This is a genomic window from Novosphingobium profundi, from assembly GCF_020524485.1.
In the GTDB taxonomy this organism is placed as follows: Bacteria; Pseudomonadota; Alphaproteobacteria; order Sphingomonadales; family Sphingomonadaceae; genus Novosphingobium; species Novosphingobium profundi_A.
In genome coordinates this window covers 115,344-172,283 of record NZ_JAIVLF010000001.1, presented here as the reverse complement: position 1 = coordinate 172,283, position 56,940 = coordinate 115,344, and the positions used below count along the sequence as shown (strand labels likewise).

General features: G+C 66.8%; 51 protein-coding genes (2 of these 51 running past the window's edge). 22 read left to right on the top strand and 29 right to left on the bottom strand.

Going from position 1 to position 56,940, the window contains the following annotated elements:
• The 4 genes in view from LC060_RS00770 to LC060_RS00755 are tightly spaced (each overlapping or abutting the next) and all read left to right on the top strand, a layout consistent with a single transcriptional unit that may run on beyond the window.
• Nucleotides 1-558, top strand: the 3' portion of a protein-coding gene (locus LC060_RS00770; RefSeq protein ID WP_226631916.1) for an SDR family NAD(P)-dependent oxidoreductase. 204 nt of this gene lie to the left of the window's left edge; only the last 558 of its 762 coding nucleotides appear in the window; its start codon lies off the left edge, out of view; its stop codon occupies nt 556-558.
• Entirely contained in the window at nt 555-1,715 is a 1,161-nt protein-coding gene (locus LC060_RS00765) for an acetyl-CoA C-acetyltransferase (RefSeq protein WP_226631915.1), read from the top strand. The genes LC060_RS00770 and LC060_RS00765 overlap by 4 nt, the downstream gene beginning before the upstream one ends.
• Nucleotides 1,715-2,704 carry an NAD(P)H-dependent flavin oxidoreductase gene (locus LC060_RS00760; RefSeq protein WP_226631914.1) on the top strand — a complete coding sequence of 330 codons (990 nt, stop codon included), beginning with the start codon at nt 1,715-1,717 and terminating at the stop codon, nt 2,702-2,704. The genes LC060_RS00765 and LC060_RS00760 overlap by 1 nt, the downstream gene beginning before the upstream one ends.
• Nucleotides 2,701-3,795: a CaiB/BaiF CoA transferase family protein gene (locus LC060_RS00755; protein WP_226631913.1), complete on the top strand. Its 1,095-nt coding sequence runs from the start codon at nt 2,701-2,703 to the stop codon at nt 3,793-3,795. The genes LC060_RS00760 and LC060_RS00755 overlap by 4 nt, the downstream gene beginning before the upstream one ends.
• A gap of 160 nt (nt 3,796-3,955) precedes the next feature.
• On the opposite strand, the gene LC060_RS00750 is transcribed toward LC060_RS00755, so the two are convergent.
• The 4 genes from LC060_RS00750 to LC060_RS00735 all read right to left on the bottom strand — a co-directional run bounded on the left by LC060_RS00750 (nt 3,956) and on the right by LC060_RS00735 (nt 9,366).
• Nucleotides 3,956-5,458, bottom strand: coding sequence for a CoA-acylating methylmalonate-semialdehyde dehydrogenase (locus LC060_RS00750; protein WP_226631912.1), 1,503 nt, complete (start codon nt 5,456-5,458; stop codon nt 3,956-3,958).
• A 29-nt stretch (nt 5,459-5,487) separates the two neighbouring features.
• Nucleotides 5,488-6,264 carry an SDR family NAD(P)-dependent oxidoreductase gene (locus LC060_RS00745; RefSeq protein WP_226631911.1) on the bottom strand — a complete coding sequence of 259 codons (777 nt, stop codon included), beginning with the start codon at nt 6,262-6,264 and terminating at the stop codon, nt 5,488-5,490.
• 1 nt (nt 6,265) lies between these two features.
• Nucleotides 6,266-7,678, bottom strand: coding sequence for an aromatic ring-hydroxylating oxygenase subunit alpha (locus LC060_RS00740; protein ID WP_226631910.1), 1,413 nt, complete (start codon nt 7,676-7,678; stop codon nt 6,266-6,268).
• A 95-nt stretch (nt 7,679-7,773) separates the two neighbouring features.
• Nucleotides 7,774-9,366, bottom strand: a complete 1,593-nt coding sequence (locus tag LC060_RS00735; RefSeq protein WP_226631909.1) for an AMP-binding protein — start codon at nt 9,364-9,366, stop codon at nt 7,774-7,776.
• Nucleotides 9,367-9,535: 169 nt separating this feature from the next.
• Between LC060_RS00735 and LC060_RS00730 the strand changes: the two genes are divergently transcribed.
• Together LC060_RS00730 and LC060_RS00725 are read left to right on the top strand one after the other, a co-directional pair.
• On the top strand, nt 9,536-10,282 hold the full coding sequence (locus LC060_RS00730) for an SDR family NAD(P)-dependent oxidoreductase (RefSeq protein ID WP_226631908.1): 747 nt from the start codon (nt 9,536-9,538) through the stop codon (nt 10,280-10,282).
• A 97-nt stretch (nt 10,283-10,379) separates the two neighbouring features.
• Nucleotides 10,380-11,225 carry a TauD/TfdA dioxygenase family protein gene (locus tag LC060_RS00725; RefSeq protein ID WP_226631907.1) on the top strand — a complete coding sequence of 282 codons (846 nt, stop codon included), beginning with the start codon at nt 10,380-10,382 and terminating at the stop codon, nt 11,223-11,225.
• A gap of 186 nt (nt 11,226-11,411) precedes the next feature.
• Here the strand turns inward: LC060_RS00725 and LC060_RS00720 are convergent, their stop codons facing one another.
• The gene (locus LC060_RS00720; protein WP_226631906.1) at nt 11,412-12,767 is read right to left on the bottom strand and encodes an aromatic ring-hydroxylating oxygenase subunit alpha; all 1,356 of its coding nucleotides are present in this window, start codon (nt 12,765-12,767) and stop codon (nt 11,412-11,414) included.
• 134 nt (nt 12,768-12,901) lie between these two features.
• On the opposite strand from LC060_RS00720, the gene LC060_RS00715 reads away from it, so the two are divergent.
• Both LC060_RS00715 and LC060_RS00710 read left to right on the top strand, forming a co-directional pair.
• Nucleotides 12,902-13,822 (top strand): SDR family NAD(P)-dependent oxidoreductase, encoded by a 921-nt coding sequence (locus tag LC060_RS00715; RefSeq protein WP_226631905.1) that lies wholly within the window; start codon nt 12,902-12,904, stop codon nt 13,820-13,822.
• A 9-nt stretch (nt 13,823-13,831) separates the two neighbouring features.
• Nucleotides 13,832-15,055 carry an MFS transporter gene (locus tag LC060_RS00710; RefSeq protein WP_226631904.1) on the top strand — a complete coding sequence of 408 codons (1,224 nt, stop codon included), beginning with the start codon at nt 13,832-13,834 and terminating at the stop codon, nt 15,053-15,055.
• 111 nt (nt 15,056-15,166) lie between these two features.
• Here the strand turns inward: LC060_RS00710 and LC060_RS00705 are convergent, their stop codons facing one another.
• Together LC060_RS00705 and LC060_RS00700 are read right to left on the bottom strand one after the other, a co-directional pair.
• Nucleotides 15,167-16,078 carry an acyl-CoA dehydrogenase family protein gene (locus LC060_RS00705; protein WP_226631903.1) on the bottom strand — a complete coding sequence of 304 codons (912 nt, stop codon included), beginning with the start codon at nt 16,076-16,078 and terminating at the stop codon, nt 15,167-15,169.
• Nucleotides 16,078-17,223, bottom strand: coding sequence for an acyl-CoA dehydrogenase family protein (locus LC060_RS00700; protein ID WP_226631902.1), 1,146 nt, complete (start codon nt 17,221-17,223; stop codon nt 16,078-16,080). Before LC060_RS00700 ends, LC060_RS00705 begins: the two co-directional genes overlap by 1 nt.
• Before the next feature lie 104 nt (nt 17,224-17,327).
• Here LC060_RS00700 and LC060_RS00695 point away from each other — a divergent pair, with 104 nt between their 5' ends.
• Entirely contained in the window at nt 17,328-18,512 is a 1,185-nt protein-coding gene (locus LC060_RS00695; protein ID WP_226631901.1) for an acyl-CoA dehydrogenase family protein, read from the top strand.
• Nucleotides 18,509-19,483: an acyl-CoA dehydrogenase family protein gene (locus LC060_RS00690; RefSeq protein ID WP_226631900.1), complete on the top strand. Its 975-nt coding sequence runs from the start codon at nt 18,509-18,511 to the stop codon at nt 19,481-19,483. The genes LC060_RS00695 and LC060_RS00690 overlap by 4 nt, the downstream gene beginning before the upstream one ends.
• 144 nt (nt 19,484-19,627) lie before the next feature.
• Here LC060_RS00690 and LC060_RS00685 read toward each other — a convergent pair whose 3' ends face one another.
• The 9 genes from LC060_RS00685 to LC060_RS00645 all read right to left on the bottom strand — a co-directional run bounded on the left by LC060_RS00685 (nt 19,628) and on the right by LC060_RS00645 (nt 30,665).
• Nucleotides 19,628-20,647, bottom strand: coding sequence for an alpha-ketoacid dehydrogenase subunit beta (locus LC060_RS00685; RefSeq protein ID WP_226631899.1), 1,020 nt, complete (start codon nt 20,645-20,647; stop codon nt 19,628-19,630).
• A complete protein-coding gene (locus LC060_RS00680) occupies nt 20,644-21,639 on the bottom strand; it encodes a thiamine pyrophosphate-dependent dehydrogenase E1 component subunit alpha (RefSeq protein WP_226631898.1) in 996 nt (331 codons plus the stop codon). The genes LC060_RS00685 and LC060_RS00680 overlap by 4 nt, the downstream gene beginning before the upstream one ends.
• A 130-nt stretch (nt 21,640-21,769) precedes the next feature.
• Complete coding sequence (locus tag LC060_RS00675) at nt 21,770-22,897, bottom strand: Gfo/Idh/MocA family protein (RefSeq protein WP_226631897.1); 1,128 nt, start codon at nt 22,895-22,897, stop codon at nt 21,770-21,772.
• Between the two features lie 10 nt (nt 22,898-22,907).
• Nucleotides 22,908-23,138: a biotin/lipoyl-containing protein gene (locus LC060_RS00670; RefSeq protein WP_148627270.1), complete on the bottom strand. Its 231-nt coding sequence runs from the start codon at nt 23,136-23,138 to the stop codon at nt 22,908-22,910.
• A 139-nt stretch (nt 23,139-23,277) separates the two neighbouring features.
• Nucleotides 23,278-23,934 (bottom strand): carboxymuconolactone decarboxylase family protein, encoded by a 657-nt coding sequence (locus LC060_RS00665; protein ID WP_226631896.1) that lies wholly within the window; start codon nt 23,932-23,934, stop codon nt 23,278-23,280.
• The gene (locus LC060_RS00660) at nt 23,934-25,328 is read right to left on the bottom strand and encodes a spinster family MFS transporter (protein ID WP_226631895.1); all 1,395 of its coding nucleotides are present in this window, start codon (nt 25,326-25,328) and stop codon (nt 23,934-23,936) included. The genes LC060_RS00665 and LC060_RS00660 overlap by 1 nt, the downstream gene beginning before the upstream one ends.
• Nucleotides 25,329-25,333: 5 nt before the next feature.
• Nucleotides 25,334-27,556: a TonB-dependent receptor gene (locus LC060_RS00655; protein WP_226631894.1), complete on the bottom strand. Its 2,223-nt coding sequence runs from the start codon at nt 27,554-27,556 to the stop codon at nt 25,334-25,336.
• A gap of 136 nt (nt 27,557-27,692) precedes the next feature.
• Nucleotides 27,693-28,862, bottom strand: a complete 1,170-nt coding sequence (locus LC060_RS00650; protein WP_226631893.1) for a cytochrome P450 — start codon at nt 28,860-28,862, stop codon at nt 27,693-27,695.
• A gap of 90 nt (nt 28,863-28,952) precedes the next feature.
• Nucleotides 28,953-30,665 carry an MFS transporter gene (locus LC060_RS00645; protein ID WP_226631892.1) on the bottom strand — a complete coding sequence of 571 codons (1,713 nt, stop codon included), beginning with the start codon at nt 30,663-30,665 and terminating at the stop codon, nt 28,953-28,955.
• Between the two features lie 250 nt (nt 30,666-30,915).
• Between LC060_RS00645 and LC060_RS00640 the strand changes: the two genes are divergently transcribed.
• Both LC060_RS00640 and LC060_RS00635 read left to right on the top strand, forming a co-directional pair.
• Nucleotides 30,916-32,172, top strand: a complete 1,257-nt coding sequence (locus LC060_RS00640) for an acetyl-CoA C-acetyltransferase (RefSeq protein ID WP_226631891.1) — start codon at nt 30,916-30,918, stop codon at nt 32,170-32,172.
• A complete protein-coding gene (locus LC060_RS00635) occupies nt 32,169-32,684 on the top strand; it encodes a MarR family winged helix-turn-helix transcriptional regulator (protein WP_226631890.1) in 516 nt (171 codons plus the stop codon). Before LC060_RS00640 ends, LC060_RS00635 begins: the two co-directional genes overlap by 4 nt.
• A gap of 209 nt (nt 32,685-32,893) precedes the next feature.
• On the opposite strand, the gene LC060_RS00630 is transcribed toward LC060_RS00635, so the two are convergent.
• A complete protein-coding gene (locus LC060_RS00630; protein ID WP_144400861.1) occupies nt 32,894-33,238 on the bottom strand; it encodes a hypothetical protein in 345 nt (114 codons plus the stop codon).
• Between the two features lie 257 nt (nt 33,239-33,495).
• A complete protein-coding gene (locus LC060_RS00625) occupies nt 33,496-34,290 on the bottom strand; it encodes an SDR family oxidoreductase (protein ID WP_226633562.1) in 795 nt (264 codons plus the stop codon).
• 215 nt (nt 34,291-34,505) lie between these two features.
• Between LC060_RS00625 and LC060_RS00620 the strand changes: the two genes are divergently transcribed.
• From LC060_RS00620 to LC060_RS00600, 5 genes are all read left to right on the top strand, one after another.
• Complete coding sequence (locus LC060_RS00620; RefSeq protein ID WP_226631889.1) at nt 34,506-35,735, top strand: CaiB/BaiF CoA transferase family protein; 1,230 nt, start codon at nt 34,506-34,508, stop codon at nt 35,733-35,735.
• 69 nt (nt 35,736-35,804) lie between these two features.
• A complete protein-coding gene (locus LC060_RS00615; RefSeq protein WP_226631888.1) occupies nt 35,805-36,092 on the top strand; it encodes a hypothetical protein in 288 nt (95 codons plus the stop codon).
• Between the two features lie 18 nt (nt 36,093-36,110).
• Complete coding sequence (locus LC060_RS00610; protein WP_226631887.1) at nt 36,111-37,601, top strand: class I adenylate-forming enzyme family protein; 1,491 nt, start codon at nt 36,111-36,113, stop codon at nt 37,599-37,601.
• A 4-nt stretch (nt 37,602-37,605) separates the two neighbouring features.
• Entirely contained in the window at nt 37,606-38,688 is a 1,083-nt protein-coding gene (locus tag LC060_RS00605) for a CoA transferase (RefSeq protein ID WP_226631886.1), read from the top strand.
• On the top strand, nt 38,682-40,133 hold the full coding sequence (locus LC060_RS00600) for an amidohydrolase family protein (protein ID WP_226631885.1): 1,452 nt from the start codon (nt 38,682-38,684) through the stop codon (nt 40,131-40,133). Before LC060_RS00605 ends, LC060_RS00600 begins: the two co-directional genes overlap by 7 nt.
• Here the strand turns inward: LC060_RS00600 and LC060_RS00595 are convergent.
• Nucleotides 40,053-41,018, bottom strand: coding sequence for an enoyl-CoA hydratase/isomerase family protein (locus LC060_RS00595; protein ID WP_226631884.1), 966 nt, complete (start codon nt 41,016-41,018; stop codon nt 40,053-40,055). The two genes, LC060_RS00600 and LC060_RS00595, sit on opposite strands and share 81 nt — an antisense overlap.
• A 141-nt stretch (nt 41,019-41,159) precedes the next feature.
• Between LC060_RS00595 and LC060_RS00590 the strand changes: the two genes are divergently transcribed.
• Nucleotides 41,160-41,957 carry a helix-turn-helix domain-containing protein gene (locus tag LC060_RS00590; protein ID WP_226631883.1) on the top strand — a complete coding sequence of 266 codons (798 nt, stop codon included), beginning with the start codon at nt 41,160-41,162 and terminating at the stop codon, nt 41,955-41,957.
• A 108-nt stretch (nt 41,958-42,065) separates the two neighbouring features.
• On the opposite strand, the gene LC060_RS00585 is transcribed toward LC060_RS00590, so the two are convergent.
• From LC060_RS00585 to LC060_RS00565, 5 genes are all read right to left on the bottom strand, one after another.
• Nucleotides 42,066-43,373 (bottom strand): amidohydrolase family protein, encoded by a 1,308-nt coding sequence (locus LC060_RS00585; RefSeq protein WP_226631882.1) that lies wholly within the window; start codon nt 43,371-43,373, stop codon nt 42,066-42,068.
• Between the two features lie 67 nt (nt 43,374-43,440).
• Nucleotides 43,441-44,136: a DUF2889 domain-containing protein gene (locus LC060_RS00580; protein WP_226631881.1), complete on the bottom strand. Its 696-nt coding sequence runs from the start codon at nt 44,134-44,136 to the stop codon at nt 43,441-43,443.
• A complete protein-coding gene (locus LC060_RS00575) occupies nt 44,136-45,299 on the bottom strand; it encodes a thiolase family protein (protein ID WP_226631880.1) in 1,164 nt (387 codons plus the stop codon). The genes LC060_RS00580 and LC060_RS00575 overlap by 1 nt, the downstream gene beginning before the upstream one ends.
• Nucleotides 45,299-45,709 (bottom strand): Zn-ribbon domain-containing OB-fold protein, encoded by a 411-nt coding sequence (locus tag LC060_RS00570; RefSeq protein WP_226631879.1) that lies wholly within the window; start codon nt 45,707-45,709, stop codon nt 45,299-45,301. Before LC060_RS00570 ends, LC060_RS00575 begins: the two co-directional genes overlap by 1 nt.
• Nucleotides 45,706-46,956, bottom strand: coding sequence for a cytochrome P450 (locus tag LC060_RS00565; protein ID WP_226631878.1), 1,251 nt, complete (start codon nt 46,954-46,956; stop codon nt 45,706-45,708). The genes LC060_RS00570 and LC060_RS00565 overlap by 4 nt, the downstream gene beginning before the upstream one ends.
• 223 nt (nt 46,957-47,179) lie before the next feature.
• Here LC060_RS00565 and LC060_RS00560 point away from each other — a divergent pair, with 223 nt between their 5' ends.
• Genes LC060_RS00560 through LC060_RS00545 form a run of 4 tightly spaced genes read left to right on the top strand, consistent with a single transcriptional unit; the run spans nt 47,180 to nt 51,318 of the window.
• Nucleotides 47,180-47,425, top strand: coding sequence for a ferredoxin (locus tag LC060_RS00560; protein WP_226631877.1), 246 nt, complete (start codon nt 47,180-47,182; stop codon nt 47,423-47,425).
• 28 nt (nt 47,426-47,453) lie between these two features.
• On the top strand, nt 47,454-48,275 hold the full coding sequence (locus LC060_RS00555; protein WP_226631876.1) for a coniferyl-alcohol dehydrogenase: 822 nt from the start codon (nt 47,454-47,456) through the stop codon (nt 48,273-48,275).
• 3 nt (nt 48,276-48,278) lie between these two features.
• Nucleotides 48,279-50,483, top strand: a complete 2,205-nt coding sequence (locus tag LC060_RS00550; RefSeq protein WP_226631875.1) for an acyl-CoA dehydrogenase family protein — start codon at nt 48,279-48,281, stop codon at nt 50,481-50,483.
• A gap of 28 nt (nt 50,484-50,511) precedes the next feature.
• On the top strand, nt 50,512-51,318 hold the full coding sequence (locus tag LC060_RS00545) for an enoyl-CoA hydratase/isomerase family protein (RefSeq protein WP_226631874.1): 807 nt from the start codon (nt 50,512-50,514) through the stop codon (nt 51,316-51,318).
• Nucleotides 51,319-51,569: 251 nt separating this feature from the next.
• Here LC060_RS00545 and LC060_RS00540 read toward each other — a convergent pair whose 3' ends face one another.
• The 5 genes from LC060_RS00540 to LC060_RS00520 all read right to left on the bottom strand — a co-directional run.
• Complete coding sequence (locus tag LC060_RS00540; RefSeq protein ID WP_226631873.1) at nt 51,570-52,232, bottom strand: TetR/AcrR family transcriptional regulator; 663 nt, start codon at nt 52,230-52,232, stop codon at nt 51,570-51,572.
• A gap of 53 nt (nt 52,233-52,285) precedes the next feature.
• Nucleotides 52,286-53,764 carry an aldehyde dehydrogenase family protein gene (locus LC060_RS00535; RefSeq protein WP_226631872.1) on the bottom strand — a complete coding sequence of 493 codons (1,479 nt, stop codon included), beginning with the start codon at nt 53,762-53,764 and terminating at the stop codon, nt 52,286-52,288.
• Between the two features lie 23 nt (nt 53,765-53,787).
• On the bottom strand, nt 53,788-54,528 hold the full coding sequence (locus LC060_RS00530) for an SDR family oxidoreductase (RefSeq protein ID WP_226631871.1): 741 nt from the start codon (nt 54,526-54,528) through the stop codon (nt 53,788-53,790).
• Complete coding sequence (locus tag LC060_RS00525) at nt 54,529-55,317, bottom strand: hypothetical protein (RefSeq protein ID WP_226631870.1); 789 nt, start codon at nt 55,315-55,317, stop codon at nt 54,529-54,531.
• Between the two features lie 117 nt (nt 55,318-55,434).
• Nucleotides 55,435-56,940, bottom strand: the 3' portion of a protein-coding gene (locus LC060_RS00520) for a TonB-dependent receptor (protein ID WP_226631869.1). Its footprint extends 1,017 nt past the window's final position; the window shows 1,506 of its 2,523 coding nt (coding positions 1,018-2,523); its start codon lies off the right edge, out of view; the stop codon is at nt 55,435-55,437.

The following is a 56,940-nucleotide window of genomic DNA, read 5'->3' as shown; positions in this document are numbered from 1 at the left end:
GAAGAGGCCGAAGCCGTCAACGGCAAGGCCCGCATCCTCGTCAACTGCGCCGGGATCGGTCCACCGCGCAAGGTGCTTGACCGCGATGGGAGCCCCATCCCACTCGGCGATTTCGCAAAGATCGTGAACATCAATCTGATCGGCAGCTTCAACGTGCTGTCGAAGTTCGCCAGCCGCCTCCACGATGCCGAAGAGATCGAGGGCGAGCGCGGCGTTGCCATCAGCACGGCGAGCGTCGCGGCTTTCGAGGGGCAGATCGGGCAGGCCGCCTACTCCGCCTCGAAGGGCGGGGTCGTGGGCATGACCCTGCCCATCGCGCGCGAACTGGCGCGCTACGGCATTCGCGTGATGACCATTGCGCCAGGTCTCTTCCTGACCCCACTGATGGAGAGCTTTCCCAAGGAAGTGCAGGATTCGCTGGGCGCCCAGGTGCCCTTCCCCAGTCGCCTGGGCTATCCCGACGAATACGCCCAGCTTGTCGAATCCATCGTCACCAACCCGATGCTGAACGGCGAGACGATCCGCCTCGACGGCGCGATCCGGATGTCGCCCAAGTGAGCGCGGCCTACATCGTCGAGGCGGTGCGGACTGCCGGCGGCCGTCGCAAGGGCGCGCTCGCCGACGTGCACCCCGCCGACCTTGGCGCGACCGTGCTCGACGCCCTCGTCACCCGCGCCGGAATCGATCCCTCCGCCATCGAGGACGTGCTCATGGGCTGTGTCACGCAAGGGGGCGAGCAGGCCTTCGCCTTCGGGCGCAACTGCGTGCTCGCCTCGGGCCTTCCCGACAGCGTGCCCTCCGTCACGATAGACCGGCAGTGCGGCTCCTCGCAGCAGGCGCTGCAGTTCGCAGCGCAAGCCGTCATGTCGGGCACGCAGGACCTCGTCATTGCGGCCGGGACCGAGAGCATGACGCGCGTGCCGATGTTCTCGAACATGTCGGTCTACGAGAAGATGGGCATCGGCTCCGGACCCTTCGCGCCCTCGATCCAGGAGCGCTACGGCGTCCCCGCCTTCAGCCAGTTCACCGGCGCGCAGATGGTCGCCGACCGCCACGACCTCACCCGCGAGGCGATGGACCGCTTCGCGCTCGACAGCCACCGCAAGGCCGCCGCCGCCATCGAAAGCGGCGCGTTCGATGCCGAGATCGTTCCGGTAGCGACCGCCAGCGGCGCCTTCGCGCAGGACGAAGGCGTGCGCTTCGACGCCACGCTGGAGGGCATCGGCGCACTCGATCCGCTCACCGAAGGGGGCACCATCACGGCGGGCAACGCCAGCCAGATGACCGACGGCGCCTCGGGCGTTCTGGTCGCCAGCGAAGCCGCGCTCAAAACCCATGGCCTGACCCCGCTCGCGCGCATCCACGCCTTTGGCGTCAGTGCAGGCGATCCCGTGGTCATGCTCGAGGAACCGCTGCCGGGCACGCGCAAGCTCCTGGCCAGGACCGGCCTCTCGCTCGCGGACATGGACCTTTACGAAGTCAACGAAGCCTTCGCCTCGATCCCGATGGCCTGGGCCAAGGCGCTGGAGGCGGACCCGGCCAAACTCAACGTCAACGGCGGCGCCATCGCGCTGGGCCATCCGCTCGGCGCGAGCGGCACCAAGCTGATGACGACCCTCATCCACGCCCTCAAGGCACGCGGGGGCCGCTATGGTCTCCAGACCATGTGCGAAGGCGGCGGCATGGCCAACGTGATGATCGTGGAGGCGATGTAATGGCTCTCAAGACACGGATTACGCAGCTTCTGGGAATCGAACACCCCATCGTCCAGGGCGGCATGATGTGGGTAGGTCGCGCCGAGCTGGCGAGCGCGGTCTCGAACGCGGGCGGCCTTGGTATCCTGACCGCACTCACCCAGCCCACGCCCGATGACCTGCGGCGCGAGATCGACCGTTGCCGGTCGATGACCGACAAGCCCTTCGGCGTGAACCTCACTATCCTGCCCTCGGTCAACCCGCCGCCTTACGCCGAATACAGGAAGGCCATCATCGAGAGCGGGGTGCGCATCGTCGAGACTGCGGGCAGTGGCCCGCGCGAGCACGTCGAGGATTTCAAGAGCCACGGCATCACCGTGCTGCACAAGTGCACCGCGGTGCGTCACGCGCTCTCGGCCGAGCGGATGGGCGTTGACGTCATCTCGATCGACGGCTTCGAATGCGCAGGGCACCCCGGCGAAGACGACATTCCCGGCCTCGTCCTGATCCCGGCCGCCGCCGACCAGGTGAAGATTCCCATGCTGGCGAGCGGCGGCATCGGCGATGGACGCGGCCTTGCCGCCGCGCTCGCGCTGGGCGCCGAAGGCGTCAACATGGGCACGCGCTTCTGCGCCACCAAGGAGGCGCCGATCCACGACAACATCAAGCGCTTCCTCGTCGATAACGACGAGCGCGCGACCAACCTCATCTTTCGCCAGTTCCGCAACACCGGACGCGTCGCAAAGAACAGCATCTCCGACGAGGTGGTGACAATCGCGCAAGCCCCCGGCGCGCAGTTTCAGGACGTCCAGCCGCTCGTCTCGGGGGCGCGAGGACGCACCGCACTCGAAACCGGCGATACCGAGGCCGGACTGGTCTGGGCCGGACAGGTGCAGGGCCTGATCCGCGACATCCCCAGCTGCGCGGTGCTTCTCGCCCGGATGGTGTCCGAGGCCGAAAGCATCATCGCCACGCGTCTGGGAGCAATGCTGGCCGAGCCGGTCGCGTGAACGCGCCTCCAACGCAGGCGGCGCAAGGCCCGCTCAAGGGCCTGCGCGTCGTCGAGTTCCTGGGTATCGGCCCCGGACCACAAGCGGCAATGATGCTCGCCGACCTCGGGGCCGAGGTCCTCCGGATCACCCGCAAGGGGGGCAACGGCTGGCCCAACCCGGTCAATGACCGGGGCCGCGCCGAAATCGAGATCGACATTCGCAGCAAGGCCGGACGCCTGCAGTGCCTCGAGGCGCTCGATCGCGCGGATGTCCTCATCGAAGGCTTCCGTCCCGGCGTCATGGAGCGCCTGGGCCTTGGGCCCGACGACATCGCGCCGCGCAATCCCCGCCTCGTCTACGCACGCATGACAGGCTGGGGGCAGGAGGGCCCGCTCGCCCGCACCGCCGGGCACGACATCAACTACATCGCGCTCTCGGGCGCGCTTGCGGCCATGGGGCGTCCCGGAGAGACCGCCGCGATCCCGCTCAATCTCGTCGGCGATTTCGGGGGTGGTTCGATGCTGCTGATCACAGGGATCCTGGCCGCACTCTTCGAACGCGCCACGTCCGGGAGGGGCCAGGTCGTCGATGCCGCGATCCTCGACGGGGTGACGACGATGATGTCCTTTTTCGACGGGCTGACCGCGACGGGCCAGCTTTCGCTCGACCGCACGGACAACCTCCTGGGAGGCGCCGCCCCCTACTACCGCACCTACTTGTGCCGCGACGGGCGCGAGATGAGCGTGGGCGCGCTGGAGCCCCCCTTCTTCGCCGAACTGATAGACCGGCTCGACTTGCCTGAGCTGGCCGACGGACAAGCGCCGGAACGCTGGGCCGCGCTCGAAGCCGCCCTCACCGCGCGCTTTGCCGAGCACGACCAAGCCCACTGGAGTGGTGTATTCGAGGGAAGCGATGCCTGCGTGGCCCCGGTACTGACCCTAAACGAAGCCAAGACGCACCCGCACTTTTGTGCTCGGGAAACCTATGTCGAATGCAATGGCCTGCCTCAGGCAGCGCCCTCGCCGCGCTTCTCACGCACGCCCGGCGCCGCACGATGCGATGCCGGGGAAGATGGCGCGGCGATGATTGCCCGCTGGCGGGAATCGTAAAGAAAGAAAATCCTATTCAAGGGGTTATTACCCCTTGACCCCATAACCGTCTTGCTCACCCCTCTCGGCTACGGGTGCGCGAGAGCCTTGAGGTCGACATTATGGGGAGCCCGAGGGCGATGGCCCTCGGGCATTTTCTTTCTTCTTCAATTGCTCCCCATCACAGCGTCGGGATCAGGAAAGCGTTGGAGCCATCGCCGCCGCCGTCGGGCCAGCGCTGGGTGACGGTCTTCACCTTGGTCCAGAAGCGCATGCCTTCCATGCCGTACTGGTTGGTGTCGCCAAAGGCGCTGCGTTTCCAGCCGCCGAAGCTGTGGTAGCTGACCGGCACCGGAATCGGCACGTTTACGCCGACCATGCCGACATTGACGCGGGCGGCGAACTCGCGCGCGGCGTGACCGTTGCGCGTGAAGATGGCAACGCCGTTGCCGTACTGGTGCTTGCTGGGCAGGGCGACGGCTTCCTCGAAGTCGGCCGCGCGCACGATCTGGAGGACCGGACCGAAGATTTCCTCGTGGTAGCTTTTCATGCCCGTCGTCACCCGGTCGAGCAGCGTGGGGCCGAGGAAGAAGCCCTTTTCGTGTCCCTGAAGGGTGAAGTCGCGCCCGTCGATGACCAGTTCGGAGCCTTCGTCCACGGCCGTCCCGATCCACTGGACGATACGCGCCTTGTGCTCGGGCGTGACGACCGGGCCATAGTGCGCATCGGGATCGTGCGAGACGCCTACGCGCAGCGCATTGATTGCGGGGATCAGCTTTTCGCGCAGGCGTTCGGCGGTATCCTCGCCCACCGGCACCACCACGGGAAGCGCCATGCAGCGTTCACCCGCCGAACCGAAGGCCGCGCCGCACAGATCGTTCACCACCTGATCGAGATCGGCGTCGGGCATGACGATGCCATGGTTCTTGGCACCGCCCATTGCCTGGACGCGCTTGCCCGCCGCGACGCCGCGCGAATAGACGTACTGGGCGATGTCGGACGAGCCCACGAAACTGACCGCCGCGATGCCGGGGTGGTCGAGAATGGCGTCAACCATCTCCTTGTCGCCGTGAACGACCTGGAGCAGGCCCTCGGGCGCGCCGGCCTCCACGAAGAGTTCAGCGAGGCGCACCGGCACGCTGGGATCGCGTTCACTGGGTTTCAGGATGAAGGCGTTGCCGCACGCGATCGCCATCCCGAACATCCACATCGGGATCATCGCGGGAAAGTTGAACGGGGTAATGCCTGCGCCCACGCCCAGCGGCTGGCGCATCGAGTAGACATCGATCCCGCTGCCCGCGCCCACGGTATATTCGCCCTTCTGGGCGTGGGGAATACCGCAGGCGAACTCGATCACCTCAAGCCCGCGCTGGATATCGCCCTTGGCATCGTCGACGACCTTGCCGTGCTCGCTTGCCAGGAGTTCGGCGAGCGACTGCATGTTCTCTTCCAGGAGCTGCTTGAAGCGGAACATGACACGGGCACGGCGCTGCGGGTTGGTGGCCGCCCATTCGATCTGCACCCGGCTTGCGGTTTCCACCGCACGGTCGAGCAGGGCCGCGTCGCCCAGCGGGACCTCGGCCTGCACTTCCCCGGTGGAGGGATTCCAGACCTGGTGAAGACGGGCACTCCCGGAGCCCGCGCCCGAACTTTCGCCGCAGATGAAGTGATCGATGGTGCGCATATCCGTTCCCGTTTCTAGCGTTTCGTGTTCTAGCTCTCGATCCAGTCGCTGGTCAGCGCGCGGGGCGAGAGGTACTTGGTCCGCGTCCACCCGCCATCGACCACGATCGACTGGCCGTTGATCATCTCCCCCCCCGGTGAGCACAGGAACGCGATGACGTTGGCCAGATCCTCGGCTTCGGCGAGGCGGGGATAGGGCGTGGTCTCCACGTTCACCCGCTTGAACGTCTCATCCTCGAAACGGTGCCGGACCATGTCGGTCATGGTAACGCCGGGCGCGACGCAATTGCTGCGAATGCCGCGCGGGCCGTACTCCACCGCCATGTGCTCGGTCAGCGAGCGAAGCCCGCCCTTGGCCGCCGAATAGGGCCCGCCGCGCTTGCCCCCGATCATCGCGAAGGTGCTGGTGACGTTCACCACGCAGCCGCCCTCGCCCATGTGGCCGATAGCCTCGCGGCAAAGGCGAAAGGGCGCGCGCAGCATGACATCCAGAAACAGGTCGAGCGTGGCATCATCGGTCTCATGCAGCGGGGTCGGGCTGCCGAGCCCCGCGTTGTTGACCAGCGTGTCGATGCGCCCGAAGCGCTCCAGCGCGAAGTCGACGATGGCGCGCGGAGCATCCACATCGGTGATGTCGAGTGCCAGTGTAGCCAGGCGCTCCTCGGTGCCCAGAGCCTGCGCGAGCCCGGCCAGCTTGTCCGCGCTGCGTCCGATCCCGACGATGGCATCGCCCGCCGCGTGAAGGGCTTTTGCCGTGGCGAGCCCGATGCCGCTGCCTGCGCCCGTGATGATGCTGGTGCGCGCCATCTCAGAAACCCAGATCTTCGATCTGGCCATCGAAATTGTGCTGGAGCTTGCGCGTCGCCGCACTCAACCTTGCGCCATCGATGCCCTTCAAGTGCCCGTCGATCACGCGGTTGTAGTTGCTGATAAGCCCTTCAACACCGCGCCCGAGCCGCATGTATTCAAAGCCTTGCGCGTGCAGGCCCTGCTGCTGGATCGGGATATTGCCATAGTCCTGGCGCGGGATCGGAGGGAACTCCTCGCTGTCGTAGGGCAGCATGGTCGGCTCGGTGACGCTCTGGTGGTTGTCCTCAGGCGCAAAATGGGTGAGCGACCACAGCTCGAACAGGCACTCCTCGGGGCCAAGCGGACGGATGCGGTAGGCCGACGCGCTGCTCATCGTGGGCAGCAGGAAATAGTGCGGAAAGAGGAACTCCACCGCCTGCACCGGGTGGGTCTGGACCAACGTGTTGAGGTCGGGAATATCCTCGCCGCGCGCGCGCAGCTGCTCGACCACCTGGTGCTGGACGATGCCGTACCACATCGGGATGGCCTCGGCCGGGTCCTCGGGAAGGTCGACATCGAGGAGGTGGCTGGCGATCTCCACTTCCTTGGCGTGGACCATGCCCGCCATGCCCTCGTTCAGGAGCTTCATATGTTCAAACTGGGCCTGCACGTTTTCGCGCACGGTAAGGCCGGGGTTGATCGGCAGGCCGATCCCGCCTGTGTCCATGCCGTACATCGTGTTGTAAAGCTGGGGCAGCTTGTGCTGAAGCTGCGGGTGCGTCTTCATCACGTGATAGCCTTCCATGAAGGCCTCCATCGCGATCTTCCAGTTCGCCGGCAGTTTCGTGGCGTACCACCACTCGGCCTTTAGATCGTCGAACCCACGCATTTCCAGCGCTTCGAGCACGGGGCCCAGGCTCTCGCGCAGCGACGGGGCCGCCTCGTCGAAGTTCACGAACGCACAGCCGATTGCGGTTTCCACGCGGCAGGGGCGCAGCGCCAGCTCGGCCGCGTCAAGCTGCTCGTCGGAGAAGAAGTGCTTGCCGTAGACGAAGGTGTTGTCGCCCTCCATGTTCCAGCGCCAGCCGTGGAAGGGGCAGATGAAGCCCGCGCTCTTGCAGTTGCCGTGCCCGCCCGGCTCGGCGATAGGCACGCCGCGGTGGCGGCAGGCGTTGTGGTAGGCCTTCACACCCTCGCTCCCCTCCCCGGTGCGCACGACGATGACCGACTTGCCAAGGTTACTGTACTCGATCCAGTCGCCCACGTTCGGGATCAGTTCGAGGCGCGTCGCCATCTGCCAGACATGGGGCCAGAGCCGCTCGGTTTCCGCGCGGTAGAAGGTCTCGTCATAGTAGCGCGCCGCCGGGATGCGTTCCGGGTTGGTGACGAGATGGGGCACATCGAAACGGGCGGCGGGGTCGGCCTCGGCCATGGCGAAGGATCCTCTCTCGAACGTGTTTGCAGCGATGCTTAACGCCCGCCCCTCCGATCACGAAGGCGCCCGCCCCAGCCACCGCTCGGGCGATGTCAGACAGCCAGCTCAGCACGCAGGACGTGCTTCAGGACCTTGCCCGCCTCGTTGCGCGGCAAAGCCTCGCGCAGCACGACCTGCTCGGGATACTTGAAGCGGGTTACGCCGGCGGCCGACAGGTAGTCCGCCAGCATCGGCACGTCGGGAATGGCGCCGTCGCTCGGCACGATGACCGCGCAGGCGCGCTCGCCGGTGCGCGGGTCGGGCAGGCCGACGATGGCGATGTCGGCAATCGCGGGGTGCCCGGAGAGCAGGTCCTCGATCTCCTTGGGCGCGATGTTCTCCCCGTTGCGGATGATGAGGTCCTTGATCCGGCCCGTGACAGTGAGAAAGCCGTGCGCATCAAGCGCGCCCTGATCACCGCTGCGGTAGAAGCCTGCGGCATCGAAGGCGCCAGCCTCGTCCTCCTGCCGGATATAGCCGGCCAGCATCTGGGGCCCGCGCGCGCGGATCTCGCCATCGGGGGCCAGGATGACCTCGGCAATGCCCGCCTTGCCATCGCTCAGCGCGGCCTCGGGCATGCCCTTTTCGTCCAGGGCTCCGACCGTCGTGACCGGCACCTCGGTGCTGCCGTAGACCCGGCTGACGCGGGCTTTGGCCAACCACGCATTCGCCTCCTCGATCAGCGCAGGTGGCACCGACGCCCCGCCGCAGATGAAGACCTTGAGCGCATCGAGGTGGTCATCGGCCGCCTTCGCCGCGTGCAGGATCTGCTCCAGGAACGGGGTCGCGCCCGCCATGTGGGTGATCCTTTCCGCCTGCATGAGGCGAAGCCCCTCCTGCGCGTTCCACTGGTCGAGCAGCACGGCCACGCTGCCCAGCAGCACCGGCCCCTCGAAAGCATAGATCGAACCGCCGATATGGCTGATCGGCGAGGCGACGAGAAAGCGATCCCCCGGTGCAACGTGCCAGTAACGGCCGATCTGGTGCAGCAGTGCGCCCAGCGAATTGTGGGTATGCAGCACGCCCTTGGGCCGCCCGGTCGTGCCCGAAGTGTACATCACCATACGCACCGCGTCGGGATCCGGGTGACGGATGGTACGGGGCGCGCTCGCCTCCAGGATCGCCTCGTAGTCCTGCGTGCCTGCGACCGGCCCTGTGCCGCGCACGACGACGATCTCGGGGCCGTGCTCCATCTCGGCCGCGATGCCGGTCAGCATCACGGCGTAGTCGAAACGGCGGAACGTCTCGGGCACGAAGACCACGCGGCTGTTGCAATCGCGCAGGATGAAGGCGGTGTCGCGCGTGCGCAGCGAGGGCAGGATCGGGTTCGCGACAAGTCCGGCGTAAGTCGCGGCAAGGTAGATCGCCGCTGCCTCGTGCCAGTTGGGCAGCATGAACGAGACGACACCGCCCGGCGCGACCCGCTCGCCCAGCCAGGTGCCCAGGCGCAGCGCGCGTTCGTGCAGTTCGCTGGCGCTCAGGCGCACCTCGCCCTCCACCAGCATCAGCCGGTCCGGTTCGGCGGCGGCGAGGCGCGGCACGAGATCGGCAAGCGTTTCATCGCGCCACCATCCCTCGCGGCGCGCGGCCTGCGCGCGCTCCTCGTCCCAGCGCAGGCTCCAGCCTTCGATCTCGCGGCGCGTCATCTCACCCCACCTCCTTGTTGCACACAGTCAAGGCAGGCGCGCACGCGAAGGCAACCGGCAAGGCACGCGGCAATGCCACTCATCGCGCGGGTGATACCGCAAGCCTGTGCGCAGGCCTCGCGCGCGCTTCGCGCTATGTCCCGGCCAAAAGCAGACCCGGAGGAAGAGAATGCAGCTTGAAGGCAAGGTCGCCGTCGTCACCGGCGCAGGCTCGGGAATTGGCCGCGCGATCGCCCAGCGCTTTGCCCGAGAGGGCGCGCAGGTGGGCGCCTGGGACCTCAACGGCGAAGGCGTGGCCCAGACCGTGGAGGCGATCACGCAGGCAGGCGGCACGGCCATCGCCTGCACCGCCAACTGCGCCGATGCGGCCGAGATCGCCGCGGCCGCCAAGGCCACGCGCGACGCCTTCGGGGCTATCCAGGTCCTGGTGAACAACGCCGGGATCGCGCCCTTCGTGCCCTACGCCGAGATCACCGACGCGCAGTGGGACCAGATCATGGACATCAACCTCAAGGGCCCGCACCTGTGCATCCGCGAGATGCTGCCCGCGATGCTGGAAGCGGGCTGGGGACGCGTGGTCAACATCACCTCCTCCTCGGTGCAGAGCGGCTCCTTCGCCCAAGTCCACTACGTCACCTCCAAGGGCGGCGTGCTGGGCATGACCAAGGCCCTCGCGCTGGAATTTGCCGCCAGCGGCGTCACGTTCAACATGGTGCCGCCCGGCTTCGTCGATACGCCTGCGCTGCGCGCCGCCCCGGTCGACATCGACACCTTTTCGCAGACCCTGCCGATGAAGCGCGTGGGCCAGCCCGACGAGATCGCGGCGGCTTGCGTGTTCCTCGCCAGCGAAGGCGCGAGCTACGTGACCGGCCAGACGATCAGCGTGAATGGCGGACGCTACATGGGCTCGGCCTGACACGCATCCCGGCCCCGCCACCCGATATCGCCGGGGCGTGCTTCATCCACGCGCCCTGGCAAACTATATTCAGCCCCAGAACAAGGGAGGATTTGCCATGGCCGTCGAAACCCAGACGACGCTCACGCACGAGACCATCAAGGACAAGATCGGCGCCTACGTCCTGAATTCCAAGGAAGAACTTCTTTCCGGGTCGCTCGGCGATGCCCTGCGCGACCTGCTCGAAGAGCGCGGCGTGCTTGTCTTCCCGAAGATCGGCTTCACCAACGAGGAGCAGATCGCCTTCACCAAGACGCTGGGCACCTACGCGCCTGAACGCAAGGGCGACGAGGAAGAGGTCACCAAGATCAGCATCGACCCCGCCATCGCCGGGCCGACCGCGGAATACCTCAAGGGCTCGCTCTACTGGCACATCGACGGCACCATGCAGGAAGTCCCGATCCTCGCCTCGATCCTCTCGTGCAAGAAACCCTCGCCCAAGGGCACGGGCAACACCGGCTTTTCCAACACCTACGCGGCCTACGACGCGCTGCCGCAGGAGGAGAAGGACCGGATCGAGGACCTCAAGGTGCGCCACGGCGCCTGGGCGACGCTGTTCTTCTACAACCCCGAACCGCCCGTCGCGATGCTCAAGGGCATGCAGGCGATCGGCGACAACACCTTGCCGCTGGTCTGGACGCACAAGTCGGGCCGCAAGTCGCTGGTGATCGGCAACACCGCGCACACCGTGGTCGACATGGACGTGATGGAAGGGCGCCTGCTCCTCAACGAACTGCGCGAATGGGCCACCCGCGAGGAATTCACCTACAGCCACGAATGGTCCGAGGGCGACCTCGTCATCTGGGACAACACCGGGACCATGCACCGCGCCGAGTGGTACGATGTGACCAGCGGCCGCCTGATGGTGCGCACCAAGCTGGAGGGGGAGGAACCCTTCGCCTGAGGCAAGGGGAACAGGAAAAGAGTTCCGAGGGCCATCGCCCTCGGGCTCCCCAAACTGTCGACCTCACCTTCGGCGCGCCGACCTGGCCGAGAAAGGTGAGGTAGGCAGTTTGGGGGTCAAGGGGCGATGGCCCCTTGGAAAGATTACTTCTCTTACTCGGCATCCCCGCGCAAACGACAGCTCCGCTCAGTCCTGCTCTTCGGGCATCCCCGCCTGCATGTAGCGGGCGAGGTTCGTATGCAGGCTGGCCACCGCGCGCTCCATGTAGGGGTTGGGCTGGGCACCCCGGAAACCTGCGCTCTTCATGCCCTGCTGGACGGCGGCCATGTTGCTGAAATCCTGTTGCAGCACCGGCGGCCATTCATGTGGCTCGGTGTAGGTCCACTGTGTCTCGGGCACCTCCCCTTCCGGGTAGAGCTCGTAGACCGCCGCCTCAAAGATGCACTTGTCCGGGTCACTCCCATAGGGGCGCGCGGCGTAGCACAGCATGTTGTTGACCGCCTGCCCGATCTGGAAGTTGGGAAAGACCTGCCAGGCCGTCCCGGCCTTGGCCGTGTGCGCGGGCGCGACCACCGGCCACTCCACCCCGCGCGCGGCATCGTCGCGGCGCGAGGCCGCGATCCAGTGAGCGGAAACCTGTGCCGGCGGAGTCCCTTCAGGCAGCTCCTGCGCCAGCCGTTCGGCCGCGCGCACCATCGTCATGGTGGTGTTGGTGTTCGCATTCTCCCAGGTGAAGCGCTGCATCTCGGCGGTCGAGAGCCGGGCATCGCCGGTCCCCACGCGCAGCTTGCCCGCGTCCTCCTCCATGTCCTTCGCCGCCTCGTAGCCGATGTGCGAATGCAGCCCCTCCTGGCGCGCCCAGCCCCGGAACTGCCCGAAGGCGTTGAACTCGGGATGGGTGGTGGCGACGTGGTAGGTCTCGCAAAAGGCCTCCATCGCCACCTTCCAGTTGCATTCGAAAACGATCCACTTGCGCCAGCGCGCGCGCATGTCCTGCAGGCGATAGGGATCGAGCATCTCGGGGATCACGCCAAGATACGCTTCCAGACTCTCGCCCTCGGGATCAAGGCTGATCCAGATCCACCCGCCCCAGGTGTCCACCCGCACCGGCGTCAGATCGGCGCGGCCGTTGCACAAGGCGCCCTGCCAGTCGTCTTCCTGCGGCACGTGCGTGTTCGCGCCGTCAAGGCCAAAGCTCCAGCCATGGTAGCCGCAGATGAACCCGCGCGCCTGTCCGTGCGCATTGCGCTTGCCCGGCGGCGTGTCGACCAGCCGCCGCCCGCGATGGGGGCAGACGTTGTGGTGCGCTTTCAGACTGTCAGGCCCGGTCCGCACGATGACCACCGAATCCGGACCAATGTCATAGGTGATGAAGTCACCGGTCTCGGCCAGGTCCTCGGCCCGCCCCGCCTGGAGCCAGACCTTGCGCCACAGGCGATCCTGCTCGGCGCGGGCATAGTCGGGCGAGACATAGGCCTCGGCGGGGACAAGGACCGACTTTGCAAGGTCGGCTGCGGGCGCAATCTGGGGTTCGTGTGCCATGCCCGGATTCTTGCGCCCCTCGCCCGGCTCGGGACAAGATCGCCTCCCTTTCATCGCCCCGGCGAAAGCTCGTGAGCCGCGTTGCGCCCCACCGCGGCCAGCGCCTAGCCAAGGCGGGTCAGAAGGAGAGGACGATGGACGAATTGCGCTTCGATGGCCGGGTGGCCGTGATCAGCGGCGCCGGGCGAGGCCTGGGACGGGCCTATGCGCTCCTGCTCGCCAACAGGGGCGCGAAAGTCGTCGTGAACGACAACGGCAGCGCGATCCTGGGCGAAGGGGAGGACGAAGGTCCAGCCCAGCAGGTCGTGCGTGAGATCGAGGCGGCGGGCGGCGAAGCGGTCGCCTCGACCGACAGCGTCGCCACCTGCGAAGGGGCCAGAGCCATCGTCCAGAGCGCGCTCGACGCCTTCGGGCGCATTGACATCCTCATCCACAACGCGGGCAACGTGCGCTACGGCGCACTCGACGAGATTGCGGTCGAGGACTTCCACTCGGTGCTCGACGTGCACCTGATGGGCGCATTCTACCTTGTGCACGCGGCCTTCCCGCACATGAAGGCGCAGAACTACGGGCGCGTGGTCCTCACCTCCTCAATCGGCGGTTTCTACGGCAACCAGCGCTGCGTGAACTACGCGGTCTCCAAGTCGGGCATGATCGGCCTCTCCAACGTGATCGCGCTGGAGGGCGAGGAGCACGGCATCCGCAGCAATCTCATCCTGCCCGGCGCCATGACGCGCATGGCCGACGGGCTCGACACCTCGCAGTACCCCCCGCTCGGCCCCGAACTGGTCGCGCCCATGGTGGGCTGGCTGGCACACGAGGACTGCGCGCTGTCGGGCGAGGCACTGGTCGCGATCGGAGGGCGCATGGCGAAGATCGACATGCTCGAGACCCACGGCGTCTTCCAGCCCCACTGGACCATCGAGCAAGTCGCCGCCCGCATGGGGGAAATCGCCGATCCGGCAACGTACGCTCATCTCGGCCTCCATGGCTATCTTGCGCACCTGGGGCAGAGTTTCGAGATGGCCAGGAACGGCCGCCTTCCCGCCGAATAGGAACCGGAGGTGCACCCTGTGACCGCGCGCGCGGAATGGAAGGCGCACTGGGGCGTCCCGCTGGCCGGCGCCCTTGGCTACGCCACCAGTGTCATCCACATCTATGGCCTTGGCGTCTATATCGAGCCGATCAGCGAAAGCTTTGGCTGGTCGCGCGCGACCACGACCTTCGGCATGACCATCGCCACGCTGATCCAGGCCGTGTTCGGGGTGCCCATCGGGATGCTCGTCGACAAGGTCGGCCCGCGAATTCTGGGCGTCATCGGCATTCCGCTCACCTGCGCGGCCTTTGCCGTGCTCGGCACCGCAAGCGGCAGCGCGTGGCAATGGTACGCGCTGTGGACCCTCATGGCGCTGGCCACGCTGCCGGTGCAGGCGACCGTCTGGACGGCCGCGGTCGCCAGCCGCTTTGCCCGCTCACGCGGCCTTGCCTTCGCGATCACCCTATGCGGCGCCTCGGTTGCCGCCGCGCTGTTCCCCTGGCTCGGCGCGCGCCTTATAGCCGCCTATGGCTGGCAAAGCGCGATGGCCTGGCAGGGCCTCGCCTGGATGGCGCTCGCCTGGCCGGTAATCCTCGTCCTGTTCCGCACAGGGCGCACGCCGCCCCCTGCAACCTACGATGCGCCCGCCCCCCGCACACCCGCCCCCGAAGGCGTGAGTTTCCTCGAAGGCCTGCGCTCGCCTGTCTACCTGCGCCTGCTTGTCGCTAGCTTGCTCTTCACCTTCACCGTGCTGGCGCTGGTCGTCCATTTCGTGCCCATCCTCACCGATGCCGGGCTTCCTCCCGCCCGGGCCGCCGCGCTGGCCTCGCTGATCGGGCTCTTTTCCATCGCCGGACGGCTGGGCACCGGCCTCCTCCTCGACCGTTTTCCCGCGGCTTACGTGGGCGCCGTCATCTTCCTCCTTCCCGTGGCGAGCGGGCTCATCCTGCTGGGCGCGGGCGCGCAAGGCGCGGTTCCCGTCGCCGTGCTGATCGGACTGACACTGGGCGCGGAAGTCGACGTGATCGTCTACCTCGCGACACGCCACTTCGGCCTCAAGGCCTTCGGCGCGCTCTACGGAGGGCTGCTGGTTGCTCTCTCGGTCGGCACTGCACTCGGACCGCTTGCGGCCTCGGCGGTCTACGACCGGACCGGAGGATACGACATGTTTTTGCTCACGACCCTCGTCCTGATGGTTGCAGCCAGCCTCGCGCTGTTCAGCCTGCCGCGGCCCGCGTTCGGGCATGAGTGAGAAGTCCAATTTCAAGGGGCCATCGCCCCTTGACCCTGGAATGGGCGACCTCACCTTTTTCAGATAACGGTGCGCGCGTAAGGTGAGGTAGACGGGTTCGGGGAGCCTCCCTCACCCCCAAAGCGCATCCGCTGCCGCCGCCGCGCTTGCTCCGCGCCCGCCCAGTTCCCCGATCAGGGCCTTCAAACGGTAGGTCCAGAAGTGCAGCGGATGCTCCAGCGTCATGCCCATGGCACCAAGGAACTGGTGAAAGTCGTAGACTGTCGAAGTCGCCGATTCCTGCGCGTGCCAGGCCGCGAGCGCGGCATCGGCCGGATCAAGCGTGGTAGCCGCCTTCATCGCCATCCAATAGACGCCGTTGGTGCGCACCTGCGCTTCGGCGAGGCGATGGCGCAAGGCCTGGAAGGTCGCGAGCTTACGCCCGAACTGCGTACGCTCGGAGAGGTGCGCGCACACGCTGGCAAGCGCAGCGGCCATCAGTCCGGCCGCCTCCGCCGCCAGCGCCGCGCGCGCGCGCGTCCGCGCCTCGCCGGGCGTGATCGGAAGCCCCGCGCGCTCTTCCGGGATTTCCAGCAGGCTCGCCATGGGGTAGGCGAAGAGGCTCTCGCTCTCCCGACGCAACTGCTGTTCGTCCGCAGTGAAATACGAGACACCCTGCTCCTCCACCACGATCACGCAGGCCCCCGCTTCCAGAAAGCGCACGAGCCGGGGCGTGCGTGTGCCTTCAACAAGACAGACCGGCCCGGACACGTCACCCAAGAGCGGCGCGAAGAAAGCCCGCGTCGCCGCCTCCACCGCGAAAGGCAGACGGGCGAGGCGTTCCACCACCACGCCCGCCGTCGCGGTGCCCAAGTCCGGGTCGCAAGCGACATCGAGAAAGCCGCTTTCAGCCAGCGCGCGCGCAAAGTCCGGGCTGGCGGCCACCCGCGGCGCCTCGTGCACCGGCGCCTCCTCGAACGGGCGGGCCAGGGCATCAAGCGCGTCGCGGATGGCGCGCTGGTCTTCGTTCAGGGCAACCTGCATCAGCGCGCCTCCCGTGGCAGGCCCAGCACGTCGCTGGCGATGATGTTGAGCTGGATTTCGGCGGCGCCCGCCGCAATCCCCGCGACGATGCCGCGCTGGTGGTGCATCTTGAGATAAGGGTGCGCGTCGGCCAGCGCCTCGGGCAGATGCTCGACGATGAATTCGCACACCCGCCGCTCGCACATGACCGTGGCGTAACGCGCCGAGGAACTTTCCTGGCCGATCGTCTCGCCTTCGGCACGGCGGGTGACGATGGCATAGCTCGCGAGCCGGGCCGCCTCGCACAGTGCAGCCGCGCCTGCCGCCTCGATCCGCACCGCCTCGCGCACAAAATCACCCCGTTCCTGCAGGATCGATACGGCGCGGTCGAGCGCGCTTCGCGCGAGGGCATAACGCGGAATGCCCAGCCGCTCGTTGCGCAGCGAATAGGCGATAATCTCCCAGGCCTGCCCTTCCTCACCCAGCCGGGCGCTGGCGGGCACGCGCATATCATCGAAGAAGACCTCATGGATGTCCCCCTCGCCGATGATCGAGGGGATCTGGCGCACGGTGATGCCGGGCGTGTCCATCGGCACGAGCAGGATGGTGATGCCCCGCTTTCGATCCTCGCTCGTCCGGCACAGGAGGAAGCAGGTGTCGGCAAGTCCGGCGTAGCTGGTCCAGATCTTCTGTCCGTTGACCACGTAGTCTCCGCCATCGGCCACCGCGCGCGTGCGCAGCGAGGCGAGGTCCGAGCCGGAACCGGGTTCGGAAAAGCCTTGGCACCACAGCGCCTTTCCTTGCGCAATCGGCGGAAGGTAGCGCGCCTGCTGCTCGGGTGTCCCGTAGCGGATCAGCGTCGGGCCGATCCAGTTGACGTTCATGTACTGCCCGCCGCGCGGCTCGCCCGCGATCCACATTTCCTCGGCCAGGATCGTCTGGTGCCAGGGGTCCTGCCCCTGCCCACCGATCTCGACCGGCCAGTGCGGGATGAGCAGGTCTTCCTCGGCCAGCGCGGCGCAGAAGGTCTGGGCATAGCGCGTCAGGTCCGGGGAGGCCGGGCCGTGCTGCGAGAAGCGCTCCCAGTCGTCCGGCAGGGTCGTGTCGAGAAAATCGCGCAGGCGCTCGCGGAAGGCCTGCTCGTCGGGCGTCCAGTCAAAGTCCATGCACAGGGGCCTAACCCGCCCCACCCCCGCGCGGTAGCATCGTGCGCCCGATATCGCGGCGGCGAGCTTGAAGGTCGCGCGCACAATGGGGCCTAGCTTGCTCCATGACGCAAGAAGACGACGCCTTGAGACGCGAAATCCGCGACTGGATCGCGCGCGAAGCGCCCCGGGACTGGCGCACGGCCTCCACGCACGAAGCCTTCGTCGCTTCGCAGCGTTCCTGGTTCGCCAAGCTGGTGGCCGCAGGCTACGCCGTGCCGCACTGGCCGAGGGAATGGCCCGGTGGTGGGCGCTCGCTGGCCGAACAGAAGATCATCTACGAAGAACTGGCGCGCGCCGACACGCCGCGCCTCCTGCTTTCATTCGTGTCGACCTACCACGCCTTTGCAACGCTGGCCGAATGCGCCAGCGCACAGCAGCGCAGCCACTACCTGCCGCGCATTCTCGAGGGCGAGACCTGGTGCCAGGGCTTTTCCGAGCCGGGGGCGGGGTCCGATCTGGCCGCGATCCGCAGCCGGGCCGAGCGGCGCGGCGATGTCTATGTCGTCTCGGGCCAGAAGGTCTGGTCGACCATGGCGCAGTACGCCGACATGTGCCTGCTGCTGGTGCGCACCTCAGCCGATGGACCCAAACAGGCAGGGCTTACCTACCTCCTGATGGACATGCGCCTGCCCGGCGTCAGCGTGCGCCCGATCCACCAGATCCAGGGCGACGAGGAATTCGCCGAGATCTTCCTCGACGAGGTCGAGATCCCGGTTGCCCAGCGCGTGGGCGAGGAAGGCGCGGGCTGGGCCGTCGCGCAGGCCACGCTCGCCTCCGAACGCGGGCTGACGCTGATGGAGCTCTCCTACCGGATGCGCGGCGCGATGGTGCGGCTTAGCGAGGCGGTCCACGCCGCCGGGCGCACCTGCGATGCCGGTGTCCTGCGCAAGCTTGGCGCGCTCGCGACGCGGGTCGATGCGGTCTGCGCGCTCGCCGACCGCTTCCTGCAAAAGCGCATGGACGAGGACGAACGCGTGGGCGATGCCTCCATCGTCAAGCTCGCCTATTCGCGCTGTCTGCGCGCCTGGACGGACCTTGGCGTCGAACTGGCGGATCTTGCCGGACAGATGCACGCGCCGATCACCTTCGGCGATCTCAACAGCGGCAACTGGATGGCCGATTTCATGAACAGCTATGCCTGGACCATCGCGGGAGGAAGCGACGAAGTGCAGCGCAACATCATTGCCGAACGCATGCTGGGCATGCCCCGCGAGCCGAAGAACTGGATCACGGAGGCCGGACAATGAGCGAGATGCGCCGCGAACTGGAGGACAGCGCCCGCAAGGTCTTTCCCGACTGGCAGGCCGCGCAGGATGCCAAGGCCTCGTGGGCGCAGATGGCCGAGCTGGGCTGGTTCATGGCTGGCGTGCCCGAAGCGCTGGGCGGCCTTGGCCTCGAACGCCGCGACCTCGCCGTGATCTTCACCGAGATGGGCCGCGCGCGCATGCCCGGCCCGGCTCTCGCCCAGTTCCTCGCGCTTGAGGCCCTGGTCCAGGCCCCGGACTTCCCCGGTCGCGAGGATCTGATGGAAAGCGCCATGGCGGGCGAGGCGATCACGGCCTCGCTCACCATCGCCGGAGAGGACCTCACCGCGGTCCCCGATGCCGATACGGCAGACCGGATACTTGTGCGCAGCACCGACGAGGTGACCCTGATCAACCTTGCAGGCGCAAAGATCACGCCCTTTCCCACCTGGGATGGCTCGCGCCGCCTGTTCACCGTCGCACCGGCGCCCGATGTCCCGCGCATCCCGCTGGCGGCGGGTAGCGAGGCCGCGGCCCTGACCGAACGGCTTGACGGTCTTCTGTGCCTTGGCCTTGCGGGCGATGCGCTGGGCGGAGCCGACGCCGTCCTGGCCATGGCGATCGAGTATCTGGGCACCCGCCGCCAGTTCGACCGGCCTCTTGCCATGTTCCAGGCCCTCAAGCATCGCGCCGCCGACCTCAAGGTTGCGCTGGAAACCGCAACCGCGCTCTACGAGGCCAGCAGCGAGGCTGCCCCCCTCGCGCTCGGCGCGATGAAGGCCCATTGCTGCGAGGTCTACAAGCAGGTTGCCGAAGAGGCCGTGCAGTTCCACGGCGGGATCGGCCTCACTGTCGAGTATCCGGTCCACCTGTTCCTGAAACGCGCGTTCCTGAACCGCGCGCTGGGTGGCAGCGCGGCGTTCTGGAACGAAAGCGCAGGTGATGCGGTGCTGGAACTGGCGGCGGTGGAGTAATCAGGAAGAAGTTTCCTAGGGCCATCGCCCTCGGGCTCCCAAAACGTGCAACCTCACCTTACTCGCGCTGCCTTGACCGAGACTGGTGAGGTCGCCCGTTCGGGGGTCAAGGGGCGATGGCCCCTTGAATCAAACTGTTCTTCGTCACCCCATCAGCGCCTGCGCGGCGGCCACCATCTGATCCGGCTGGACGATGTAGGCATCTTCCAGCACCTTCGCGAAGGGAACCGGGCACTTGGGCGCGCCAAGGCGGCGAACCGGGGCCTTGAGATCGCCGAACAGCTCTTCCGAGACAGTCGCGGCGATCTCCGCGCCGGGCCCGAAATCGCGCACCGCCTCATGCGCGACGAGGAGCCGCCCGGTCTTGCGCACCGAGGCGAGAACGGTTTCGCGGTCCCAGGGCGAGATGGTGCGCAAGTCGATGAGTTCGACCGACAGGCCCGCCTCGGCCAGAGCGGGAAGCGCCATCTGCGCGCGCACGGTCTGGCTCGACCAGGTGACGATGGTCAGGTCCGAGCCTTCCTGAACGACGCGCGCCTTGCCGAGTGGAATCGGCCCTTGGTCGTCGGGAACTTCGGCGGGCACGAACAGCGAGCCCGCGCTCTCGATGAAGATGCACGGGTCCGGGTCCTCGATGCACGAGAGCAGCAGGCCCTTGTAGTCGACCGGGTTGGACGGCGCGACGACCTTGATCCCGGCCGCGTGCGCGTACCAACCTTCGAGGTGATCGGCGTGCTGGCCCGCGGTCTGCCAGCCAGCGCCTGTCAGCGTGCGAATGGTGATCGGCACCGAGGTCTGCCCGCCCGACATGAAGCGCAGCTTGGCCGCGTGGTTGAAGATCATGTCCATCGCGACCGTGGTGAAGTTCATCAGCATGATCTCGGCCACCGGCTTGTACCCGGCAAGCGCGGCGCCAATGGCCGCCCCGATGATGGCCTGCTCCGAGATCGGGGTGGAGCGCACGCGCTCGCCCCCGAACTTTGTCGAAAGGCCCGCCGTCGCGCCGGTCACGCCGCCGCCTTCGGGATCAGCGATGTCCTCCCCAAGGACCAGCACCTTGTCGTCGGCGGCCATGGCCTGGTGCAGCGCCGCGTTCACGGCCTGTAGGCTGTTCATCTTGCTCGTGCCGGCGGGCTTGGCCGCACTGGTTGTCGTCGTGCTCATGCCATCATCTCCTGGGCAAAGACATCGCGGCGGATCTCGTCCACCGGGGGCAGTTCGCTGGCGAGGCCGAAGTCACGGGCCTCGGCCACCTCGGCCTCGATCTTCTCCTGCATCGCGGCAAGCGTCGCCTCGTCCACGTGCCCTTCGTCGAGCAGGCGCTGACGGAACAGGGGCAACGGGTCCTTCTCCTTCGCCGCGGCCAGTTCGCCCTCGGCCATGTACTTGTTGTCATCGCCCAGGACGTGCCCGAGGAAACGGAAGGTCGTGCATTCGAGCAGGGTTGGCCCCTCCCCGTCACGCGCGCGCGCAATCGCGGTGGAGACCTGCGCGTACATCTCCCAAGGATCGTTTCCATCGACCGTGAAGCCGGGCATGCCGTAACCGATCGCCCGCTTGGAGATCTGGTCGACCGAAGTGCCGTTCTCGAAACGGGTGTGTTCGGCAAAGCCGTTGTTGGGGCACACGAAGATGACCGGCAGCTTCCAGAGCGAGGCCAGATTCAGCGACTCGTGGAAGGCCCCGATATTGGAGGCGCCATCGCCGAAATAGGCAATGACCACGCGCCGCGAACCGTCGAGCTTCGCCGCCCAGGCAAGGCCATTGGCAATCGGCATCGAGGAGCCCACGACGCCCGTCGTCACCATCACGCCCGTCGGCGGATGCGTGAGGTGCATCGGGCCGCCCTTGCCCTTGCAGGTGCCATCGACGCGGCCCGCGATCTCGGCCCAGAGGGGCTTGAGCGGCATGTCCTTGGCCACCATGTCCTGGATGCCGCGGTAGATCGTGCAGATCTGGTCCTCGTCGGTGAGGAAGTGGGAGATCGTTGCCGGGATCACCTCCTGCCCGCGCGCGGAGTAGTAGGGCATCTGCAGGCGCCCCTTGCGGATGGTGGAGAGGATCGCGTTGTCGTTGCGCTCGATCCGCAGCATCCGGCGGAAGATGTCGGTCAGCGCGGCGGAATCCGGCTGGGGGGCGTTACTGGGTTGGGTCATGGGAAAACCTCGCTCGCTTCAGGCGTCGAGGGGAACTGTCAGGGGCCAGGCGGGCAAGGTCAACGAGAGCCGCTGCGCCACGGCGATATCTCGGGAGCACCTCCACCAAGCACCTGTAAAAAAGTCGTATTCAGACAACTTCGGACAGCGCGATCCAGCGCTTCTCCGCCTGCGCGCGGGACATTGCTTCCTGGCAGCGCTCGACCTCCAGCGCACGGGCGAAGTCGGGCGCGGCGGTGCTCTTGCCTCCAATCGCGGCGACCATGCGCTGCATGGCCAGCGCCATCGGGAAGCAGGGGGGGATCGGAAAGCTGGCATCAATGGCCAGGTCCGGGTCTGCCCGGTACGCCTCGGGAATGTCGAGCGGCTGCAGGTCACTCGGTGCGTGGGGGTTGGGCTTGTCCTGTGCCCTGAGGCCCCAAAGCGTGCAGTCCTGCGCGCTCGGGAACGTGGGCGCGCGCGTTACCAGTCGCCCTTGCGTTCCGTAGATGTCGAGCAGCCAGCCATCGTGCATCGTCATCGCCCAGCCCGCCTGGAGCTGTACGATGGGCCCGTTCGCAAAGCGCAGCAGCGCGTTGCCGGTGTCGGTCGTCTCGGGCGTGACCCGCTCCCCGTCCTCATAGACCCATTCGGAGAGAACCTGGCGATCATCGGCCACGACCTCCTCGACCGGCCCCAGCATGGCAAGAAGCGGGTAGAGCGCGTGGCTGCCATTGTTGCGCAGGCCCGAAACGCCCGCGTCGCTGCGCGCGAACCAGTTGTAGGGAAACTGCTTCGAGGCACGGTTGAACAGCGAAATGTTGAGATGGCAGGTCCCGCCGATGGGCGTGCCGATATAGCCTTCGTGCACCAGTTCGATCTGGCGGCGCACGGCGGGCACGTATTCGATGAAGGCATCGACGACGCCGACCGCGCCCGAGGCCTGCCAGGCCGCGTCGATGGCCTTGGCCCCCTCCCATCCCGGCGCGTGGGGCGAGGCGTTGTAGACGTGCTTGCCATGGGCAAGCGCGGTCTCGAGCCAGGGCTGGCGGAAATTGGGCCGGGTGCCCAGGTCCACGATGTCGATATCAGGATCGCGGCACATTTCGTGGGCATCCCAGAAGGCGCGCTCCACCCCCAACTTCTGCGCGGCGGCGCGTGCCGTCTCCTCGCGCGAGGTGCAGATCGCGGTCACCTCGACGCCGGGCACCGCGCGCCAGGCGGGAAGATGGGCCATGCCGCCCCAGGCAGCGCCGACAATACCGACCTTGAGCGTCATCGGCTGCGCCTTACTCGATGGTGCCGACGATGGTGCCGACCTGCACCGTCTCGCCCTCGGGCACGGTGATGCGCAGGATGCCCGACGCCGGGGCCTCCACCTCGTTGGTGGACTTGTCGGCTTCGAGCAGGAACAGGCATTCGCCTTCGGTCACTTCCTCGCCCTCGCCAAAGGTCCACTCCGCGATCTGCCCCTCGGTCATCGAGAAGCCGATCTTGGGAAAGATGATCTCGGTCGCCATGCTGCTCTGCCTCCGCCCTCATGTTCGTGAAGTGATGTCGGGATCTGTTCTGACCCCGCGCCCGACCGGCTGCAATTGCGCGTTTACCTGCCCGCCATTCTATCGGCCCGGCGATGGCCCGCGGGCCGGGGATGAGCGCTCAGGCCTGGTTGCGCTCCGCCCAATCATCGACTTCGCCCGGCTTGAAGGTACGGGCCGGCCCGTCGCCCGAGGCGGTCCTGAGATCAAAGCCGATGGGGTCGACATCGCCCTCTATCGGCACGCCGAAGGAGGACAGCGCCCAGCTCGTCATCACGTAGTGGCCAATGGACATGACCAGATCCATCATCTGGCGCCGGTCGTAGTGGCGCGCCAGCCCCTCCCAGGTCGCGTCCGAGACGCTATGCCGCTCCATCAGGTCATCGACCGCATCGAGCACGAGGCAGTCCGCCTCGGCCCAGCGCCCCGCGCCTTCGGGGTAGTCGCGGATCGCGGCGATATCCTCAAGGGTGAGACCGGCGTTGAGGCCGTAACCGACATGGTTGTGCCATTCGTAGGCGCTCTTCACCCGCCAGGCGACGCGCAGGATCAGAAGTTCGAGCGCGCGGGTGGGCAGCGTGTTGGTCATCAGAAGGTGCTTGGCCCAATGGTTGTAGGGCATGGCCATGTCCGGGTGGTTGGCCAGCACCATCATGATGTTGGTGCGCGAGCCTTCCTCACGCGCGTTGGGCTCACCCCAGAAGGCGAAGACCTCGCGCGCAGGATCGGTCCATTCTTCACGGGGGAGATTGGGCAGGCGGCGGGGCGGTGTCGTCATCACGGGGTCTCCCTGTCGGGATTGGGGATGTCGGGCCGCCCGGCATCGCGGGCGAGCTGGCGTTCGCTCTCGGCAAGGTCTGCGCGGTAGTGGCGTGCGGCCATGGCGAAGCTGAAGGTGGCGGGAAGCGCCAGGACCGTGCTGGAGAGGAGCGCAATGCGCAGCGCATCCTCCCCAAAGGACGGGGCGAGCGCATCGCTGAGGACGCCCAGCAGCGCCGGTCCGAAACCATAGCCCACGAGATAGACCGCCATCAGCGTCATCGCCGCCGTCGTCGCGCGGGCCCAGACCGGCGGCAGTGTGGTGCAGACCATGATGAGCGGGGCAGCGAAGATCCCCCCGGTAAAGGACAGAAAGCCCGCAAGGCCATAGAAGACGGCCATCGAAGGCGCGTTGAAGAGCACAACGATGGTGAGCGCAGCCCCCAGACTGGCGGCAATGCCAATCCCCATCTGGCGGCGCGGATCACGGCGTCCCACCCAATCGGCGAGCGGCCCGCCGACAAGGTGCCCGACAAAACTGCCCGTCCCCACTGCTGCGCCAAGCCAGGCGCCGAACTCGACCGGCGCGAGCCCCTGCGTGCGGGTGAGATAGGCCGGAATCCAGCGCAGCAGCCCGTTGACCATGAGCGCGAGGCAGGCGAGCGCAACGATCATCCAGAGGATCGTGCGCAAGGCCGCGATAGCCTTGAGCGTGCGTCCCAGCCCCGGCTGCGGGGGATCGGCGCGCAACCCGTCCGCCAGGCCCTTGGGCACGTTGCGCACGGTGAGATAGAACAAGGCGGCCAGGACCAGACCGGGAAGCCCGGCAACCAGGAACGCCGCCCGCCAGCCATAGGCGGCCACCACGTAGCCACCAATCGCATAGGCCAGGCCCATCCCGATCGCGGGGCCGGTCATGTAGATCGAGGTTACCGTACCGCGCTGGTGACGCGGGAACAGATCGGACAGGAGCGCGGGGCCGGGGGAACTGAGGCCCCCCTCACCCAGCCCCACGCCCATGCGCGCGACGAACAGGTGGGTGAAATTGCGGGCAAGGCTGGAGGCGGTCGTAGCGAGGCTCCAGATGACGATGCCGGCTGCAATCACGATCTTGCGCGGATAGCGATCCGCCAGCCGCGCGAGCGGGATCACGGCGAGCGCGTAGACCCCCGCATAGGCGATGCCGTTGAGCGCACCGAGCTGGCCGTCGGAAAGGCCGAAGTCGGCGCGGATCGGCTCGACCAGGATGTCGAGGATCTGCCGGTCCACCGCGCTCAGCGCCGAGATCAGCGTCAGGAGCGCGAGGACATAGGCGCGGTAGGCCATGCCCGGAAGTTCGGGCGGCGCGCCAGTTGGAACGCCCCCCCCTGCGGTCGCCACCTCGCCCTCGGCGATGGAGGTGTTGGTCAGCACGCGCCTCAGTACCTGTAGCCGATCTCGACACCCCAGGTGCGAGGCTGGCTCCAAGTCGCGCCGAAACCGAAGTTGTTGTACTGGACCTGATTGACGTAGCGGCTGTCGGTCACGTTGTCGCCGAAGACGGCGAGGAAGAAGCGGCTTTCAGGGTCGTCCCACTGCGCGCGCAGCGCGAGGGTCTCGTAGTCACCGCCCTGGAACTGGGTGCCCGACGGGCCGAAGAAGAACGAGGACGTGTAGTAGAAGTTGCCCGACAGCGCGAGTTCGCCGCCAGCCAGTCCCACTTCCCAGCGCGCGCCCAAATTGCCGGTAAATTCGGGCGTGCGCTGCATGTCGACGTTCTTCAGATCGACCGGCACATTGAGATAGGACACACCGCTGCCCGCGCACGAGGCCGCAACATCCGGCCCGAAATCGGCGCAGGGCATGTAGACCGGGGCGCCCGGGAAGTCCGTATAGCGGCCATGGACATAGGCGCCGCCCGCGGTGATCGAAAACCCACCGCCCAGCCGCAGCGCCAGCGCGGCTTCTGCGCCGTAGACCTCGGCCTTGGCGGCGTTGATGATCTCGGCCCGGCCATCGGTGAAGAGCGAGACCTGCAGGTTGCGGTAGTCGTAGTAGAAGGCCGCCGCCTCGAAGCTGAGCAGCTCGCTCTCGGTCTTGAAGCCGATCTCGAAGGCATCGATGTTCTCGGGCGAGACATCGTTGCACACGAAGTCGGGCGGGTTCTGGCACGAGCCGCCGACATCGAGGATCGCCGCCTTGTAGCCGCGCGCGTAGGAAGCGTAGATGCTGGTCGTATCGCTCGGCTTGTAACGTACCACAAGACGCGGGGTGAAGCGGTCACTCTTCACGTCCGCAACGTCGAAGGCCTCCTCCCCCACGTTGTAGAACGCATTGGTGATCGTGTCGTGGGCATAGCGCAGGCCGCCTGTCACGAAGAGGCTGGGCGTGACTTCGTAGGTGAGGTCGACGAAGGCCGCGTAGCTGCGCGTAGGCGCGTCCGAACCGCCCAGGCGCACCCGGCCAAAGCCCAGCGGTACGGCGTTGTCCGCGTACGTCTTGTAGCGGTCCGAATTGAACAGGTAGAACAGCCCCGCGGTGTATTGCAGCGCCGGGCCCGGCTTGGAGGTCAGCAGGAATTCCTGCGTGAAGGTGCGGTTGAAGACCGGCAGGCCGTACTGGAAGATCGTCAGCGCGGTCTTGTCGAGATCGAGCGAGGCATCAACGTCCTGATCGCGGTACTGGGTGAAGGAGGCGAGATCGGCAAAGCCCAGATCCGCCTCGAGCGTCAGCTGCACGATGTCGTTGTTGGTCGTGATGAAACTGCGATCCGGCCCCGGTGCGTAGAAGTCGGGATCGGTGGTGTAGGTGGAGGGCGGCGCGAAGCTGGGCGCCCCGACGCCCAGCACATCGTCGACGAAGATGTTGTAGAGCAGGGGGCGCGGATCGTCGGTCTCGACATGCTGGTAGCGCAGCTTGGCGGTGACATCGCCCAGATCCAGCTTGAGGCCCGTACGCACCTGCCAGTTGCGGTAACGCCGGTCCCGCGCACCGCTTGCAATGTTGCGCTGATAGGCCTTGCCGGTCGCGTAGTTAACTTCGAGGTCGAGCGCGAGGCTGTCGGTCAGCCCTGTCGTGACATAGCCTTGCGCGCGTATCGCCTCGAAGCTGGCGAGCGAGGCGCGAAATTCCATCGCCGGATCGACACTGGGATCGGCGGTCTCGACCAGGATCGCCCCGCCCGTGGTGTTCCGGCCGAAGAGCGTCCCTTGCGGGCCTTTGAGGACCTGCACGCTGCGCACCTTGAGCAGGTCGAAGTCAGCCTCGGCCGGGTTGGGCGAATAGAAGCCGTCGACATAGATCCCGACGTTCGAGCCCCCGCCCGAAGTGGTGATGCTGGTCCCGACACCGCGGATGGTGGGCTGGACGAACTGGCTCTGGCGATCAAAGCGCAGCGCAGGGACCATGCTCTGGATGCCCGAAAGCTCGCGCACATTGGCGGTTTCGAGCATCCCGGCATCGAGCGCGGTGATCGAGATCGGCACGTCGACCTGCGCCTCGGCGCGGCGCTGCGCGGTCACGACGATGACCCGCTCGGCCTGGATGCTCTCATCCTGAGGAATGGTGGTCCCGGATGCCCTGTCCTGCGCCGCGACAGGCGCGACGGCCAGCGCGAGCGGCAGGCATGACGCCGTTGCAAGAAAAGCCCTTCGGGTCCTCACACCCTTCTCCCCTTTCGGGCACGGCTCATGACAGGCGCGCTCCTGGCGCCGTCACGTCCATGCACTCTCTCAGGACGCGAGGTTAGATCGCGCCCCGTGGCCTGTCACAAGGAAAGGGCAAAGTTCGCTCCGGCGATCACGCCCTACTGCAGGTGAGCCGGGCGTCGCGCAGTTCGTAGCTCATCAACTGTGCATTCCAGATGATATCGGGCGCGCGGGCCATCGCGATACCGGGCACGCGCAGCAGCTGATCGATGAAGGTTCGGGTCTCGTGGAGCGCCACCTGCCAGCCGGGACAGTGGTGCGGCCCATCGCCGAAGCTCAGAAACTCGGCCTTCTGCCCTTCGCGCCGCGCACGCTCGGCATCGATCGCATGGGGGCAGGCGCCCACCGACTGCGCATCGCCGTGGACCGCGCGAAGGTCGATCGCAAGCCGCTCGCCGCCCGGAACCTCGCCCAGCGCCTGGTCGCACAGGCCTTCACCCGCGCGGCGGTAGAGCACCGAGGCAATCGGTTCGAGCCGCAGGATTTCCAGGAGGATCGCCATCTGCGCCTCCTCGTCGCCGTCCAGGAACTGGGCGCGCAGTTCGGGATTGTCGAACAGGTGCCAGGCCACCATAACGATGAATTCGCGCGTCGTGACCATGCCCGCGGTCGCATAGGTCATGCACTCGATCAGGATGGCCTTGTCGGAATAGCCCTTGGCGAGGCACTGCGAGATGATGTCATCGCCCGGCTCGGCCCGCCGCCGCGCCACGGCCGGGCGCACATCGGCGTGGTAGAACCAGACGCCGTAGACGCTTCGGATGATCCGGTCGCGCAGCTTGCCGAGTCCCGTCGCCGGACTGAACGCGGTGCGCAGCAGGCACTGGAGACGCGGCGCCATCTGGCTGGGCGAGGTCTCGGTCAGGCCGACGATGTTCGCGGCCACCGCCACCGTCAGCTCAAAGGCGATGCGGTCGAGCCGGGCCGAGCCGGTCGCGCGCAGATCATCGAGCAGGCGCGCGGTCGTCTCCTCCATGATCGTACGGTAGCGAGTCTGGATCGCCTTGGGCGTGAAAAAACGGGCGATGGCCGCACGGCGCTGCGCGTGCGCAGGCCCGTCGAGATAGAAGACAGGGACGTGCTCGGGGTTACCCCCAGCCACATCCTCCGATCCCGGACCGTCCTGAAGCAGGCCAGCGCTGCGCAGCGCGGCGCGCGATTCCCGCAAGCTCGCCAGCCGCCGCGCCTTGGCGTCGAGACGAAACCCCTCCTGCGCCACGGCGGCCGACTTGCGATGGTCTGCAAGAGCCTGTGCCTCCATCGTCCCCTCTCCTCGCTCTTTTGTTATGATGTGCGAAGTATCATATCGAGACGAAGGCCCGTCAAGATCGGGGAAGCTACGAGGCGCGCCTCAGTAGCTGAAGGGGCGAGGCTGATCGGGGCCGGGGTCAGGCACCTCGGCGCGCCAGCGCACCGATCCGAAGGGCCGCATCAACCGCCGACGCAGCCGCGACCCATCGCGCAGCGTATTGAAAGTCTCGACCTTTTCCTGGAGATCGAGGTCGGCTTGGGTGAAGCGGTTGCGCATGTGCAGATAGTCACCCCAGGTCGGGCATTCGTAGCGCTCGATCCACAGCTGCGTGTCCGCGATATCGCGCGCCAGCGACCAGGCAAAGCCGCCGTTGCGCCGCCGCGCCTTGCCCACGTCCTGCATCAGGCGGAAGAACTCGCGCGCATTGGCAGGCTCCACCCGGTAGTCGATCTCGATCTCGACCGGCCCGGAGCGCGCGGTCAGCCCCAGCGCCACCTCGGGGCTCTTGCCCAGCGACACCGGCGCGCGGCGGTCCTCGCCCTCGTGCGCCATGGGCAGGACGAAGCCCAGCGCCACCGTCGCTGCCAGTGCCAGGCCCGAGACCAGCACCGTCGTCTGAAGGCCAAGCCCGTTGCTGATCGCGCCCCAACCGATCGAGCCCAGCGCGATCCCCCCCGTCACCGCCGAGGAATAAAGCGAGAGCGCGCGCGCCGTCACCCAGCGCGGGGCCGAAAGCTGGACAGCCACGTTGAGCATCGCAAGCACCATCATCGTCCCCATGCCCTGGAGTAGGAAGCACGGTGCCGCGACCCAGATCGAGCGGCTATAGGCAATGCCGACAAGCGCACCCGCGGTCACCAGCGTGCCGATCCGGATGGCGAGCTCAGGCCCCAGCCGCGCGCGCAGGGTCGCGGTCGAGAGCGAGCCCAGGATCGCACCGACACCGCCCGCGCCCAGGAGAACGCCATAGGACGCCGCGTCGCCCGCGAGCTGGTCGCGCGCGATCAGCGGGGCGAGCGCGGAGGCCGTCGCCACGCAAAAGCCGAATAGGAAAACACGCACGATGGCATTGCGCACCCCGCCTGCGTGCAATGCGAAGCGCATGCCCGAGACGAGCGCACGCCCCAGGCTTTCAGGTGGCAGGCGCGAGGCGGGTTGCTCGCGCTTCCAGAAATAGAAGGCAAGGAGGAAGGGAATGTACCCGATCGCATTGGCCCCGAAGGCCACGTGCGCGCCTGCGGCCAGCACCAGGAAGCCACCGATGGCAGGGCCAACCGAGCGCGCCAGGTTGAAGCTGACCGAACCCAGCGCCACCGCAGGAGGGAGCAGGCGGGGCGGGACCAGTTCGCTGATCGAGGCCTGCCAGGCCGGACCGAAGAGCGCAACGCCCGAGCCGATTGCGAAGATGAGGCCCAGCATGAGCCAGGGCGTGACCAGCCCCAGAAGCCCGCACAGCGCCATGACGCTGCCGCCAAGGCAGGCAAAGGCCAGGCCGCACATGGCCACGATGCGCCTGTCGAACATGTCCGCCAGTGCGCCTGCGGGCAGCGCCACCAGCATGAGCGGCAGCATGAGCGCGGTCTGCACTCCGGCCACCATGGCTGGAGAATCGGTAAGGCGGGTCATTTCCCAGGCCGCGGCCACGCCCAGGATCTGGTGGCCGAGATTGGAGCACACACTGCTCGACCAGATGCGCCGGAACGGCGCGACGGCCAGCGGCGCGAATGTCCCGGGCGGCGCTTCGGATTCGCGCGCGGTACCTGACGCGGTCCCGGGCGCTGTCCCCTGCACGTCCTTCGCGTCCTCAGCCATCACCTCTGCCCCGTTCCTAGCTCGCCCATCCCTGGTGCGCATTCTCGTTTCATCCCGCGATGATCCGGCCCCGTGCCTGACAGGTCCAGCCATATTCGACGCGCCATCGCCCCGGCGGAGATATGGCCCGCACACGCGCCCGAGCCTTGGCCTATCCCGCCTGCGGTGCCAGACCAAGATGCACGCGCACGCAGTCCGTCCAGCGGAACAGCGCGTGGCAGGGACCGCCAGTTGCCAGGGGAGAGCTTGCATGGCCGAGGCCTACATCATCGACGCGGTGCGTACGCCGCGCGCCATCGGAAAGACCGGCAAGGGCGCCTATTCGGGCCTGCACCCCCAGCACATCGCCCGCACGGTGCTCGCCGCGATCCGCGCGCGCAACGGCCTCGACACCGCGACCATCAACGACGTGATCTGGGGCACCAGCGCGCAGATGGGCCTGCAGGGCGGCGATCTTGGCCGCATGGCCGCGCTCGATGCGGGCTACGATGTGACGGTCAGCGGCGTCACGCTCGACCGCTTCTGCGCCTCGGGCCTCACCGCCACCAGCCTTGCGGCAGGCCAGATCATGGCGGGCCTGGAAGACTGCGTGGTTGCCGGGGGCAGCGAAATGATGAGCCATGTCGTCGACTACGGCACGATGCTGCGCGAGAAGAAGGTGCATATTGCCGGGGGCCTTGGCACCAACAACCCCTCGCTCGATGCCCGCCATCCCCAGACCAACCAGGGCGTTGCGGCCGATGCCATTGCCGCGATGGAAGGGATCTCGCGCGCCGAGCTCGACGCCTTCGGGCTCGAAAGCCAGCGCCGCGCGGCACAGGCCATCGCACAAGGGCGCTTCGAGGGCTCGCTCGCCTTCGTGACCGACGCAGACGGAAAGGTCCTGCTCGACCACGAGGAATATCCCCGCCCCCAGACCACCGCCGAGGGCCTCGCCGAGCTGAAACCCGCCTTTGCCATGTTCTACGATCTGCCCGCCACGCGCGAGGGCACGAGCTTTGCCGGCCAGATCCGCAGGCGCTATCCCGATCTCGAGTTCACGGCCGTCCACCATGTCGGCACATCCTCGGGCGTGGTCGACGGGGCCGCCGCGCTGCTCCTAGCCTCGCCCGGATACGCCAAGGCGCACGGCCTCGCCCCGCGAGCCCGCGTGGTGACGGCCATCAACATCGGCGATGACCCTACGCTCATGCTGAACGGGCCGGTCCCCGCCGCGCGCAAGGCGCTTGCCCGCGCCCGGCTCACCCCGGACGACATCGACGTGTGGGAAGTGAACGAGGCCTTCGCGGTCGTCGTCGAGAAATTCATCCGCGATCTTGGCCTTGCGCGCGAGAAGGTGAACCCCAATGGCGGCGCCATCGCGCTGGGCCACCCCATTGGGGCCACGGGCGCGGTCCTCATCGGCACCGCGCTCGACGAACTGGAACGCACCGGCGGGCGCTACGCCCTAGTCACGATGTGCGCGGCTGGCGGCATGGCCCCCGCGATCATCATCGAAAGGGTGTGAGCGGCCCGCTGCCCCACGCGGCCTCGGCCACCTGCCCGGGCCTCCCCGATACGTCCGGGACGGACAGCGGCAAGGCCGCGCCCGACACGCTCAAGCGCGACGTGGCGCTCAAGATGGCGATCGTCTCGCGGCTCATGCGCAAGCACTTCGACGAGGCGATTGCCGAACTGGGCGTCACCCGCTCACAATGGACGGTCATTGCCGTCGTCTCCTCCCGCCCCGGCGCCACGCAAAGGGTCATCGCCGAGACACTGGAAATCTCGGAGGTCTCCGCCGGGCGCCTCGTCGACCGGCTGATCGCCGAGGGCATGGTCGAACGCAAACGCAAGCACGACGACCGCCGCGCCCACGCCATCTACCTGACGCCCAAGGGGCAGGAACTGACCGGCACGCTGAGCGATGTCGCGACGCTCAGCGAAGAGGCCACTTTCGCCGGCCTCTCCGACGAGCAGTTGCGGCAGGTCAATGCCACGCTCGAGGCGATCTCGGCGAACCTCGGGAACGTCCAGTAGCAAGTCGGAAAGAGGAGCAGTTCTTAAGGACCATCGCCCTCGGGCTCCCCTAACTGTCGAGCAGACCTTTCGCACGCCGCCTTGGCTCAACCTGGAGAGATCGCCGTTTTGGGCATCGGCACGAAAAAGGGGCTGCCGAAGGATCGGCAGCCCATATCCGCCTGTGCGGATCCTCGGGGGCGTCAACAAGGCCCCACGGGAGAAGATTCTTAACGGCCGGACACGACCTGCGAGCGGCTGAGCGTGGTGGCGAGCTTGCCGTCCTTTTCGATCAGCGTCTCGGCAGGAACGATGTGGCTCTGGCCGTTGATGACGACCTGCGCATCGCCGTTCTCGCGCACGCGGAAGACCTGGCCGATACGCTTGCCGTCGCTGTAGATCATCGAGCCCTTGCGCGCCTCGACCGCCGGAGCCTGGGCCTGCGTGCCCTGGGCGACCTGCACGATTGCGGCAGCGCTGGTGGTGGCCTCTTCCTGGGACGTGGCGGCCTGCGCGCTGAGCGGCAGGAACGCAGCGGCGGCGCAGAGCGATGCGAGCATCTTGGTGTTCATCATGGGCCTCACTTTGGTTTGGACCTGCTGGTCCGCGTTGGGATTTGGTATTGGGATCTGTCTGGGGCCTCACCCCGAAAAGCTAAGCAAGGTTAGTATTAAGTGAGGGGAAATGTCAACCTAGCTTAGTATTTCTTTGTGCAACTGCGAATGCACTTTTTGCAATATGTGCCTGCAGGCGCAGACCTGACACCACGCCCGCAGCACGCAATCTTCTGAAATGGAGTCGCAAATCTATCGCCTGAGCCTCGCCGAACAAGTCAGCGCGGCGGCATCCGAATCGCGCCGTCGATGCGAAATCCTTGCGCATTGAGGTAGCTGTTTCCGGCAATCTCGACGACGAGACTGGCAAATTCCTCGGGGCGGCCCAGCCGCTTGGGGAAAGGAACAGACGCGTTGAGAGCGTCCCACATCTTGGCGTTGAAGTCCTTGAAGCGCAGCATCGGAGGCGTCGCGAAGATCCCCGGCATGATCGAATTGACCCGGATCCCCAGGTCCATGAGATCGCGCGCCATGGGCAGGACAAGTCCGTTCACCCCCGCCTTGAGAGAGCCATAGGCGACCTGCCCGACCTGCCCGTCCTGCGCGGCCGCGCTGGAGGTGAGGATGATCGCACCGCGCTCGCCGTCCTCGCCGAGCGGGTCGCTTGCCGCCATGCCCAGCGCCGAAATCGAGGCCACGCGGTAGCTCGCAACCAGGATACCCTCGGCCGAAAAAGCATAGTCCTCGGTGCTGAGGCGCTTCCAGGCGCCGGTTTCCTTGTCCCGGCTCACCGTCTTGCCACCCTTGGCGACCATCGCGCAGTGGACCAGCACGCGCTCCTGCCCGTGCGCGGCGCGCGCGGCGGCGAAGCCCGCCTCCACGCTGTCCTCGTCGAGGATGTCGACCTTGTGGAAGGTTCCCCCGATGGACGCGGCGACTTCAGCGCCCGCCTCTTCGTTGAGGTCGAAGATCGCTACCTTCACGCCCCTGGCCGCGAGCGCCTCCGCGCTTGCCCGGCCAAGTCCCGAAGCGCCGCCCGTCACGATCGCACTCGTCGCGCTGCCCAGTTCCATCTGCTGCTCTCCCACGTCCGGATGTTGCCTTTGCCGCCCTGCTTGCGGAGACCACCGTGTGAAATCCACCGGATCGGCGGAATATCGCCACGGCGCGCGTGCCAGCCTGCGCTATCGTTGGAGCGATGATCGCGCTTCGCAGCCCCCCGAAAGGGTGACGCTGCGCCGCCACGGCCTTATCCCTGAAGCCAAGACAGAAACGGGGAGACGTGCAGATGGCGAGAGTCATGGAAGGTGTGAGAGTGCTCGAGGTGGCACAGTTCACGTTCGTCCCCGCGGCAGGGGCCGTCCTCGCCGACTGGGGGGCCGACGTCATTAAGATCGAGCATCCCGTGCGCGGCGACACGCAGCGCGGCTTCCTCAACATGGGCGGCGTGACTCTCGATCCGCAACGCCACACCCTGTTCGAGCATCCCAACCGCGGCAAGCGCTCGGTCGGCGTCGACTTCACCACGCCCGAGGGCCAGGAAGTGCTCTACGAACTGGCACAGCACTGCGACGTGTTCCTGACCAACTACCTTCCCAAGCACCGCCGCAAGTACAATTTCGATGTCGAGCACATCCGCCGGGCCAACCCCAAGATCATCTACGCGCGCGGCAGCGCCTGGGGCGACAAGGGCCCCGAACGCGAACTGGGTGGTTTCGATGGCACCGCCTTCTGGAGCCGCAGCGGCATTGCCGACTGCATGACGCCCACCGAAATGGACGGCCCGCTCAGCCAGGGCATCCAGGCCTTCGGCGATTCGATCGGGGGCATGTTCATCGCAGGCGGCATTTCCGCCGCGCTGTTCCACCGCGAACGCACGGGCGAAGCCAAGGAGCTCGACGTCTCGCTGCTTTCGACCGCGACCTGGGCGGCGGGCGCCAACATGGCCCAGGCCCTCGAAACCGGGATCATCACCCGCAACCCGATGCCCAGCTCCGGCGGCAACGCACGCAATCCCTTCATGGGCAATTTCCGCACGAGCGACGGGCGCACGATCAACTTGTGCATGGTAAGCCCGACCGGTCTGATCGAGGACACCTTCGCCCACGTTGGCCGCCCCGAGGCGGCACAGGACCCACGTTTTGCCGATCCCCTGAGCCTCATCACGAACGCCGCGGCGGCGAGCGCGATCCTCGTCGAAGCCTTCGCCGCTCAGCCCTTCGCCTACTGGCGCGAACACCTGCGCACGATGAAGGGCCAGTGGGCGCCGATCCTCAACCTTCTCGAGCTTGCCGAAGAGGAACAGGTCCAGGCCAACGACCACATTCTCGAAGTGGAGGCCGCCGACGGCAGCGACAAGCCGCTCAAGCTCTCGCGCAGCCCGGTCGAGTGGGACTACGAGGCGATCACCACCACGCGCTCCCCCCAGGCCAGCGAGCACACCGAACTGGTGCTGATGGAACTGGGCCTGGAATGGGACCGCATCGAACAGTTGAAGGCGACAGGCGCCATCGCCTGATCTCCGCCCCCCCCCCCCCGACGCCGGGCCGCCAGCGGCCTTGCGCAGCAAGCACGACAGGAACGAGCCATGAAACCCGGAACCCGCCTCAAGAGCGCGACCTGCGACACCGAAGTGATGGTCATCCGTGCCGGACAAGGCACCATCGAGTGCGGCGGCGCCCCCATGGCCGAGGACAAGCAGAGCGCGGGCGAGCCTGCGGCCGACCATGCCCAGGGCACGCTCATCGGCAAGCGCTACGTCGATGCCGAGGCCACTTTCGAACTGCTTTGCGTAAAGCCGGGCAAGGGCTCGCTCGCGGTCGACGGCACCCCGCTCGTCACCAAGGATGCGAAGCCTCTTCCGGCCTCGGACTGAACGAAAGGCCCCCGCGCGATGAACATCGCCCTCTTCCTCGAGATGGCCGCGCAGGCCGCTCCCGAACGCACCGCGCTCGTGTGCGATGGCGCACGCTTCACTTACGCCGAGCTCTTCGCCGCCGCGCAAGGCGCGGCGAGCACGATCCGCCAGTCGGGCGCGGACTATGTCGCCCTGCTCGACGAATCGAGCGAGGCCGCCGTGCTCGCGCTGTTCGGCGCGGCCCTGGCGGGCGTGCCCTATGTTCCGCTCAACTATCGCCTCGCCGATCCCGACCTTGCCGCGTTGCTCACCCGGATCACGCCCTGCCTGCTGGTGGGCGATGCCGCGCGGGCCGGGATGCTTTGCGAAGACCCTGCCAATACCCTGCTGGAGCGCGCGGATTTCGTGACAAGGGCGCGCGCCGCGCCGCGCCTGGAAGAAGCTGATCCGGGTCTGGGCGTTGCCGTCCAGCTTTTCACCAGCGGCACGACCGGAGCGCCCAAGGCCGCGATCCTGCGCCACACCAACCTGTCAAGCTACGTGATCGGCACGGTCGAATTCGGCTCGGCCGAGGAGGACATGGCCCGGCTCGTCACCGTCCCGCCCTACCACATCGCCGGGATTGCCGCGCTCCTGACCTCGATCTACGCGCAATGCCGGATCGTGCTCCTGCCCGCCTTCACCCCCGAGGGCTGGCTCGATCTCGTGGCGAAGGAGAAGGTCACCCACGCCTTCGTCGTGCCGACCATGCTGGCCCGCGTTGTCGAGGCCATCCGCGCAGGCACGCCAGCCGATGTGTCCTCGCTGCGCGCCCTCTCCTATGGCGGTGGCAAGATGCCGCGCGAACTCATCGAGGACGCCCTCGATCTCTTTCCCGAGACCGCGTTCACCAACGCATATGGCCTCACCGAAACGAGTTCGACCATCGCGCTGCTTGGTCCCGAAGACCACCGCGCGGCGAAGGCCTCCCAAGACCCCAAGGTGCGCGCCCGACTCGCCTCGGTCGGTCGCCCGCTTCCCACTATCGAGCTGGAAATCCGCGACGAGGACGGCACGGTTCTGGGCCCCAACCAGGCGGGCGAGATCTTCGTGCGCGGTGAACAGGTTTCGGGCGAGTACAAGGAACGCTCCGCGCTCACCGCCGATGGCTGGTTCCCGACACGCGATGCGGGCTACCTCGACGAGGAGGGCTACCTCTTCCTCTCGGGCCGCGCGGACGATGTGATCGTACGCGGCGGCGAGAACATCTCACCCGGCGAGATCGAGGACGTCCTGCTCACCCACCCCGCGATTGCCGATGCTTGCGCAACCGGCGTTCCCAGCCTCGAATGGGGCGAAGCGGTCGGGATCGCCATTGTCACCGCGCCCGATTGCGACTGCCCGCCCCATGACGAGCTGTGCCAGCTGGTGCGCGCCCGATTGCGCTCCAGCCGCGTGCCCGAGCGCACGCTGGTGGTCGACACCCTCCCCTACAACGAGATGGGCAAGCTCCTGCGCCGCGAGGTGAAGGGCTGGTTCGGCGCGTGACGCCGTGAGCGCGCCCGCCATCCCACTGACGCGCTGGGCGCAGGGGCAACTCGATGCCCTTGCCGCGATGGCCCCGGGCGCGGCACTTCCCGAGGCCGGAGCCCTGCTCGCCGAACGTGCAATGCTCCATGGCCTGACGGTGCCGGGAGACGTATCCTGCCGGGGCGGCTGCCGCTTTCATCGCACCCGCGATGGCTGGGTGGCACTCAATCTGGCGCGGCCCGGCGACCGCGAGTTGCTGCCTGCGCTCTTCCACACCGACGCGCCCGTCGATCTTGCCTCCGGCTTCGCGCCGCTGGACGAGGCCGAGGCGGTCGCACGCGGGCGCCTCCTGGGCATGGCCATCGCGGGCCTTTGCGAGCGCCCCGCCTCCCCCGCGCTTGCGACCAGCGCGCAAGGCCCGAACCGACCGGCACCTCATCGCCCACCCCGCGTGCTCGACCTCTCCGCGCTCTGGGCCGGTCCCCTTGCCTCGCGCCTCCTGCGCCTGTGCGGCGGCGAGGTCGTGCGCGTCGAAAGCCGGGGCCGCGAGGACCGCCTGCGCGACACCGATCCCCGCCACTTCCACCGCCTCGCCGAGGACAAGCGCAGCGTCGCGCTCGATCTGCGCACCGCTGCGGGCCGCGCGCGGCTCGCCCAGCTGATTGCACAGGCCGACATCGTGATCGAGGCCGCCCGCCCGCGCGCACTGCGCCAGCTCGGCTTCGACGCCGACGCGTGCGTGCACGCGCAGCCCGGACTCGTCTGGCTGACCATTACCGGGCACGGCATTGCGGGCGAGGCGGCCAACTGGGTGGGCTTTGGCGACGACACCAGCGTCGCCGGGGGATTATCGGCACGGCTGCACGCGGAAACGGGCGAAATCGGCTTCGTCGGCGATGCCATCGCCGATCCGCTCACCGGCATTTTCGCTGCCCGTGCCGCCCTCGAACACTATCGCACCGGACACGGCGCCCGCCTCATCGTCGCCATGAGCGGCCTTGTCGGCGAGGCCGTGGCTCGCGACCCGCACCTTTCTCAAGACCTTACGGCCTGGAATGCGCGGCGCGGCCATCCGGTTCTTGCGCCGGAGGCTGTCCCATGCTGATCCGGGATGCGCAGATCGCCTCGGGCTCGATCGATGGCCCGCGCGCCGATATACGCATCGCAGAAGGCCGGATTGCGGCCATCGGCGCCCTTTCTCCCCGGCCTGGCGAGTCCATTCTCGAGGCGAAGGGCGGCGCGCTCCTGCCTGGCCTGCACGACCATCACATTCACCTTGCCGCAAGTGCCGCCGCCGTCCACTCGGTCCCTTGCGGCCCTCCCGAAGTGAACGACACCGCAGCCCTGCAACACGTACTTCGCGCCGCGCCGGGCTCCGACTGGCTACGCGGCACCGGCTACCACGAGGCGGTTGCGGGCATGCTCTCGCGCCACCAGCTCGACGCATGGCTGCCGAACCGTCCGGTTCGTATCCAGCACCGGACCGGGCGCATGTGGTTCCTCAACAGCGCCGCGCTTGCACAGCTCCTGGAGCGCGCCGCCCCGCCCCCGGGGCTGGAGCGCATCGACGGCAACTGGACGGGACGCCTCTTCGACGAAGACTCCTGGCTTCGCACCACCCTTGCCGCCAGCCCCCCCGACCTCGCCGCGCTGGGCGCGCGTTTGACGGCGGGGGGCATCACCGGCGTGACCGACATGTCGCCCGCCAACGCGCGCGACACCGTGGCCTGGCTACACGCCGCACGCTCGGCCGGCTTTGCCCCTGCGATCATGGTCGCGGGAACGCCGGGCCTGAGCGATCTCTCTCTTCCGACGGGACTGACACTGGGCCCGGTCAAGCTCCACCTCCACGAGAACGCCCTGCCCGATCTGGATGTGGTGACGGATACGGCACGGTCCGCCCACGCCCGTGGTCGGGCGGTCGCGATCCACTGCACCACCGAAGTCGAACTGGTCTTCGCACTCGCCCTCCTGCGCAGTGCTGGCCCGCACCCCGGCGATCGCATCGAGCACGCCGGGATCGCGCCTGATCCGCTCATCGCGCAGATTGCCGAGCTGGGCCTCCAGGTGGTGAGCCAGCCCGCCTTCATTGCCGAGCGGGGCGACCGTTACCGTGCCGACGTTCCCGCGTCCGACTGGCCACATCTCTACCGCCTGCGCGCCTTTCACGAGGCAGGCGTGACGCTCGCGGCGGGAAGCGATGCCCCCTATGGCACGCTCGATCCCTGGGCCGCCATACGTGCGGCCTGCACCCGGCGAACCCGGGCAGGCAAAGTCCTCGGCCCGAACGAATGCCTCTCTCCCGAAAAGGCGCTTGACCTGTTCCTGGCCGATCCGTCCAACCTTGCGCGCAGGCGTCGCATTACCGTAGGGGCGCCGGCTGACCTGTGCCTGCTTGATCGCCCCTGGCAAGCGGCCCGCAAGGTCCTGGACACCGCCATGGTCCGCGCCACCCTGATTGCCGGACGGCTAGTCCACGAGCGTGTCGACACACGAGTCGACAAGGCCCCAGGCCAGCGCCGTCTCCACGCCGATGCGGCGGCCGGATAGGACCATGAGCGCAGTGCGCTGACGGCCGATCCGGCGCGACAGCGACACGCATCCGCCCGCCCCCGGCAGCAGTCCCATCGCCAGTTCCGGCAAGTGGAAGACCGCGTCCCGGCGCGCCTCGATGCGCCCGAAGGCGGCAAGCTCCAGCGACGCGCCCACGCACAGCCCCTGCACCCGACTGACCAGCCGCTCGCCGCAGCGCACGGCCGCCAGAGCAGGCAGCGTCTGCATCCGGATGGCGTGGGCCTGGGCCGGATCGCGCGTGGTCCCGAACTCGGTCAGCTCCGCCCCTACCCCGAACGTGCGTCCCGCACCCCGCAGCTCGACGCGGACGATGGTGGGATCGAGAACCGCCAGGTCCAGCGCCTCGCGAAGGGCATCGCGCAGCGCGGCATCAATGGCGTTGTGGGTCCCGGGCCGGTCCATTTCCAGGTGCAGCACATCGCCCTTGCGCGTGACGTGGAGCCGTCCTGCCGGAACATCTTTTGGCGCGGCGCGTCGTTGGGCCAGCCACTGCGCATGCTCATCCCCACCCTGCAAGGTCGCGTAGGCCAGCGACTCGGCCACCAACGCGCGGTCGGGGTCCATGCCCTCGATCAGGCGCAGGAGCTGAACGAGGATAGCCGCCGCCAACGGGCGCGCACGGATCGCGGCGATAAGCCCCTCCAGGCGTATCGGTGGTTCAACGAGGCAATCGAGCTGCGCGGCAAGTGGATGGCGCGAATCACCCAGGCCAATCACCGGACACGGCGGCAATGACAGTCGTTTACACGCCGGATCGAACGGGTCGATCCGATCAAGATCGAGCACAACGAGTGAGCCTTGAACCGCCTCAGCCCCCTCGCCGAGCGCGGCGACGTCAAAATTGTAATCCCTATGAGCCACGCTGAACCCTAGCTCTTCCGCCATTTTCGATCCACTCTTCCGATCACGGCACGCCACAAAAACGATATGGTGTCATTTTTGTTGACTTCACCCGCCAGCAAGTCAACACTGCTGTTCAATAAGAGAGTTGAGGAGAGAGATATGCTGGCACAATCATCAAATAAGGCGAAGATCGCGCGTCGTGTTGTCGAAGTCCTGCAGTTCTTCGACGAGGCCCATCCGCATGCGACCGTGATGGATATCGTGCGGCGCTATGACCGGCCGCAGTCGAGCACCTCGGAACTGCTTTCGAGCCTCGTCGAACTGGGCATTCTCTACAAGGACGGGCAGAATCGTTCCTATCGCCCGACGCCGCGCGCCGCGATGCTGGGCGGCTCGACGCAGGCTCCGATCATCCGCGATGGCCGCCTCACCGTGCTGCTCGACCGCCTGCAGGCGCAATCGGGCCTGACCGTCGCGCTGTTCGGCCTCGTCGGCGTGGAAGCGCAAGTCTTCAATTGCCGCTCGGCCGGCAACCGCCGTGTCGGCATGTTCTGCGAAAGCTTCAACGGCGGCCAGACCGAGCGCCTGACCGACAGCGCCGTGGGCCGGCTGCTGCTCTCCACCCTCTCGCGTCCGCGCCGCGAGGGCATCGTGCGCCGCCTCAACGCCGAAGCGCAAGGCCAGCATATCCCCTATGCCGACATGCTCACCCTGCTCGACCAGTACGAGCGCAAGGGCATGGTCGTAGGCGAGGCGGGCTTTGGCATCGAGGCCGAGATCTGCGCCGCGCTGCTTCCGGCCTACGCGGTGGACCAGCCCATGGCCATCGGCTTCGTCTACCGCCCCTCAGCCAATATCGACGTCGAAGCACTGGGCGGCATGCTCAAGGACGCGATCAACCAGGCGGTGGAGCGCGAGGACAACCATTCGGTCACCCCGCTCGTCGCGGCGGCCTGACCCTTCCATTTCAACAGTCCCAACGAGAAGGGGCCGGGTTGCAAGACCCGGCCCCTTTTTCATGGCCTGTGCAGCCGATGTGAAAGAAGGCGCCCGAGGCGCTCTCCTTCAGGCGCTCTCCTTCTTGCGGCGGTCATGCTGCGAGAACATGCGCATGAGATCGCCCGAGGTGATCGGACGCGTTGTGCCCTCTTCCACCGGGCGATCCCCGCCCGAGCTCTTGGGCGCGGTATCGACACCGGCGTCCTCGGCCCGCTGGCGCAGCGCACCCACTGTGAGGTCCTCCTTGCGGCCGAGGTCGAAGAGCGGGAAGTTGAACCAGCGCATCGCGTTCTGGTGCGTGATCTTGTCGATCTGCGCATCGGTCAAATGCCGCAGCGACTTGTAGAGATGCTCGGGCACCTCGGGCCAGAGCGTGTCGGAATGCGGGTAATCGGTCTCGTAGGCGATATTGTCCTCGCCAATGTACTCGATGTTCTGCAGGCCGAACTGGTCATCAATGAAGCAGTTGAGGAAGTGGCGCTTGAACATCTCGCTGGGCTTCAGGTCCTGGAACACCGAATTGGTCCAGGCCTTGTGCCGCCAGTTGGAAAAGTCAGAGCGTTCCAGGAAATAGGGCACCCAGCCGATCCCGCCCTCGGACAGCGCGATGCGCAGGCTGGGGTACTTGTGCAGGGCCTGCAGCTGAAGCCAGTCCGCCGCGCCATAGGCAATCGACATCGGCATGGTCGTGATCCAGGCCTCGATCGGGGTTTCCTCCGAGGCGTGGGGCGCCGGATTGCCCGCACCGATATGGCAGCAGATGGTGAGGTCGGTGTCGACGATTGCCTTCCAGAACGGCTCCCAGTATGCGTTATGGATGCTGGGCAGGCCCTGGACGGTGGGCGCATCGCTGACCGAAACGGCCTTGAAGCCCTTCTTCGCGAGGCGATGGATCTCCTCGACGCAGGCGTCCATGTTCCAGGTCGGCAGGATGCCGCAGGGAATGAAGCGGGCCGGGTAGGCATCGCACCACTCGTCCTTGTGCCAGTCGTTGTAGGCGCGCAAGTGCACCAGCGCGCGGTCCTTGTCCTTGGCGCGGTGGAGGCGCCCGCCGGCAAAGTCGAACACGCTGCCGAAATTGACCGAGGCCGCGATGCCGTTGACGTCCATGTCGCCGACGCGCGCGTGGACATCGTAGACGCCTTCACGCAGCTGCTCGAGCGCGGTCGGCTCCATCCCGTATTCGTTCATCGGTCGCCCGACCACGGCGTTGAGCCCCACCGAGGGAAGGTACATCCCCTGGTACTCCCAGGCTGCCTTGCCGTTCACATCGGTCACGAAGCGCGGCGCGTCCTCCAGGTCCTTGGCCGACAGGTGATTCTTGAACATGTCGGGCGGTTCGCTGATGTGATCGTCGACGCTGATCAACACCATGTCATTCATTTCCATGACCATCTCTCCAGCACGTATTTATGGTTTCGTCGCAGTCTAGCGCGCACCCTCAGGGAAGCCCATCGAGCGGCCCATGGATCGCGGTGGTGAAATCGTGAATCCCGCTGACGCGCACGGCATATTCGCGCTGTCCGGGTTGAAAGGTGTGGCAGTTGGGCGGGATACGCGTGGCATCCGACTGCTTTTCCATCGGGATCTGCCGTCCGTGCGAAATCACTGCGACACCGCGCAGGAGCCGCGCCATTTCCTCGTCCGCAGAAGAAAGCGAGGCGATCCAGGGCCCCATTTCCTTGTAGCCCAGCCCGGCTATCGCGGCAGGTGCCAGGAAGCGCTTGTCCTTTTCGATCCAGGCCATCCGCACCTCGCCGTTTCGGGCAATGTCCATGGGACGCACGCCTTCGACCGGGTCCTCGACACGCAGGTCATAGCGGGTGGGTGCCGCGTCGTGGGCATGGGCCGCCGCCAGCACGGCGATGTCGAAAAGGTGGGTGCAATTCTGCTTCTTCGCGCCGACACCCGCTGCGATATCGAGCGCGGCGCCGGTAAAGGTTTCGGCCAGCGCCAAGACCGCTCCCGGACAGGTTGACCAGGGTGCCCGGATCATCTCGCCCACAACATGGGTGATGACCTCCCCATCGTGGTCGAGAGTGACCTTCATATGATGTAGGTCGTCCTCGACCAACGCGGTGACCTGCCCCGGCTCAGGCCGGATCACGATGGCACGGTGAAAGGCCGGACGCACCATCAGCTCTCGCGCGTCAGCAGCAGGGCGGCTGCCATCGGCCCGCCCCCGCTCGTCGCCACCGCGACGCGGGGGCTGCCCGGCACCTGGCGCGCGCCGCCTTCCCCGCGCAGCTGCACCACGCTTTCATGCGCGAACCCAAAACCGTGGAGGCGCCCCGCCCCCAGCTGCCCACCGCCCGTGTTGAGCGGCAGTTCGCCATCGAGCGCAATGCGCGTGCCGCCTTCGATGAAGCGGTGTCCCTCGCCGATCCCGCACACGCCCAGGCCTTCAAGCCAGGTGATCGGGTGGAACGCGAAACCATCGTAGAACTGCGCGACATCGATATCCTCGGGGCCATAGTCGCAGTGCTCCCAGAGCGCCTTGCCGGTGGGATAGGAGCCCGGCCACTCGGCCTGGTCCCAGCTGTAGCGTTCGACCGAACCGGCGCTCGCCGCAATGCGGATCGGGGTGGCCGTGACCTCGTCCAGCGCTTCGCCCGCCGAGACGATGACGACCGTCGAGGCGTCGGTGAAACGGTCGCAGTCGTAGAGGCAGAACGGCGAGGAGATCATGCGCGCGGAGAAATACTTCTCCGCGCTCAGCGGCTCCTTCACGAGCGCACGCGGGTTGCGCGCAGCGTTGCGGTGGGCGTTGAGAGCGACCTCGCTCAGCTGCTCGCGCGTCATGCCATAGCGGGCCATGTGGCGTGTCGCGTACTGCGCCACCCAGGTCGCCGCCGAGATCGCGAAGAACGGGGCCGTCCACTGCGAGGCGCCGGTCAGTTCGGTTCGGCGCGGCGGGGGGTAGTCTGTCGGGTTAGCCATCGCGGCGGCCTCGTAGACCGTGCGGAAGCACAGCACGTGGCGCGCACGGCCGGCCTTCACTGCCATGGCCGCCGCCGAGATCGCGCCCAGCTGCGCGGTCATCTCGGCCCCGCCCAGGTGCCAGCGGGTGGAAAGGCCCAGCGCCTCGATCACATCGTCGGACGAAACCGGCGAGAAGCCGAGGAAGCTTGGCATCTTGCCGGGATAGGTCGCGACACCATCGATCTGCTCCGGCTTGAGTCCCGCATCCGCCAGCGCCTCACGCACCGCATCGAGCGTCAGGAGCAGCGGGTGGCGTGCAAGCCGGACGCCAACCTCGGACATGCCGACCCCGGTGATATAGGCTTCGCCGCGCGCCATCAGGCGTCCTTCTCGAACAGCGGGAAGAAGATACCGTCCTCCTCCTCGAACGTGACATGCACCGCGTCGCCCACGGCAACGTCCTCGACCGGGCAGCCCACGATATTGGTGGTGACGTAGATCGCGGGCTCCTCTTCCAGCGCCACGCGGGCGATCACGAAAGGCACCGCCAGGCCCGGCATCCAGGGCTGGTGGTTGACCGTGAAGCTGTCGACGGTGCCGCGCCCCGAAACGGGCTGGGGCACCACGCTCTCGCTCCAGCAGGCACGGCACACCGGCTGCGGGGGATGGAGCCACTGCCCGCAATCACCGCAGCGGCAGATCATAAGCTTGCCTTCGCCTCCGCCGGTCCAGAACGCGCGGTTATCGCGGTCCAGACGCGGGCGGGGCCGGGGAACACCGAAGCTCATGCGTCCCAGACGAGGTGGATCTGGTCGGGGCCGATCACGTTGCCGCCATGGAACGTCACAGGCTTTGCCGGATCGATCCGGAATTCGGGCAGCGCCTTCAGCATTTCCTCGTAGAGGACCTGGAGTTCGATGCGCGCGAGGTGCGAGCCCAGGCACCGGTGCGGCCCGGTGCCAAAGGCGATGTGCGCCTTGTTCTCACGCGCCAGATCGTAGGCCTCGGGCGAGGGAAACTCCTTGGGGTCGAGATCGGCCGAGGGCAGGAACATGAGCACCATCTCCCCCTTCTTCATCGCGATCCCCTCGAACTCGGCATCCTTGTGGACGAAGCGCGGAGGGACGGTGAAGGTGTAGCGGCGCAGGATCTCGTCGGCGGCCTCGGGCACCAGCGCCATGTCGGCGCGCAGACGGGCCTGAAGATCGGGGTTCATGGCGAGGTGGCGCACGCCCAGCCCCATCCCGTTCATCACCGTGTCGAGCCCGGCGACGAAGAGCATGACGGCGTAGTTCTCGATATCGTGGAGCGTGGCCGGACGCCCGTCGAACTCGGACTGCCAGAGCATCGAGAGCACGTCGCCCTGCGGCTCGTCCCGGCGCGCGAGAATCGTCTCGCGCATGACGTCGGCCACTTCGCGCAGGCGCTGCTGCACCGCGGCCGGGTTCATGTCGGTCGCATGGAGGTGCTGCGAGACAAGGTCGCGGTATTCGCGCTGCTTGTCCTGGGGCATGCCGAAGATGTCGAGGAAAATCGTGGTCGGCAGCGGCTCGCCGATCTCGGACATGAATTCACAGTGGCCCTTGTCTTTGACCTTGGCGACCAGTTCGGCGGCAAGCGCGCGGATGCGGTCCTTCAAGGCCAGCATGTTCTTGGGACTGAACGTCTTGTTGAGCGGCTTGCGATAGGTCTCGTGGACCGGCGGATCGACCGTGATCGGCAGCGGGATCAGAGACTTCTTCTCATCGGGTAGCGTCGCGTTGTGGGCCGCAATCATCTCGTAGGGAACCGGCCCGTTGCTGAAGATCTCGGGGCTGCGCTGCGCGCTGTAGACCGCCGCATGGCTGGCCACGATCCAGTGCCCGCCCTGGCGCGGGGTCCAGAAGACCGGCGGTGCCTCGCGCGCGATCTGCGCAATGCGCGCATGACCTTCGCTGAGAAGGCCCGGGTCGTAGTGAAAGTCGAAATCGTAGACCAGTGCGTCGGGGACATGGTCGGGCTTGGCGACAGCTGGGCTGACCGGATGCGATGCCATCGAAACTCTCCGCAAAGTGCAGTGTAAACCTGTTTGCCCGTCATGTTGCATGGCATGCTGGGAATTTCAGCACGGCCCCGCCCGATACCGCCCGCGCGATTGCCCTTGCAGGAATCCCCACTTGCCCGCCTTCTCCCGCGCCTATCGTGCGAGCGATGAGGCGTCCCGTACCGTTGATCGCCCAGGGGTCTTGCGGTCTAGCTGAAGGCTGGAAGAGGAGACCATGGCTGCCATGAAAGTGCGGATCAGGAAGGGCGAATGTGTCGGGAACGCGCGCTGCCAGGCGATCGCGCCGGCGCTCTACCCGCTCGATGAGGAAGGCTACATCGACACCGAGGGTTTTGTCGTCTCTGCGGGAGACGAAAAGGCCGCGCTCAACGGCGCACGAGCCTGTCCGGAACGCATCATCTTCGTTCTCGAGGACGACGACGGCACCGAGCGCCAGGTCTGGCCCCCGGTCAAATCCTGATTCCCCAGCGCAAGAGAGGATAGAAAGAATGAGCGATTTCCTGGACTATGCGGGCAAGCGCGTAGTGGTCTCGGGCTGCTTCTCCGGCATGGGGCATGCAACGGCCAAGCTGCTGCTCGATCTCGGCGCCGAGGTGCACGGGCTGGACTTCAAGGCCTGCGACCTGCCGCTCGCCAGCTTCCACACCGTGGACCTGCGCGATGCCGCCTCGATCGAAGCCGCCGCCAACACCCTGGAAGGGCCGATCGATGCGTTGTTCAACTGCGCAGGGCTGCCCACCTCGTTCCCGCCGCTGGACATCATGAAGGTGAACTTCATCGGCCTTCGCCACCTGACCGAACAGCTCCTGCCCAAGATGCAGGCGGGCAGCGCCATCGCCAACATCGCTTCGACCGGGGGCCTGGGCTGGAGCCGGCGCATTCCCGACAACATGGGCTTTGTGACGACAAAGGGCTGGGACGCCGCGCTCGCATGGTGCGAGACCAACGCCGAAACGGTTGCGGAAGGCTATGCCTTCTCCAAGGAAAACGTGATCGTGTGGACCCAGTTCATGGGCGCGCAGCTCATCAAGCAGGGCATCCGCATCAACTGCACCCTGCCCAGCCCGACCCAGACCCCGATGATGAAGACCTTCCACGAGGCCTCGGGCAAGGACGTCGTCGACGCCGCCGCCGAACCGATGGGCCGCTACTCGACGCCCGAGGAGCAGGCAGGCGGGCTCGTCCTTCTGAACTCCGCGCTGGCCTCGATCGTCAACGGCGTGGTCCTGCCCGTCGACGGCGGCTTCATGGGGGCGCTCGCCACCGGCCAGATCGACATGTCCAAGCTCATGGGCAAGCGGCAGGGATAGGCCATGAACTTCGAGATCACCGCCGAACAGGAGATGATGCGCGAGAGCTTCGCGCGATTGTTCGATGACCGCCTGACACCCGAACGGCTGCGCGCCAACGAACAGGCCGGCTTCGACGCCGCGCTGTGGAGCGAGATGGCCGAACTGGGCGCCTTCCTCCTGCGTGTCCCCGAAACCCGCGACGGACTGGGTTTGGGCACCTTCGATGCTGCGGTGCTGATGGAGGAAGTGGGCCGTACCCTGCCCTCCGGCCCCATCGCCGAGACGCTGCTCGCCGCACGCCTCATCGCAATGCTGGGAGATAGCGACTTCGACGAAGTTCTCGCCGCGGTGGTGGCAGGCGAACGTGTCGCCTCGCTCGCACTGCGCAATGTGGGCACGGCACCCCGGCAGTTCGTCCCCTGCGGCGAACACGCCGAACTGGTGGTCGCCCGCTGCAACGATACCATCATGCTCTACGAAGTGCCCGAGACGGCCCGCAAGGGCGAGGCAAACCTCGCCGGTGATGGCCTGTGCGAGATCGATTTCGCGCAAGGCCGTCCACGCGTTCTTGGCAAGGGCAAGGAGGCTCTTGCCCTCTTTGCGGCGACGCTCGAAGAGTGGAAGCTCCTTACCGCCGCCGCGCTCGCCGGGCTCGGCCGCAAGGCGGTGCAGATGGCGGCTGACTATGCGTGTGAGCGCAAGCAGTTCGGCCAGCCCATCGGCCAGTTCCAGGCGATCAGCCACCCGCTGGCCGACAACCTGTGCGAGGTCGATGGCACGCGCCTGCTCACCTGGCGCGCGATCCGCGCACTGGCCGATGGCGCGCCGAACGCGGCCGCGCTGGTCTCCCTGGCGCTGTGGTGGGGCGCGGATGCCGCCGCGAGGGCCGTCAGCCAGGCGATCCAGACCTTCGGCGGCTATGGCCTCACCACCGAATACGACATCTACCTCTACGCCCTGCGCGCCAAGTCCTGGCCGCTGGTGCTGGGCGATCCCGCGCAGCTTCTGATCGAGGCGGGCGAACGTCTCTACGGTGAGGTGCCCCCGCCGCGACCCGACGTCGGCGACCTCCCCATCGAGTTCGACATCGGCGAGGAGGCACGCGCCATGATCGCCGAGATCGACGCCTTCATGGACGCCAGCGTCACGCCCGAGATGCGCGCGAAGTTCCATTACAGCTGGGAAGGCTGGGTGCCCGAGCTCCACAAGAAGATGGCCGAAGCGGGCCTGCTCTTCCTTTCCAGCCCGGAACTGGGCGGGCGCGGTGTGGGGCCCTATGCGCGCGCGGCTTCGCGCCGCGCGCTGGAAAAGCACGGCTATTCCAACCCTGCGGCGGGCGTCGCGGAAATGGTCGGCCTGATGATTTCGCGCGCCGGTTCGCAGGAGCTGAAGGACGAGGTGCTCACCCGCATCGTCGCGGGCGATGCCATCGCCAGCCTGGGCTACTCCGAACCCGGTTCCGGCTCGGACGTCTTCGCCGCGCAGACCCGCGCCACGCGCGACGGCGATGGCTGGCGGATCGAGGGCACCAAGATGTTCACCAGCGGCGCCAACCTCGCCGACTACGTGCTCATGCTCACGCGCACCAACACCGAGGTTGCCAAGCACAAGGGCCTGACAATGTTCATCGTGCCCCTGAAGGCGCCGGGCATCACGATCCAGCCCGTGCACACCTTCCAGGACGAGCGCACCAACATCACCTTCTACGACAACGTCTACGTTCCCGACAGCTGGCGCCTGGGCGAAGTTGACGGAGGCGTGCGCACGATGAGCCTGGCCCTTGAACTGGAGCACGGCGGCGGCTTTGCCAACGCCATGTTCGCCAACCTCGAAGCCGCCGAGGAGTTGTGCCGTGCCATTCCCAACGGCAACGGACGCCTGATCGAGAAACCGCAGGTCCGCGCCCGCCTCGCCCGCGCGCTGGCCGCGATGCTCGTCTCGGAACTGTTCGAGCACCGCGCAGGGTGGGCATCGGTCGAGAAGAAGCCCAACCTTGCCTACGGCCCGATGGCCAAGATGTTCTCCTCCGAGCGCTTCATGGACGACGCGCGCGACCTCCTGGACCTGACCGCCCCGCTCTCGCTGACCAAGCGTGAGGGCGCGGCGCAGCTCATCAACCAGAGCTACCGCCATGCCCACGGCACGCGCATCTACGGCGGCACCAGCCAGGTCCACCGCTCGATGATCGCCGAGCGTGCGCTAGGCATGCCCCGGACACGCGCCTGATGTCCCGACGGAACCGGAGATTTCCCGCATGAGCGAGGACGCCCCCCACCTCCTGAGCGAAGTCATCGACGGTGTTCTCGTCGTGACCCTGAACCGGCCCGACAAGCTCAACGCCCTGTCGGCCCAGACCATGGCGCTGTTCGACGAGGCCGTCGCCCGCCTGCGCGACGATCCGGACCTGCGGGTCCTGCTGATCCGCGCGCGCGGGCGCTATTTCTGCTCGGGCGCAGACCTGCGCAGCGGGGCGCCCTCGGCCCAGGCCCGCAGCGCCGGCGCAATCCGAGAGAACCACCGCACCGGCCTGTTCGGCATGCAGCGCATCTACGACGAGATGGAGCATATCGAGAAGCCGATCGTCTGCGCCATCCACGCCCCCTGCGTCGGCGGCGGCCTGGAGATGGCGCTTTCCTGCGACTTTCGCCTGGCCGCCCAGAGCGCCGAGTTCGCTTTCCCCGAAGGCATCTTCGGCGTGCTCCCCGCCTCGAACGGGGTCAGCCGCCTGACCCGCATCTGCGGCCCCCACTGGGCGCGCTGGCTGGTCATGGCCAATCGCAAGGCCGATGCCAACAAGGCCCATGTCATGGGGCTCGTCCACGACGTGCTCCCCGACGAGGGGTTCGAGGAGGCCGCCCTCGATTTCTGCCGCCACCTGACCAAGAACAGCGCCGAGCAGATGGGCGCTGCCAAGATCGCGATCGAGATGGCCGCCGAAGTGGGCCGCGACACCGCCCGCCAGGTCGAACGCATGGCCAACAGCGCGCTCATGCTGAACCCGGACTACCTCGCCCGGATCGAGGCCTACGTCGCCAGCCTGGGTAGCAAGAAGGCGGACTGAAGAAGAAGGACAGTTCAGAGGGCCATTGCCCTCGGGCTCCCGGAACGGGCGAGCGCAGCGCGTTCAATCAATATTCCGTCCATAGCGTAAGGCCGGTCAGATAAAGGGGGCTTTGTCCCCAATTACAGGGCCACGCAACCTCGCCATTCATACGCAAAATAGCCGCGCGAACTGCCCCAGCCAGGTTTTGGGAGCCCGAGGGCAATGGCCCTCGGAACCACCTTCTTGGTTTTCTTACTCTTCCCGTCACCTCACGCGGCCGCGCGCTGGTCCTTGATCGCCAGCGCCAGGAGGCGCGACTGCTGGCGCAGCGTGGCGCCTTCGAAGCGAGGCTTGATGTCGGCCGGATAGCAGGCTTTGAGCTCGGTGTCGGTGGCGATGGTCACCACGCGTTCGAGCCCTGTGTAGAGCACACTCGCCAGATCATAGGGCTCTCCCGTCGCTCCGTCCGGATCGCCGCCCATCTGCCAGCCGAGCAGGCGTACGACCGTGCGCGCCATGGCAATGCGCTGGAGCAGAACGGAGCGCTCGTGCTGGTCGGCAAGGCGATTGCGCAGGTGCAGGAGCCGGCTGTGGCGCTCCCAGTAGGCGTAGAAAGCCTGAACCAGTTCGGTTGCGCGGGCATCGATCTCCCCATCCGCCCAGCGCGTGCGCAGCAAGGTAAGGTACGCCTCCTCGGCCTCCCGCGCGACGGGATCAAGCACGGCTAGGAACAGGTCGGGCAGATCGGCAAAGTAGGTGTAGATCGAAGACATGCGCAGGCCCGTGTGCCGCGCGACGCCGCTGAGCGAGAATTCACAGGCCGGATCGGCGATCAACTCGCGCGAGGCGCTCAGGATACGCTCGCGGGTTATCTTGCCCTTCTTGCCCAGCTTCTGTCCTTGCTGGTTGGTATCGTTCAGGCCTTCGCTCACGTCACCTTCAATCCATCACTGCGTCCCGGCCCCCTTGTCATGAGGCGCCGATTTCACGAAGCGAGGCGCGTCGCGATGACCTTGCTGTCGAGGAACTCCTCGATGCCCGCAAGGCCCCACTCACGCCCCATTCCGCTGCCCTTGAAGCCGCCGAAAGGCAGGTCCCCGGCAATGCACATCCCTCCGTTAACGCTGATCGACCCCGTCCGTATCCGGCGGGCCACGCGTTCGGCGCGGAGTTGATCGGCGGAAACCACCCCGCCCGAAAGGCCGTACTGGCTTTCGTTCGCAATGCGGATGGCGTCCTCGTCATCCTCGTAGGGGATCACCACCAGGACCGGACCGAAGATTTCCTCCTGCGCGATGCGCATGGAATTGTCCACATCGACAAAGCACGTGGGTTCAATGAAATAGCCCCCACCCTTGTCGGGACGGGCCTTGCCTCCGGCGAGCAGCGTCGCGCCTTCCTGCTGGCCCAGTTCGATGTAGCCCAGAACCCGCTCCATCTGCCGCGCACTGACGACGGGGCCCATGATGTGGGTCGGCTCGTCCATGCCGCCCCAGTTGTCGCCAAAGCCCTGATAGGCCATGGCGAGGCCCGCCTTGGCTTCCTCATAGCGACTGCGGGGAACGAGCAGACGCGACTGCACCGCGCAGCCCTGCCCGGCGTGGAAGACCAGCATCGATTGCGCGCATTCGCGCGCGAAATCGGGCGCATCGTCGAGCACGATCTTCGCGCTCTTGCCGCCCAGTTCGAGGAAGACGCGCTTCAAGGTCGCTGCGCCTGCCTCCATGATGCGCTTGCCCACCCCGGTGGAACCGGTGAAGCTGACGAGATCGACGCGCGGGTCCTGGACGAGCTGCTCACCTGCTGCGGCCGGGTCCTTGCCGAAGACGACGTTGAGGACGCCCGCAGGAAAGCCCGCTTCTGCAGCCAGTTCGCCCCAGATCGCGCCCATGCCGGGCGTATCGGGAGCGGGCTTCAGGATCACGGTGCAGCCCGCCAGCAGCGCGGCGACGACCTTGCCCACGTTGACGTAGTGCGGCACGTTCCAGGGCGTGATCGCCGCGACCACGCCGACCGGCTCGTAGACAACCTTGCGGTGCGAGGGGAAGCCGCGAAAGTCCCGATTGCCCAGGTCTTCTTCCCAGGTCACCTGATCAAAAACAGCCAGGTAATCGTCCCAGCCCTGGTTGGCGGTATCGACATGCGCCATGCCCACCGCGCCCAGCGCCGCGCCCGCCTCGAACCGGGCCAGCGCGGCGAGTCGGTCCTTGTTTTCCTCGAACAGCGCGCGCAGCTTCGTCAGCAGCGCGACGCGGCTAGCCCGGTTGCCAGGATCCCCCCAGTCGGTTTCATCAAAGGCCCGGCGTGCGGCGGCAATGGCCGCATCGACATCCTGCGAGGTAGCATCGGCCGCCTCACCGGCGACATCGCCCGTCCAGGGGTTGATGACCTCGAAAGTCTTGCCGCCTTGCGCATCGCGCAGTTCGCCGTCGATGTAGAGGCGGGCCGGGGGAAGAAGCGTCATAGGGTGTCCTGTCTTCAGCAAGGTCAGACCGGGCGGCGCGCGCCCAGGGTCACGAGATCGAGATTGAGGTCCTCGGGCGAATCCACGATCGTGCGGAAGGTCGGCAGGAGCGAGGCGAAATCGGTGATCGGCTGCTCCTGCATGGGCATGCCCGCCTGCGCACAGGCCTTGGCAAAGCGCATCGTCGTCTCCATCGACCACCCGCTCCCGGTCTTGCCCTCACCGAACATCTTGCCCGCGCGCACCGTCGTCACGCGGATGCCCTTGCCCGCCAGTTCCTCGCGCCAGCCCTTGCCGATGCGCTCGACCGCGCCCTTGGTCGCGGCGTAGAACCACAGCATCGGGATCGCGAGGTCGACGCTCTCGCTGGTGACGTTGATGATGTGCCCGCCCGCAGGCATCGACTTGACCGCCTCGCGCGCGACAAAGACGGGGCCTGCAACATTGGTGGTGATCTGCGCGAGGATATCGGCATCCTCGGCGTCCTCCAGCGTAAAAGGCACATAGACGGCCGCGTTGTTGATGAGAACATCGATGCCCGCATGCACCTTGGCGATTTCGGCAAAGGCCTCGCGCACCGAATCCGGATCGCCGATATCGCAGCGCACCGCCATGCAGTTGGGGCCGAATTCGGCGGCCGCGGTCTCCAGCTTGGCGAGCGTACGCCCCAGCATCACCACCTTGTCGCCGTCTTCGCAAAAGCGGCGCGAGAGCGCCTTGCCCAGCCCCTCGCCCGCGCCCGTGATCACGATCGTCTTTGCCACTCAGGCCTCCTGTCTTGGCTGGCGTTCCCAGTTTTCCGGGTAGGCCGAAAAATCGCCTGCGTAGGCAATGCCCCCGTCCCAGATCTCGCCGCTGATCTTCGTGAAGAAATGAACCGTGCGCGCGAACGAGCCTGCCGTGGAGCGCGGCTCCATCGCCACGCCGCTGGGCGAAACGCCGCGCGCGCGCGCCGAGAAGTCCTTGACGCTGAAAAGCAGGTTGTCGGTCTGGTGCGCGCAGACCACCAGTTCACCGCCCGGACAGTACCGCTGCGGATTGCACTGGGTGCCCGCGAGCCGCCCACGCTTCATGCCCACAAAACCGGGCACGCGGCTGACCTCGGGGATGTGCACCTCGTCGTACCAGCGGTGGTAGTCCTCCTCGCGCCCCTGCACGAGGTTGGCCGGGATGATGAACAGCCCCGAGAGAGGCTTGCCCTGCTGCCAGTTGGGGCCGACGTGCCAGTCGGAATACATGTTGTAGGTGTAGAGCCGCTCGCTCTCGTTGCCATCGTCGATGAGCCCCGCGCAGCGCGGTCCCTCGAGCAGGCGGCCCAGCTTGGGAATGTCCCTGTCGGGGACCTGATAATCGAACTCGTAGAAACTGAGGAACCGCCAGGGCTGATCAATGTCGGGCATGATCTGGATCTGGGCGATCTCGAAGCGATCGGCCGAGAGGAAGCCCTCCAACCCGGCGAGCCGGGGGCGGTGCTCCTCTTCGAACCACGCGGCGTAGTCCGCCTCGCGCCCCGCCGCGATGTTATGCAGGTGCAAGGTCACGTAACGGGCCATGAAGCCTCCTCTTCCCCGCTCCATCCTAACTCGCAGGCCAGCGCAGGCAACGCCCGACACCAACCATCGCTGCCGCGGTGGACCACGCCGGATCCCGGCATGGCCCACCCACGCCCGTCAGCGTGCGCCGAAGGTGAAGCGGATGTTGATCCCGAATTCGCGCGGCGGGGTCATCCGAATGTTGGTGTAGGTGCTGGTGAACGAGGCGTTCTGCGGCGATCCGAAGATCGGTCCGGTCGGCCCGAAGCCCTGCAGCGGCAAGGTCTGGTACTGGCTGCTGAGCGGCAGCGAGCGCTGGGTCACGCGTTCCATCTCGAACAGGTTCTTGGCAAACAGCGTAACTTCCCAGGCCCCCTGCGGGTCGCGGATGCCGGTGAAGACATTGAACAGGCCGTACTGCTTGACGCTGTCCCAGGCGTTGGTCGGATCGCCCGCGCTCTTGCCGTAAAAGCTGTAGAGGCCGCGCACGAAGCCATCGACCTTGTTCGAGATCGGACGCGAATATTCCGCCATCGCAGTGGCCGAGAACTTGGGCTGACTGGAGGCGGCCTGGTTGACCGTGCAGGCCGAGATGTTGTCGCTGCCGACAACCCCCATGAGCTCACCCAGGCTCGGCGCGCTGGCCGGCGAATCCGGCACACCATCCGGGTTCAGGAAGTCGTTGCAGGGAATGACCCCGTCCTTGATCTGGCCGTCCGCATAAGCGGCAACGAGGCTGATGTTGAGATCGGGCGTTGCCTCAAGGCTGAGTTCGCCTTCCATGCCCCAGACCTCGACCGGAACGCCCGAGACGAAGTTGAAGCGGTTGACACGCGGATTGACCGTCTGGCTCGCCTGGTCATACGAATAGTCGACGAAATAGACACCGCTGATGCCGCTCGAACCCGGAACGCGGTAGGGGTAGTTCTGGAACTCCTGGTAGTAACCCGCGACGTTGAGGCGCATACGCCCGCCCATCAGCGTGGTCTTGAGGCCCAGTTCATAGGACGTGGAAGTCTCGTCGTCGGTCTGCTGGAACGAGCGTTCGAGCGGCGACTGGTTCACGCTGAAATCGCCCACCGCGAAGAGGCCGGGACGGAACGAGCTGCCGACACTGGCGTAGAGCATGATGTCGGGCGTGAAGTTGTGCTGGGCGCTGACCTGATAGATCAGCTTGTCGGTATCGATATTGGATTCGTTGAGCCCGATGCCCAGCGGCATGGAGACAAGAAGCGTGCGATCGGCCGGATCAAGCTGGTTCACCGCGTTGAGCGTAATGTTGTTGCTGGACTTGAACTTGATGTAGCGCGCCCCGCCCGAGATCTGGGTCGCATCCCCGATATGAACGGTCAGGTTGCCGAAGAAGGACTTCTCGTCGGTCACGGAAAGCGAATAGACGTCCTGCTGCGTGAGCGCGGCGATGCCCCCCCCGAACACCGCCGGAAGCGTGATCGGACCATCCCGGAAGACGGTGTTGCCCGAGTCCGTCTTGCGGAAGAAGGCGCCGACGACATAGTCGAACATCCCCGCGACCATTTCCTCGTTCTGGAGGCGGATCTCGTGGCTGGTGGCGACCGCACCGCCGATGGTCTGCTGGTAGTAATCAAATCCCCGGAAGTAGCCGCCGTGGTCGAGCGGCTCGAC

Bases quoted from the DNA above. Each gene is read 5' to 3' on its own strand.
- LC060_RS00760 (WP_226631914.1), top strand. From the start codon at position 1,715: ATGGCTCTCAAGACACGGATTACGCAGCTTCTGGGAATCGAACACCCC.
- LC060_RS00750 (WP_226631912.1), bottom strand. From the start codon at position 5,458: ATGCGCACCATCGATCACTTCATCTGCGGCGAAAGTTCGGGCGCGGGC.
- LC060_RS00745 (WP_226631911.1), bottom strand. From the start codon at position 6,264: ATGGCGCGCACCAGCATCATCACGGGCGCAGGCAGCGGCATCGGGCTC.
- LC060_RS00740 (WP_226631910.1), bottom strand. From the start codon at position 7,678: ATGGCCGAGGCCGACCCCGCCGCCCGTTTCGATGTGCCCCATCTCGTC.
- LC060_RS00735 (WP_226631909.1), bottom strand. From the start codon at position 9,366: ATGACGCGCCGCGAGATCGAAGGCTGGAGCCTGCGCTGGGACGAGGAG.
- LC060_RS00730 (WP_226631908.1), top strand. From the start codon at position 9,536: ATGCAGCTTGAAGGCAAGGTCGCCGTCGTCACCGGCGCAGGCTCGGGA.
- LC060_RS00725 (WP_226631907.1), top strand. From the start codon at position 10,380: ATGGCCGTCGAAACCCAGACGACGCTCACGCACGAGACCATCAAGGAC.
- LC060_RS00720 (WP_226631906.1), bottom strand. From the start codon at position 12,767: ATGGCACACGAACCCCAGATTGCGCCCGCAGCCGACCTTGCAAAGTCG.
- LC060_RS00715 (WP_226631905.1), top strand. From the start codon at position 12,902: ATGGACGAATTGCGCTTCGATGGCCGGGTGGCCGTGATCAGCGGCGCC.
- LC060_RS00705 (WP_226631903.1), bottom strand. From the start codon at position 16,078: ATGCAGGTTGCCCTGAACGAAGACCAGCGCGCCATCCGCGACGCGCTT.
- LC060_RS00700 (WP_226631902.1), bottom strand. From the start codon at position 17,223: ATGGACTTTGACTGGACGCCCGACGAGCAGGCCTTCCGCGAGCGCCTG.
- LC060_RS00695 (WP_226631901.1), top strand. From the start codon at position 17,328: ATGACGCAAGAAGACGACGCCTTGAGACGCGAAATCCGCGACTGGATC.
- LC060_RS00690 (WP_226631900.1), top strand. From the start codon at position 18,509: ATGAGCGAGATGCGCCGCGAACTGGAGGACAGCGCCCGCAAGGTCTTT.
- LC060_RS00685 (WP_226631899.1), bottom strand. From the start codon at position 20,647: ATGAGCACGACGACAACCAGTGCGGCCAAGCCCGCCGGCACGAGCAAG.
- LC060_RS00680 (WP_226631898.1), bottom strand. From the start codon at position 21,639: ATGACCCAACCCAGTAACGCCCCCCAGCCGGATTCCGCCGCGCTGACC.
- LC060_RS00675 (WP_226631897.1), bottom strand. From the start codon at position 22,897: ATGACGCTCAAGGTCGGTATTGTCGGCGCTGCCTGGGGCGGCATGGCC.
- LC060_RS00670 (WP_148627270.1), bottom strand. From the start codon at position 23,138: ATGGCGACCGAGATCATCTTTCCCAAGATCGGCTTCTCGATGACCGAG.
- LC060_RS00665 (WP_226631896.1), bottom strand. From the start codon at position 23,934: ATGACGACACCGCCCCGCCGCCTGCCCAATCTCCCCCGTGAAGAATGG.
- LC060_RS00650 (WP_226631893.1), bottom strand. From the start codon at position 28,862: ATGGAGGCACAGGCTCTTGCAGACCATCGCAAGTCGGCCGCCGTGGCG.
- LC060_RS00645 (WP_226631892.1), bottom strand. From the start codon at position 30,665: ATGGCTGAGGACGCGAAGGACGTGCAGGGGACAGCGCCCGGGACCGCG.
- LC060_RS00640 (WP_226631891.1), top strand. From the start codon at position 30,916: ATGGCCGAGGCCTACATCATCGACGCGGTGCGTACGCCGCGCGCCATC.
- LC060_RS00630 (WP_144400861.1), bottom strand. From the start codon at position 33,238: ATGATGAACACCAAGATGCTCGCATCGCTCTGCGCCGCCGCTGCGTTC.
- LC060_RS00625 (WP_226633562.1), bottom strand. From the start codon at position 34,290: ATGGAACTGGGCAGCGCGACGAGTGCGATCGTGACGGGCGGCGCTTCG.
- LC060_RS00620 (WP_226631889.1), top strand. From the start codon at position 34,506: ATGGCGAGAGTCATGGAAGGTGTGAGAGTGCTCGAGGTGGCACAGTTC.
- LC060_RS00615 (WP_226631888.1), top strand. From the start codon at position 35,805: ATGAAACCCGGAACCCGCCTCAAGAGCGCGACCTGCGACACCGAAGTG.
- LC060_RS00610 (WP_226631887.1), top strand. From the start codon at position 36,111: ATGAACATCGCCCTCTTCCTCGAGATGGCCGCGCAGGCCGCTCCCGAA.
- LC060_RS00600 (WP_226631885.1), top strand. From the start codon at position 38,682: ATGCTGATCCGGGATGCGCAGATCGCCTCGGGCTCGATCGATGGCCCG.
- LC060_RS00590 (WP_226631883.1), top strand. From the start codon at position 41,160: ATGCTGGCACAATCATCAAATAAGGCGAAGATCGCGCGTCGTGTTGTC.
- LC060_RS00585 (WP_226631882.1), bottom strand. From the start codon at position 43,373: ATGGTGTTGATCAGCGTCGACGATCACATCAGCGAACCGCCCGACATG.
- LC060_RS00580 (WP_226631881.1), bottom strand. From the start codon at position 44,136: ATGGTGCGTCCGGCCTTTCACCGTGCCATCGTGATCCGGCCTGAGCCG.
- LC060_RS00575 (WP_226631880.1), bottom strand. From the start codon at position 45,299: ATGGCGCGCGGCGAAGCCTATATCACCGGGGTCGGCATGTCCGAGGTT.
- LC060_RS00570 (WP_226631879.1), bottom strand. From the start codon at position 45,709: ATGAGCTTCGGTGTTCCCCGGCCCCGCCCGCGTCTGGACCGCGATAAC.
- LC060_RS00565 (WP_226631878.1), bottom strand. From the start codon at position 46,956: ATGGCATCGCATCCGGTCAGCCCAGCTGTCGCCAAGCCCGACCATGTC.
- LC060_RS00560 (WP_226631877.1), top strand. From the start codon at position 47,180: ATGGCTGCCATGAAAGTGCGGATCAGGAAGGGCGAATGTGTCGGGAAC.
- LC060_RS00555 (WP_226631876.1), top strand. From the start codon at position 47,454: ATGAGCGATTTCCTGGACTATGCGGGCAAGCGCGTAGTGGTCTCGGGC.
- LC060_RS00550 (WP_226631875.1), top strand. From the start codon at position 48,279: ATGAACTTCGAGATCACCGCCGAACAGGAGATGATGCGCGAGAGCTTC.
- LC060_RS00545 (WP_226631874.1), top strand. From the start codon at position 50,512: ATGAGCGAGGACGCCCCCCACCTCCTGAGCGAAGTCATCGACGGTGTT.
- LC060_RS00535 (WP_226631872.1), bottom strand. From the start codon at position 53,764: ATGACGCTTCTTCCCCCGGCCCGCCTCTACATCGACGGCGAACTGCGC.
- LC060_RS00525 (WP_226631870.1), bottom strand. From the start codon at position 55,317: ATGGCCCGTTACGTGACCTTGCACCTGCATAACATCGCGGCGGGGCGC.